We start from the raw sequence: 55,417 nt of genomic DNA, 5'->3' as shown, positions 1-55,417 counted from the left end.
TTCTTGATCTTCGTCTTGTCCTCGCCGACGCCCATGGCGAAGCCGCCGGCGCAGTCGGCGCCCGCCTTCTTGACCGCGGCGAAGGCCTCCGTGGCGCCCTTGCCGCTGTACGAAGCCAGGAGGTCACTGGTGATCAGGGCGCCCAGGCCCTTCATGCCGGCCTTCACCTTCTCCTCGGGCGAGGCGTCCGCGCCCACGGCCGGGCCCTTCGGCTTGGCCATGATCTTGCGGGCGGCCGTCGCGGCGGGCGAACCGGCGCCCTGGAGCATCATCACGTCGGACAGCGGCTTGCACTCGGCCTTGTCGCTGGTCATCGCCTTGGCGGTGGCCTGGTCGGACGCGCCGATCTCGGAGACCTTGTGGTCGGCGAGCTCGCCGTCGGCGAGCAGGAGCTTGGTCAGCTGCTCCTTCGACTGCGCGCCCGCACCGCCCGCGGCGCCGGACTTCTCCGGGGCGCTGGACGAGGCCTTGTCCTTGGTCTCGTCCTTCGCCTCGGACTTGTCCGAGCCGCAGGCGCTCACGAGCAGGGCCAGGGAGAGCGCCGAGGCGGCGACGGCGGTACGGCGGACGGTGGTGCGGCGCATGAAGGGGTTCCCTCGGAAAATTGATCGGAAAGCGACCCCACATATAGTCATGCCGAGGTAAAAAGTTCAATATCTTTCCCATCGCCGGACACTCGGCGCGCATCACGATCACATCTCGAACGCTTGATCGACTTCGGTTACCGTGGGGACCATGGAAGGCACGTACCGCGTACGCAACGCCGGCAGTGGTCTGCTGCTGGAGGTGGAGGGCGGCCGCAAGGGCAGCGGCGCCAACGTCCGGCAGGGCGCGGAGGACGGCAGCGCCGCCCAGCTGTGGCACGTGAGCCCGGTCCACGAGGGCAGCGGCCTGCACCACTTCGTGAACGCCGCCAGCGGCAAGCGGCTGGACGTCGCGAACGCGAGCACGGAGAGCGGCGCCAACGTCCAGCAGTGGAAGGCCAACAACTTCGGCGCCCAGGAATGGCTCATCGAGCAGCATCTCGACGCCCCGGGCACCGTCACCCTCGTCGCCCACATCAGCGGCCTCGTGCTGGAGGTCGCCGGCGGGTCGGCGGAGCCCGGGGGCAACGTCCAGCAGGGCGAGGACACGGACAGCCCCGGGCAGTGGTGGCGGCTGGAGCGGGCCGGGCGGCTGCCGGAGTGACCGCTGCGCGGCGCCGCCCTCAGGGGCGCCGGCCGCTGCCGGAAAGTTCCGCCGCGGGGTTTCCCCGCCAGTGCGTGCGGGCCGGTACGTGTTCGCCCTTCATCAGGAAGGAGTCGGCGTCGATGCGGGCGGCGTCGTCGATGACGACGCCGTAGTGCACGAAGGCGCTGGTGCCGATGGTGCAGCCGTTGCCGACGGCGATGCGGCGGGACTTGAAGACGCCGTCCTCCAGGGAGTGCGCCTGGAGGGTGCTGCCCGCGTTGAGGGCGCAGTCGTCGCCGACCCGGGTGAGGGTGCGCTCGATGATGCCGCAGCCGTCGTCGTAGACCCGGCGGCCGATGCGGACGCCGAGGAACCGCCAGAGGAGCGGTTTGAAGGGGGTGCCGTTGAAGACCGCGTGGTAGGCCGTGGGGGGCACCTTCCAGTAGCGCTCATGTCTCCAGAACGCCCTGTCGTAGATGGAGCAGAAGCGGGGTTGCAGCCCGTGCGGGCCCACCACGGCCCGTTCGACGAGCGCGAACCAGCCGACGGTGAAGGCGAGTCCGAGCACGATGGAGGTGGCCGTCTCCACCCAGTGCAGCATGGGGTCGTTTCCCATGGGGAGCATGGCGATCAGCACCAGGCCGAAGACGTACAGGCATCGGACGGTCAGGAACAGGACGACGGTGACGGCGTTGTGGTGGTTCTTGGCCGCGAGCCGCCGCCGGCGTTCGGCCCCCGTGCCGAGGGCGTCGAAGCCGTGGTCGCGTTCGACCGAGCGCGGGATCTCGAAGGGCGGCGAGCCGAGCAGGCCGGTGCCCTCCTTGAGCGGGCCGCTGACCGGGATCATGGCCTTGGTCGCCAGCAGGCAGTCGTCGCCGGTCCTGCCGCCCGGGGGGTAGGCGATGTCGTTGCCCAGGAAGTTGCGCCGGCCGATGGCGGCCGGGACGGCGCGGAAGGAGCTGCTGGAGAACTCGGCGTTCATCAGGGACAGCCCGTCCGAGACCATGGTCCCGGTGCCGATGCGGCTGAGGGTGGGGACCTCGTGCTTGACGGTCATGCCGAAGTTGGAGCCGGTCTGCTCGAAGGGTCTCAGCCGGTAGCCGAGGGCGCGCAGGTAGTGCACGACGGCCGAGGTGTCGCCGAACAGCGCGTTGTAGAAGACGATGTTGGTGAGCCGCGCGGTGGCGCGCTGGAGCGCGAACTGCACGCCGTACAGCGGATGGACCGCGCCCGGCCGGACGAGGCGGCACAGCGCCCGCGACACGAGCGTGACGAGGACCGGCCCGAGGACGGCCAGGCAGAGCACCGTGCCCGCGGAGATCTCCAGGCCGTGCAGGTAGTACGCCCAGGTGTCCGGGCCGGCGGCCCCCGTGACCGTACGGGCCAGCAGGGAGGGCCTGGACTCCAGCAGCGCGGCGACGGCCACGTCGGCGGCCCCGACGGTGGCGACCGCGATCAGCAGCCGGAAGACGCAGTGGAGGGCGCGGCGGACGGTGCCGCAGCGGGCCGGCGGGACCGTGAGGTACTGGCAGCCGGCCGGTGCCGGGACGGCCGGTGAGCCGTGCCAGCACTGCCCGGCCGGTACGGACTGACCGGTGTGCAGCGAGGAGGCGTGGCCGAGCTGGGCGGCGTCACCGAGGCGCGCGCCGATGTCGAGGGTGCTGTGCTCGCCGACGAAGGCGCCGTCGCCGATGCTGACTTCGCCGGTCTCGACGGCGCCGTCGCGGGCCCGGTAGCCGTTGAGATAGGTGTCCTTGCGGATCACGCTGTCGGCGCCGATGGTGAGCAGGTCGGTGCACACCGGCACGCGGAGCGTCAGGATCAGGGCGCGGGGCCCGATCCTGGCACCCAGCGCCCGCAGGTACAGCGGGTACAGCGGCGTGCCGACGGACAGCCGGACCAGCGGGTTCGCGACGACCAGGGTCTTGACGCACCAGAAGCGGACGTAGGCCGTGCTCCACAGGGGGATGCGCCGCGCGGTCCACCGGCCGACGAGCGCCCACTTCGCGGCGACCGGCACCAGGGCCATCCCACCCAGCACGGCGGCGGCGAAGGCGACCGCGCGCCCGTAGACGACGGCCCACCCGCTGCCCTGCATCACCCAGGCGGTGCCGGCGTCCAGCGCCATCGAGCCGAGGCACACGTACACCAGGAACACCAGGAGTTGCATGGCTGCGCACAGGACGTAGCGGGGGGTGCTTACCGGGGGCGCCGGGGCCGGTGGCGGTTCCGGTACGTGGTGGGGTACGCGGTCCGGTGCCGCCCGGTCCAGGACCGCGGCGAGGTCGCGCACGGTGGGGTGCAGGTAGACGTCCTTCATCGACACGCCGGGCAGGTCCGGGAGTTCGCGGACGGCGGCGTTGAAGTGCGCCATGAGGAGGGAGTTGGCGCCGAGCTCGTTGAAGAAGTGGCTGTCCACGGAGACCTGTTCGACGCCCAGGACGCGGGCCAGTTGCCCGGCAAGCGCTTGCTCGGTCGCGCTCTCCGGGGCCGCGTAGTCGCGCTGCGCGGCGAGCCGGCGCGGTCCGCTCGGCGCGGGCAGGCGGCTGCGGTCGGCCTTGCCGCTGGGCAGTACCGGTATCGACGCGAGGGGTTCGAGATAGGCGGGGACCATGTAGGCGGGCAGCCGCTCCCGCAGCTGTGCGACGACGTGGTCGGGGTCGACGGCAGCGCCCTCGCGGGTGGTGTAGAAGGCGCACAGTTCCACGGTGGTTGCCGAGCCTGCGGAACCCGCGGCGGCCTCGTGCCGGGTGACCACGGCCTGGGCGATTCCGGGGACGCGGAGCAGGACGGACTCGATCTCGGCCAGTTCCACGCGGTAGCCGCGGATCTTGACTTGGGTGTCGATGCGGCCGTGGTGCTCGATCTCACCGCGGGGGTTGATCCTGCCCAGGTCCCCGGTGCGGTAGATCCTGCCGGACGGGTTGCCGGGCACGCCGAGGAAGTCCGGGACGAAGGCGCGGTCGGTCAGGTCCGGCCTGTTGAGGTAGCCGCTGGCGAGCCCCATGCCGGCGATGCCGATCTCGCCCATCGCGCCCGGCGGCAGGGCGGCGTTCTCCCGCGGGTCGAGCAGGACCACCGCGTACGTGGGCAGCGGGACGCCGATCGTCACCGGGCGGTCCGGGTCCAGCAGGGTCCAGGTGGCGGTGACGGTCGCCTCGGTCGGGCCGTAGACGTTGAGGAACCGCCGGCCGGGCCGGTGCCAGCGGCTGATGAGGTCCTGCGGGCACGACTCCCCGGACACCAGCAGGAACCGCAGGGCGGAGCCGCTCTCGTCCAGCGTGGCCAGCAGCGTGGGCACGCAGCACAGCGCGGTGACCCGCCGTTCCCGCAGGAAGGCGTCCAGCTCGGCCCCGAGCAGCCCGGGCCCGGCCGGCCGGGGCACCAGCGTCGCGCCGGCCATCCAGGGCACCCACGTCTCCTCGACGGAGAAGTCGAAGGCGAGGGTCATCCCCTGGTAGACGCGGTCCTCGCCGGTGATGCCGTAGACCTCCGCGGCCACGCGGACGAAGTTACAGATGGCCGGGTGCCCGATGGCCACGCCCTTGGGGCGGCCGGTGGTGCCGGAGGTGTAGATGACGTAGCAGAGGTCGTCGCCGGGTCGTCCGGCGGCGACGGCGCCGAGGCGCTCGCGCGGCTGCGCCGCCACCTCGGCCCGTACCCGGTCCAGGTACAACAGCCCGGCGCCGTCGGCGAGATGGGCCACCCGGTCCGCGAGGCGGGAGAGGGAGAGGACCGTCCGTACGGAGGCGTCGGAGACGATGTACGACAGCCGGTCCGCGGGGAAGCCGGCGTCCAGCGGCACGTACGCGGCGTGCGCCTTCAGCACGCCCAGCATCGCGACGTAGGCGTCGACGGCCTCGTCGAGCAGCAGGCCGATCCGGTCGCCGGGGCGCGTGCCGTGGTCCAGCAGGAAACGGGCGAGCTGGTTGGCCCTCGCGTCCAGCTGCGCGTAGGTCAGCGTGACGTCGCCGGCGTCCACCGCGAGCCGGTCCTCCCGCCCCTGGGCCCGCAGCCGGTCGCACCGCTCCTCGAACAGGCACTCCAGCCGTTCGCCGTCGCGCCACCGGGCCGAACCGTCGTCCGCGGCGGCGGTCAGCAGCCCGTCCGGGCGGCTCGACGACCGCGGCGCTTCCTCCCGCGACGCTTCCTCCCGCGGCGGATCCCGCCGGGGCGCCTCTCCTCGTCTCCGCTCGCCGTATGACGCCATGAACATTCAGGGAGTTATCGGACTACTGTGGGCCATTTTACCGCCCGAGGCCTACCGCCGCAGGAGCTCCACGATGCCCGCGACGTCCTCGTGGCCGTGGCCCTCGGCCACCCTGCGGGCCATCAGCGGCTGGAGCGGGGCGATCAGCTCCGGGCTGAGGCCCTGGTCCTCCGCGGCCCGGAGGAGGTTGCCGAAGGCGGCCGACTGCATCGCCACGTTGGACACGACGCCGTCGGCGTACTCGCCGGACCCGATCTGCCGGGCGTAGTGCGGGATCCCCGCCGCCATCGCCCCGATCCAGGTGCCGAGCAGCGGCGCGAACTCCTCCGCCGGCACGCCCGCCGTGTCCACCAGCGCCAGCGCGTGGAAGACGCCGGCGAACATCCCGTACATCCCGCTCAGCAGCGCGATGTCGAGCAGCGCCGCCAGGCCCGGTTCGGTGCCCGCGAAGTGCGCCGCGCCCAGGCGCTCCAGCACGGGGCGGTGCGCGTCGAACGCGTCCCGCGACCCGCTGTAGAGGACGAACGCCTGCTCCGTACCGATGCCCGGGGGCACGGCCATGATGCCGCCGTCGAGGTACGCGATCCCGTGCCCGGCCGCCCACGCGGCCGCCTCACGGGCCTGCTCCGGCGTGCCGTTGGTGAGGTTGACCAGGGTGCGGCCCTTCAGCCGCCCGGCGACGGGGTCCAGGACCTCGCGCACGGACGCGTAGTCGAGCAGGCAGACGACCACGAGCTCGCTCGCCTCCACGGCACCGGCGACATCGCCGGCCCGGACGGCCCCCAGCGGCAGCAACGGCTCGGCCCGGGCGGGGGTGCGGTTCCACACCGTGGTGGGGTGCCCGCTCGCCAGAAACGCGCCGGCCAGGGCGGTACCCATGGCGCCGAGGCCGAGAACGGTAACGGGGGAGGCAGAGGAAGTACTCATGTGCGGAAGGCTCCAGTTGTGCGGTGGCTGTACGAGAAGAAAACGGCTGTGGCGCGCCTCCATCAGATTTCCCGATGGGACGCGCCACGCCAAGTACGCACAAAAAGGTGGGCACTTACCTGGAGGTGAGTGGGCGGCGTGGCAGGCGTGCACCCTCGCCGGATGGCCTGCGGGCAGAGGGGCGGGAGTGTCAGCGGTTGAGATCGAGGAAGGGCAGCCCGAGCAGGGCGTACGGCTTCGGGTCAACCGTGGCGATCAGCGCCTGCGCGTCCCACTCGGGCAGGTTGCGTACGGCGTGGACTGCGGCGGCGACTCCCGGCGGAACACCGTCCTCGCGCAGTCGCGCGACTGTCAGCAGGGCCGGGTAGTCGAAGTCGACCGTGTGGATGACGTCGAGCTGACCGATGTGCCCGGCAATCCCCGGGTGCTCCCGGTCCGCCTCCAGGACCGACAGGACCGGCGCCCACAGACGTGTCTCCGGCTCGGAATACGCGTGATGAATCAGCGCGGAGACCTGCCGGTTGCCGGACAACGCAACCAGTGTGGGGCTGTCCAGAACGAGGTGGTGCCGGTCGATCACGCAGCGGCGCTCCGCTGCTCCCGGGTGAAGGCCTCACGGACCTTCCGGCCCATCGACGCGCTCTCCTCGTCCGTCACCTCGACGCCGAAGTGCTCAGCGAGGTAGGCGCGCGCCGCTTCCGCTCGTTCGCGACGCTCCTCGGCGGTGAGTGTGGACTCCGCGAACTCCTGCACCAGGGAACGGATGGATGTGCCGCGCGACTCGGCGATGACGGCGAGGCGGTCCCGCACCTCGGCGGGGACTCGGATCATGGCGTCAGACATGAAGCGAGTATACGCCCGCGTATACGCCCTCTGGGGGCCGTTCCGGAACTGCGTGGCACAGGGAACCCCCGTCGGCCGTGTCGGAGGCCGACGGGGGTTCCCGTGTGAGGCGGGCGGCCCGGCCGCCCGGTGCGTGCTACTGCGCCCCGATCGACTCCAGTACGTTGAGCTTTGACGCCCTGCGGGCCGGCCAGAGGGCGGCCAGGACGCCTACGGCGAGTGCGATCAGCAGGAACACCGCTATCCGTGCCCACGGCACGACCATCTCGTACTGCGGGAAGGACGAGCGGACCAGGTGGCCGCCGGACCAGGCGAGGAAGATGCCGACCCCGACGCCCAGCACCGCGCCGAACATCGCGATCATCACGGACTCCAGCCGGACCATCTGCTTGACCTCGCGCCGGGCCAGGCCGATGGCGCGCAGCATCCCGATCTCCCGGGTCCGCTCGAAGACCGACATGGCCAGGGTGTTGACGACGCCGACGACCGCGATGACGACGGCCATGCCCAGTAGGCCGTACATCAGGTAGAGGATGTCCTCGATGTTGCCCGCCTCGGCGCGGCGCAGCTCTTCGGGGGTCTGCACCTTCATGAGCGGGTTGCCGCCCAGGGTCTCCTTGATCTTGTCCTTGAGCTCGGCGGCGCTGCCGGGTGCCGCCTTCACCAGCACCTCGTCGTCGCGCACCTTGTCCAGGTGCGGGTCCACGAGGGAGAAGGTGGCCAGGACGGAGGAGTAGACGTCGTTCTTCGCGTAGATCGCGGCGACCTTCGGGGCGGCCTTCTTGCCGTCGTAGAAGGACATCGGCAGGGTCGACCCGATCTTCAGGCCGTGGTCCCGGGCGTACTCGTCGGAGACGGCGACCGTGCCGTTGCGGATGTCGGTGGCCGAGCCGCTGACGAAGCGGCCGTAGGACACCTTGCCGATCGCCGACGGGTCCGTGGCCTGGACCAGGGCCGGCGCGCCGTCCGACTGGAAGCCGACCGAGCGGATGGGGACCGCGGCGGCGATGCCGGGCTCCTTGGCGAGGGTCTTGGCGATGTCCGGGGACAGGCCGCTGAAGTTGGCCGAGGTGACCTTGTAGTCGGCCGTGAGGTCCTGCTGGCCCATCTTCTCCACGCCCTGGTTGGACGAGACCGCGACCACGGTCAGGCCGGTGATCAGCGAGAGGCCGATCATCAGGGCCGAGGCGGTGGCGGCGGTGCGGCGCGGGTTGCGCAGCGCGTTCTCCTTGGCGAGCTTGCCGCTGACGCCGGTGAGCCGGCCCGTCGCCCGGGCGAAGAGGTGGACGACCGGGCGGGAGAGGAGCGGGGCCAGCACGATGACGCCCGCCATGGTCAGGGCCGCGCCCGCCATGGCGGTCTCCAGGCCGCCGCTGTCCTTGAGCGTCGTGACGTACAGCATGATCGCGACGCCCAGTGCGGTGAGCACGGCGCCGATGGTGTTGCGGACGACGAGGCTCTTGACGGCCGGCGGCGCTTCCACGGTGGCCAGCGCCTCGACCGGGGCGATCTTCGCGGCCTTGCGGGAGGGCAGCCAGGCGGCGACGACGGTGACCACGACGCCGACGCCGAGGGCGAGCAGTACGGAGGCGGGCTCGATGACCAGCGGCCCGTCCGGCAGGCTCGCGCCGGTCGCGTTCAGCACCGAGCGCAGGCCGGTGGCGACGCCGAGGCCGAGGACGAGGCCCGCGGCGGAGGCGGCCAGGCCCAGCAGCCCCGCCTCGATGAGCACCGAGCGCACCACCTGGCGGCGCGAGGCGCCCACGGCGCGCAGCAGCGCGATCTCCCGGCTGCGCTGGGCGATGAGCATGGTGAAGGTGTTGGCGATGATGAAGACGCCGACGAAGAGGGCGATGCCGGCGAACGCCAGGAAGGTGTTGCGGATCGAGCTGGTCTCCTTGTCGATCATCTTCGACTGCTCGGCCGCCAGCTGCTTCCCGCTCTGCGCCTCGAAGGTCTTCGGCAGGACGTTGCGGACCTCGGCGGTGAGCTTCTGCTGGTCGGTGCCGGGCTTCGCGGAGACGACGAGGTCGCTGAACTCGCCGGGCTTGCCGAAGAGCTTCTGCGCGGTCGCGGTGTCGAACAGCGCGAGGCTGCCGCCGGCGCTCACCCGCGGGTCGTCGGTCTCGGCGATGCCGACGAGCTTCTTGGTCATCACCGGCCCGTCGATCGCGAGCCGCACGGTGCCGCCGATCTTCGTACCCGTCTTCGCGGCGGTCTTCTCGTCGAGGACGATCTCGCCCTCGGCGGCGGGGCCGCGGCCCTTGACGATCGGGTAGCGGCTGTCCTTGCCGTCCTTGCCCGGTACGTAGTTGGTGCCGGTGCTGCCCCATTCGCTGCCGGCCGGGTTGTTCTGCTTGTCGGCGATCACGGCGACGCCGCCGACGGACGGGCGTACGGAGGCGACGCCCGGCAGCGCGCGGAGGGTGGCGACCACGCGGTCGTCGAGGGCCCGGGCGCCTTCCTTCTCGGTGCTGGGGGCGCCGGGGGTGACGGAGACCGCGACGTCGTCGAGGCTCTTGGACATCTTGTTGCGGAAGGCGGCGCCGACGGAGTCGCTGAAGATGAGGGTGCCGGAGACGAAGGCGGTGCCGAGGAGGACCGCGAGCGCGGTCATCATCAGCCGGGTCTTGTGCGCGAGGAGGTTGCGCAGGGCGGTACGGAACATGGTCTGTCCTGGGAGAGGGGGCCTCGCCTGCGGGGCCGGGCCGGGCGGGCGGCGGGGGTTCGTCAAGGGCCGGCCTGAGGCGGCCGCGGGGCGCCGGAGGCGTGCGGTCGGAGAGGGCCCGTGCGGGGTCGTCGTCGGGGTGCGGGGGAACGGCGGAGCCGTTCCTCAGCTCGTACGGCCCTTAGCTCGTACGGCCCTTGGCGTCGAACGCCTTCATCCGGTCCAGGACCGCGTCCGCCGTCGGCTCGCGCATCTCGTCCACGATCCGGCCGTCGGCGAGGAACACGACGCGGTCCGCGTACGAGGCGGCGACGGGGTCGTGCGTGACCATGACGATGGTCTGCTGGAGGGCTTGGACCGACTCGCGCAGGAAGCCCAGGAGTTCGGCGCCGGAGCGGGAGTCGAGGTTGCCGGTCGGCTCGTCCGCGAAGATGATCTCGGGCTTGGCGGTGAGCGCGCGGGCCACGGCCACGCGCTGCTGCTGGCCGCCCGAGAGCTGGCTCGGCCGGTGCGCGAGGCGGCCGGAGAGGCCCACCGTGTTCACCACCATGTCCAGCCACTCCGCGTCGGCCTTGCGGCCCGCGATGTCCATGGGGAGCGTGATGTTCTCCAGGGCGGTCAGGGTCGGCAGGAGGTTGAACGCCTGGAAGATGAACCCGATCTTGTCCCGCCGGAGCCGCGTGAGGCTCTTGTCGTTCAGCGTGCTCAGCTCGGTGTCGCCGATCAGCGTCGAGCCGGACGAGATCGTGTCGAGGCCCGCCATGCAGTGCATCAGCGTGGACTTGCCCGAGCCGGAAGGCCCCATGATCGCGGTGAACTCGGCGCGGCGGAACTCCACGGAGACCGAGTCCAGCGCCGTCACGCGGGTGTCGCCCTGCCCGTAGACCTTGCTCAGGCCGGTGGCGCGGGCGGCGACGGGGAAGCCGCCGCGCGCGCGGGCGGGGGCTCCGGGGGACGTGGGAAAGGCGGCCGCGTGGGACACGGGTCTCCTCCGGGAATCGGGGGGAAGGGGCGTCCGGCCATTACTCCGCGCCGGGAATCCCCGGGGACGCAATGGCCGGAATCAACTCCTCCAATTCTCGGCGCGCGGTGTGCGGCGGGCGTCAGCCGTACGGTCAGAAAGTCCGTACGTCTGAAAGGCGGGCGGGAGGGTGCGCGCGTAGTCCCTCAGACGGACACCGTCATTCTCAGGACGCACAGGGAGCTCACGGCTCGCCCGCTCGCCCGGAGGCCCGCTCGCCCGGAGGAATCAGGCCCGCAGCGTGCGGGACGGGGGGCGCCCGTAGCGCCGCTGGTAGTACCCGGCGAAGCGGCCGAGGTTGTTGAATCCCCAGCGGTAGGCGACTTCGGCCACGGTGACGTCACCGTCCCCGCGGGCCGCCGACAGCTCCTGGTGCGCCCGGCCCAGCCGGACCTCGCGCAGATAGCCGAGCGGCGTCGTGTCGACGTGCCGGCGGAACGCCTCCTGCAACGCCCGCGGGCTCACCCGGGCGGCGGCCGCGAGATCGGCCAGGCTCAGCGGCTGGTCGGCGCGCTCCTCGGCCAGCGCCATCGCGCGCCGCACGGCGGGGTGCGCGACCTCCCCAGGCCGCTGCGCGTCCACGCCCTGCGTGATCAGCTCATGGGTCTGCATGAGGATCGCCGCCGTGGACTGCGTCAGGTGCCCAGCGACCAGGGGGCTGCTGCGGGCCACGCCCTCGCCGAGCACCTCCCGGTGCACCGCGGCCGAGATCCCGGCCCAGCTGCGGGCCGCGGCCGCGGACGTCGTCCCGTTGAGCGAGAAGCGGGCCCGTAACGGCCCCTCGACGCCGAGCGCGTCCGCCGCCGCCTTCTCCACGGTCTCCCGGTCGAGACGGACCGTCGTCATGCGCGCGCCCGGCGACCAGTGCACCTGGAAGGAGCGGTACGGGTCGAGCACGTACGTCTGCCCGGGGCCGACGACCCGCTCCTCCCGCCCCGGCGACGACACCCGCACCCGCCCCCGCACCAGCTGGCAGACCAGCAGGTACGAGTCGAGGGGCTGCGGCGCGACCAGGGTCTCCGCCCCGTACTGCAACCCCGACACCGTGATCCCCGGAAAGCCGCCCTCCGCGTACCACGCGGAAAACTCTTTAGGATCGCCCAGCACGCTGAGCTGGTACGGGCTGTACGCGGAGCTGATGATCTCCCTGGTCTCGTCGAGGTCGTTGCTGAGCACGAGCGTGCGCATGTTGCCGGGGGCCTCCGGGCCCAGTGGTTCAGTCATCAGGCTTCCCTCGGATGTCCGCGTATCGGGGACAGGAGCCGCGTTCGGCGAGTAGCCGGTGGATGGCCCCGTTAGTACCGTTGCCCCTGTCCGCAGTCAAGGCGAGGGCCGGTCCCCACAGCTGTTTCGGGACAGGGCCCCTGCCGGGGGGAAAGAGCGGGTGCGGCCCTGGATTCACGGGGGACATCCAGGGCCGGTCCCGTCGCGGGGGCGCCCCGCCGTCACGCGGACGGACGGCGGGGTCTTCGCGTGTTCGGACACCGCCGGCGGCGACGGTCAGCGGCGGTCAGCTGCGGTCAGACGAGGCCGATCCCGGCCTTGGCCTTGATGGCGTCCACGGCGTCGTTGTTGAGCCACCGCAGGGGGACGACGGTCCACCGGTCGCCCTTGTGCATGACCACGGCCTTGCCGTCCCTGGTACGTCCGACGTGAACGAACCCGTGATCACGTCGCAGGTCCTTCGCCAGGTTCTCGCCGTGGATCACGGATTCACTTCCCTTCGCGTTCCTCGTCATCCGCGCTCGACGCCCAGACGTCCCCGTTCTGCGACACCCGGGTGTCGGGGTCGGTGACGGCGTCCTGGTTCTCCTGCGGGTCCCAGTCGTCGTTCTTCTTTCCCATGCCGGCGCCTTTCTCATCCTCGAAGAGTGGTGGTGACAGGCGGCGGCCGCTCGCCCGGCGCGCCGAGGCGGGGGCAGCCCCACGCCGGGCGGGGTGCCCTGTCGGGCAGCGGCATCCTCAGCGCCGCGTACGCCGTGTGCCGCTCCGTACCGCACAGAGGGCACCGCGCCACGCCGCTCGCGCGGAACCAGCCCGCCGAGTGAGCGCACCTCCTGGGCAGGAGGCGGCCCGCCGCCATACGAGTCGCCGCGGCGACATCGCGTACGGCGGTCATGAGTGCACCACCTGCTGATGCCGCACGAACTCGGCGTCCAGCGCCATGGCCTCTTCGGTCCGGCCCAGGCGCCAGGCGCCGTGGAAACGGACCCGCAGCTGGGCGCAACGGAGGCACCACTTCGACATGTCGACGGCCTGCCCCGAACTTCCTCCCGGCGCAACGCCGTCCTCTACCTGCTGCTGTCCGCTCACGCGACTTGCCTCCGTCACATTCACCCCTTGGTGGGGGTGGTGGTTGTCTGCGCGTCCAGCGTCGCGGAACGTACGTACGCTCGGCCAGGGATTCAATTCCCAACCAGGCGCTTGAGAAAAGGAGTTGCCGGGATGGCACGACCACCGCGCAAGCTGACACCGGACCGTTCCGCCCGACACCTCTTCGGCGCCGACCTCAGACAACAGCGGGAGGCAGCAGGCATGACCCTGGAGAAGCTCGCCGAAGCCGTCCGGTACAGCCGCAGCCACCTGGCCCGCATCGAGACGGCCGAACACGTACCGCCGCCGGATCTGCCGGGGAGGCTGGACGAGGTCTTCGGCACGGGTGAGCACTTCGCGAGGCTTTACGCGATTGCGCGGCATGAGATCCACCCGGACAAGTACCGCCGACGCATGGAGCTCGAAGCGCGGGCGCGGGTGATCGACGAGTACGCCGGCCACATCGTGCCGGGCCTGGTCCAGACGGAGGACTATGCGCGGGCCCTCTTCCGCATCAGCAATCCGAAGTCCTCACCGGACGCGATCGAGGAGATGGTGTCAGCCCGGCTGAGCCGACAGATGCTGCTGAAGGCGGAGACACCGCCGGATCTTTCGATGGTGCTGGACGAAGCGGTGGTCCGACGCGCGATCGGGAGCCCCGCTGTCATGCGCAAACAGCTGGCCGTTTTGATCGACCTCGTTGACACCCCCACGACCCTTGTTCAGGTTCTCCCATTCGCCCATGGGGAACATGGACTACTGGGTGGCGCATTGACGCTGCTGACGATGGACGACCGGTCTGCGTTCGCCTACGAGGAGAGCATCGACTCAGGCACGCTCTTCGAAGATCCGCAGGCTGTACGCGCCCGTGAGCGGGCCTACGATCTCGTCCAGGCCTACGCACTGTCACCGGCCCAGACGGCGGAACTCTTCGAAGACGCGATGGAGGCACTACCGACATGAGCCCCACCCTGGACCTCTCCGGCGCGGAATGGGCCAAGTCCAGCTATAGCAACGGCGGGGGCGGCGGCTGCGTCGAATGGGCCCCGGCCCTCGCCACCGCCCACGGCATCGTGCCCGTGCGGGACTCGAAGATACCCGGCGGCCCGGCGCTGGCCTTCGGACCGGAAGCGTGGTCGTCGTTCGTGGCCGCGGTGCGCGGCGGGGGCTTCCAGCCCTGACGGAGCGCGTGAAGGAGCAAGGGATCATCATCAAGCCCCTGGGCGGGGCGGCAGCGGCGCGGGCCGAGGACGCTTTCCGCCGCGTCTACGCCTCGGCATTCGCCGAGCCGCCCTACGACGAGACCCCGGGCGACGTCGCGGCGGCTTTCCGCCGCTTCCGCGTCCAGACCCGTAAGCCCGCATTCCGAGGCGCCCTGGCACGCACGGAAGCCGGGGATCCCGTAGGCATGGCCTACGGCTATCCGCTCAGCGCGCGTACACGCTGGTGGGACCAGCTACTCGTACCCGTTCCGGAGGAAGTGCGCCATGAGGACGGGCGGCGGACCTTCGGGCTGATGGAGCTCGCCGTACGTGCCCCTTGGCGCGGGCATGGCATCGCACGGCGGCTGCATGACGTCGTCCTCGAAGGCACCGGGGTGGAGCGTGTGCTGCTCAACGTCCTTCCCGAAGCCGAGTCGGCTCAGGCTGCATACCGCTCATGGGGGTACCGGAAGGTCGGCGAAACCCGCCCGTGGGACGGGGCCGCGCTTCATGACGTGATGGTGCTTGACCTTGTCACTGGGTGACCCACGCCCAAGACGCGCCCTTCTTGAACTCGTCGGCGGTCGTCGCGGTCGCGCTCCAGGCGAGCCGGGCAGGCTGCTTCGCCCCCATTTTCGCGATGTAGATCGAGCACTGAGTGCGGCTCTCGCCGATGTCCCAGCTCATGTAGACCGGACCCACCGGGCAACCACCCTCGCCGAAGCCCGAGTGGACGACGGGCCGCTCCGCCGCCTTTTCGCCGTTCTCGTCGAGGATCACGGCACCGGAATTGAGGTCGGAATTGACGACGCTCGGCTTCCCTTCCTTCAGCGTGTACGTCACGTACACGAAGTACGGAGTGCCGCCCTCCAGCGTTCGATCGGCATCGATGTAGTGGCCCTCCTTCAGCTGCTTCTCGGTTCCCTTGACGACCTTCGTGGCCGCTACCTGGAACTTTCCGCCACCGGAAGCTCCGGACTCGAACAGCCCCGGAGCCGGCTGGCCCATCGTCAACGCCGGGGTCCACTCCACCTTCGCGGCCGGGCTCCGCTTGCCGCTCTCGCCCTTCGCCGCAGCCTCCTGGGAAGCGGGTGATTCCTTACCGCCTTCCTTGCCACCGCAGGCGGTGAGCGCAATTCCCAGTGCGGCAGTCAATATCCCGTAGAGGACCTTCGAGCGGCGGCGATGCATGTGTTCTTCCTTCTCACAGAAATGCCCGGCCCGGGGGAACGGCGGGCCGGGTATGGCGAGTTCTCACCTTGACCGCACCAAGCGCGTCATGTACATGCTATGCACTCCCGGCATGCTCACGCACCATGAGACCCGCCTCCCATGGGACCCGCCTCCGGTCGCACGCCCGGTTCCCGCGGGGGTGCCGGCTTCGGCCGGTTCAGGGGACGGGGACCGCCCGGCCGTCCGGGTAGATGTCGACCCCGCGGGAGAACTCAAGCCGGGAGTTCCGCGGATTTCCGCCCTCCTCCGACACCCCCGCCCTGGACTGGACGCGGTGCGTCTCTCCCTTGATGTCCGGCAGGACGCAATTCCCCAGCGGGCTGGACCAGGTCTCCCCCGGACCGATCACGACATGGTCCTGAGGGAACGGCGACGAACAGTCGTACCGGCGCTTCGTCATCCAGTACTCGACCCACACGGCAACGGCCACTTGGCGGCTGCTCGTATTCCATACGGTGATACCGAACTGCGCGTTGCCGGAGAAACTCTTCGCATAGGTGCAGGGCTGGAAACTGACGCCCGTCATCCCGGGCGCCGGCGTCCAGCGATTGCCGGCGGCGCACACCGCACCATCCGGGTAGGACTCACTCCACGTTTCGCGGCGTACTGCCGCGGACCGGCTGTCTTCTGCGCGAGACCCGGAAGCCGCCTCCTTCCCCTGGTCCGGGCCCGGGCCCGGAACCGTACTCGGCGCGGCCCCGGATTCAGGCCGTTCCGTCCCGGCTTCCGGGGCGGAAGAAGGCCGGCCGCCCACCGATGTCTTGGGGGACGCAGGGGTCGCAAGGGGTGTGGAATGCGCCGACGCTCCAGAGGCGGCACGAGTGGAACCTCCGGCCGTGCTCGTCCGGGCAGGCGATGACGGCAGCAGAGCCAGAGTGATCGCCGTGGCGGTGGCCGAGACGGCTGCCGCGGCCGCGAGGAGGACCAACCGCCGCCTCGCGGGCCGCTCTTTGCCCTGCGGTTCGGCCGTCCGCCGACTGCCGGCGCCCTCCGCGGGCCCGCCGGGCGGATAGACGTTGATGTCACCGCCACTGGTGATGTACTGAATCCCGCTGTCGTGCGCCGTGTTGTGCGCGGTGTTATGCGCCGTGTTGCGCTGCTGCGCACCGGGGGATTTGTCGCTCATCCCGGGACTCAGCCGTCGGTCGCGCCGCGGCCGACATTGATGTCGCCGCCCTGGGTGATGTACTGGATCGCACCTGCCTGCGCGGTGTTGTTCTGCACCCAGGACTGCTGCGCCGACGGCAGCTCGGCCTCTACTCGTTCGATCAGTTCGCGCAGCTCGTGCGCGGCCTCGGGATGTTCTTCGAGGAGGATTTCCAGCTGCCCGGTCCAGCGGTTCTGCAACTTGTCGCGCAACTGCTGCCGCCCGCCGTCGGCAGCCCGGGCGATCTCGGTGGCGGTCCGGTCGAGCCGCTCGATCGCATACTGCTCCTGGTCGTGGTCTCCGCGCCCGAGTAAGCGTGCGACGCCTGCCCGTGCCGTGTTCCAGGCGTCGGTCGCCGCCGCCCCCACCACCGCGGAGCCGCCCGCGGCTGCCAGACCTTCCAGCGCTTCCGTCAGCACCGGCACCTCCCTGTCGACTGACCAACACATCCTCAGGGCACAACTCCCGGTGAATGGTGAGGTAACGGCCTGCCGCAGGATTCGGCCGGTCACCCCTTGACCGCCGCGCCGAGGGCGAAGCCGCCACCAAGGCGGCGGGTGATCAGGGCGTACAGCAGGATCACCGGCGTCGAGTACAGGATCGAGAACGCCGCGAGCTGCCCGTACGCCACCTGCCCGAAATTGCCGAAGAACGTGAAGATGCTGACGGACGCCGGGAGCTGGTCGGGCGAGAGCAGCAGCATGAACGGCACGAAGAAGTTGCCCCAGGACAGCGCGAAGCAGTAGATCGCGACGACGCCGACGCCCGGGCCCATCAGCGGCAGGATCACCCGTACCAGCGCCTGCATGCGGCTCGCCCCGTCCGTCCAGGCCGCCTCTTCCAGAACGGCCGGAATGTCGTCCATGAAGTTCTTCATGAGCCAGATCGCGAAGGGGAGTTGGGCGGCGGCCATGAACAGCGCCGTGCCGTACAGCGTGTCGACGAGGTCGACCCGTACGAACAGCCCGTAGACCGGCACCATGATCGCCGTGACCGGCAGGCAGGTCGTGAACAGCACTCCCAGCAAATACGGCCGGTTCAGCCGGGACCGGAACCGCGACAGCGGGTACGCCGCGAGCGCCGCGCACACGATCGTCACGGCCGTCGCGCCGCCGCAGAGCAGCAGGCTGTTGAGCATGGGCGTGAACGTGATCTCGTCCGTCAGCACCGCGGAGAAGTTCTCCGCGGTCGCCCGCTCCGGCACCCGTACGGAGAGCCCCGCCCCTGCGTCCACGGACGCGAGCAGCAGCCAGACCAGCGGCACGGCGAACGCCGCGACCACGACGAGCAGCGCGGCGTCGGCGGCCAGCCGGCGCCGCGTGCGACGGGCGAGGAGCGGGCGCATGGCACCTCCGGGCGGGGAATGCGGAGTGGTGCGGCCTCCCCTTCGTCTTACCCGGTGACAGCGGCCGGACCCGCAGGCGGCCCGGGAGTGAGGCGCCCCCTCCGCACCTCAATCCCTTCAGCCCCCCACATCCCCCTCAGCCCCTCAGTAGCCGACGGTGAAGCGCTGCCGGCGGTGCGCCGGGCTCTCGATCTCGTCCAGCAGGGCGACCGCGTAGTCCTCGGCCGAGATGCGGGACGTGCCGTCGGCCTCGGCGAGCAGGTCGTCGGCGCCGAGGCGGAAGGTGCCGGTGCGCTCGCCGGGCAGGAAGAGCGCGGAGGGGCTCAGGAAGGTCCAGTCCACGTCGTCCGGGAGGGCGCGCAGCGCGTCGAGGAGGTCGACGTGGGCGGAGGCCTCGGGCTTCCACTCCTCGCGGAAGCCGGGCTGGTCGATGACGCGCTCGCCGTTCGGCAGGCGCAGGCTGCCCGCGCCGCCGACGAACAGCAGGCGACGGCCCGCGGCCCGGGCGACCAGCGCGGGGAGCAGCGGCAGGACGGCACGCGCGGGGAGCGCGCTGACAACGGCGTCCGCACCGTCGAACGGCAGGTCCAAGGCGGCCACGTCGGCGGTCACCCGGTTCAGGCCGTGGCGGGCCGGGGCCTGCGCGTCGTGGTGGCGGGCGACGGCGGTGACGGCGTGGCCGCGGGCGACCGCCTCGTCGGCGATGCGGCTGCCGGCCATGCCGGTCGCGCCGAGAACAACGATCTTGAGCGGGGCGTTCATACGGAGCATCTCCCAGAAGTACAGCGGAACGGTCAGAGCTGAATGTCGAAGGTGACCTTCGCCCGCTCCACGGTCTCCTGGAGGACGCGCACCTGACCGCGGGCGTTCTTGTACTTGCCCGTGCCGCCGGTGATCGCGAACTGCTCGTCGAAGACGGGGCCCTTGGCGTTCAGGCGGGCCGTGCCCGACGTGGTGATCTTGTTGCCGTCGCCCAGGTCGTAGACGAAGGTCAGCATCTCCGCGGTGCGCGGCTTGGCGTCGGTGGAGATGCCCTGGAAGCTGCTGGTGCCGAGGGTGCGGCCGTCGGCGCCGACGAGGTCACCGGTGCCGATCAGCTGGTCGCCGAGGGCCGAGTCGGACGGGGCGACGTCGACGAAGTTGACCGAGGTGCCCTTCTCGACGGCCTCGAAGGAGACGGTCCGCGGGCCGGCCGAGGACGCGGTGGCGGCACCGGCGGTGGCCGGGCTCATGGCGAGGGCGGCACCGATGACACCGGCGGCGGCGACGGTGAGACCGAGGGCGGGAAGGGTGCGCTTGCGCATGGGACGTACTCCAGCCTGTTTACGAGCGTACGGGTCTTGCGTGCGGATCCGTGGCAGGTGAAATATCTGCCGCAGCAGACAATATGTCTGCTGCGGCAGATACTGCAAGGGAAAGTTCTGCCGGTACGGGCGGCGGTCTGGGACCCTGGTCGGGTGAAGGAGCACATGCTGCATGACGACGACGTGACGCTGTACGGACTGTTCGTAGAGGCGTTCAGCCGCCTGAAGCCACTGGTCCACGAGGACCTGGGGGTCCCGGACACCTGGTTCGAGGTCCTGCTGCGGCTCGGCCGCACGCCCGGTCACGCCCTGCGGATGAGCGACCTGGCAGCCGCGGTCGCCTTCAGCTCCGGCGGCTTCACCCGGCTCGCGGACCGCATGGAGGAGGCGGGCCTGATCCGCCGCGAACCGGACCCGGCCGACCGGCGGGCCGCGCTGGCCGTCCTCACCGAGACCGGCGAGAAGGCGCTGGACCGCGCCCTTCAGCAGCACCTCGCGCACCTGCGCACGCACGTCAGCGGCCGCCTCTCAGCGACGGACCGCCGCGCACTGGAAAGAATCCTGCGCACGCTACGCGACGCGGGGTGAAGCGCGTCGGCTCCGCCGCCCCCACCGCGGTGGCGCGCCCCGTCGTGGCGAACAGCCCACGAATCCGCAGACCGCCGGCGCCGCCATGCCGACTCCGGCAGCCAAGTACCCCGCACTCCGCCCGACAGAAAGGCCACCCCCCGACGGATCAGGAAACCCGGCGGGAGGCTCCCATCCGGCGGGAGGGCCGGGGGCGCAGGGGCAGGGGTCCGGGACGCTGACGTGTATTTGCGGGCCGGACGAGGGGCAAGGCGACGGTGCGGGGGGCCCGTAAATATACGGTCCCGGACCCCTGCCCCGGAGCCCCCGGCCCGGCACCAGCCACCACGGCGAGGCCCCCGCCGACCGACAGTCGACGGGGGCCTCGTAAACCTCGCTAAAGGAAAGGCGGAGAAGGGCGCGTCAGAAGACGGACTCCGCCTCGTCCATCCGACTCTCCGGCACCCGCTTGAGCTCAGTGACCGCATCCGCGATCGGCACCATCTCGATGTTCGTCCCCTTCAGGGCCGTCATCTTGCCGAAGTCACCGCGGTGCGCGGCCTCGACCGCGTGCCAGCCGAAGCGGGTCGCGAGGACGCGGTCGTACGCGGTGGGCGTGCCGCCGCGCTGGACGTGGCCGAGGATGACCGGGCGGGCCTCCTTGCCCAGGCGCCGCTCCAGCTCGCCGGCGAGCTTGGTGCCGATGCCGGCGAAGCGCTCGTGGCCGAACTGGTCTATGGCGCCCTTCTTGTAGTCCATCGACCCCTCGGCGGGGTGGGCGCCCTCGGCGACGCAGATGACGGCGAACTTCTTGCCGCGGGCGAAGCGCTCCTCGACCATCTTCACGAGGTCGTCGACCTCGAAGGCCCGCTCGGGCAGGCAGATGCCGTGGGCGCCGCCGGCCATGCCGGACTCCAGGGCGATCCAGCCGGCGTGCCGGCCCATGACCTCGACGACCATCACCCGCTGGTGGGACTCGGCGGTGGTCTTGAGCCGGTCGATGGCCTCCGTCGCGACGCCGACGGCGGTGTCGAAGCCGAAGGTGCGGTCCGTGGAGGAGATGTCGTTGTCGATGGTCTTGGGGACGCCGACGACGGGCAGGCCCGCGTCCGACAGCATCCGGGCCGCGGTCAGCGTGCCCTCGCCGCCGATCGGGATGAGCACATCGATGCCGTACTCACGGGCGAGCTCCTTGGAGCTCTCACAGGCCTCGCGGAGGCGGGCGCGCTCCAGGCGGGAGGAGCCGAGGATGGTGCCGCCGCGGGCCAGGATGCCGCTGACGGCTTCCAGGTCGAGCTTGCGGTGCCGGCCGTCGAGGAGGCCCTTGAAGCCGTCTTCGAAGCCGATGACCTCGTCGCCGTGGCCGACGACCGCGCGGTGCACCACCGAGCGGATGACAGCGTTCAGGCCGGGGCAGTCGCCGCCTGCGGTGAGAACTCCGATGCGCATCGCGTGCTGTGTCTCCTGCTCTGGGGTCCCCCCTACCCGGGGTAAGGGGATGGTACATGTGAGCCGGGCCGATTGTTTCACGGTCCGATGGGTACCGGCACACCCCCGGGTGGCGCCGGCTTCCGACCTCCGCTCCTGCGGTGCGCTCCCGCCTGCTGACGCGCGCCTTATCCAGGGGCGCAGGTATTGTCAAGAGGTCAAGCCCACCATAACGGGTAATTTTTAAGCCGAAGCCCACGGCGTGGAACACGCCGGAGCCGAAGCCGAAGCAACAACCGAACAACGCGGACCGAGCACCGCGGACCAAAAACCACAGACCGAAGAACACGGCGATGGAGCAAGGAGAGCACGCGTGACGCGCAGCGTGTACGTGACCGGGACCGACCGGGGCGACGGGCGCCAGGTCATCGAGCTGGGAGTCATGGAGCTCCTCACCCGGCAGGTGGACCGGGTGGGCGTCTTCCGCCCGCTGGTGCACGGCGACGGGCCGGACCGCCTCTTCGACCTGCTGCGCTCCCGCTACCGGCTCGGCCAGTCCGCGGAGTCGGTGTACGGCATGAGCTACGGCGACGCCTCCGCGCTCCAGGCCGAGCGCGGCACGGACGAGCTCGTCTCGCAGCTGGTCGAGCGCTTCCACGCGGTCGCCCGCGAGTACGAGTACGTGCTGGTGCTCGGCACCGACTACGTAGGCTCGACGCTCCCCGACGAGCTCGCCCTCAACGCCCGCCTCGCCAACGAGTTCGGCGCCTCGGTGATCGCGGTCGTCGGCGGCCAGGACCAGACGGCGGAGTCCGTTCGCTCCGAGGCCCGCAACGCCTACCGCGCCTACGAGGCCCTGGGCTGCGACGTCGTCGCCCTCGTCGTGAACCGGGTGGCCCCGGCCGACCGTGAGGCCGTCGGCGAGCGCCTCTCGGCGAGCCTGCCGGTCCCCTGCTACGCGCTGCCCGAGGAGGCCGGCCTGTCCGCGCCGACCGTGGCGCAGATCGTCCGCAAGCTGGGCGCCGAGGTGCTGCTCGGCGACGACGCCGGCCTCGCCCGCGACGCCAAGGACTTCGTCTTCGGCGGCGCCATGCTGCCGGCCTTCCTGCCCGCCCTGACCGAGGGCTGCCTGGTGGTGACCCCGGGCGACCGCGTCGACCTGATCGTCGGCGCCCTCGCCGCGCACAGCGCCGGCGCCCCGCCCATAGCCGGCGTGCTGCTGACCCTGGACGAGAAGCCGGGCCCGGACATCCTGGCGCTGGCCGACCGACTGGCCCCGGGCACCCCGGTCGTCTCCGTCCCCGGCGGCTCCTTCCCGACCGCGGCCGAGCTGTTCGCCGTCGAGGGCAAGCTCGACGCGTTCTCGCCGCGCAAGGCGGAGACCGCCCTCGGTCTGTTCGAGCGGCACGTGGACACCGCGGAGCTCACGAACCGCATCGCCGTGGCCCGCTCCAGCCGCGTCACCCCGATGATGTTCGAGCACGAGCTGATCGAGCGCTCCCGCTCGGCCCGCCGCCGCATCGTCCTGCCGGAGGGCACCGAGGAGCGCGTACTGCGCGCCGCCGACGTGGTGCTGCGCCGCGACATCTGCGACCTCACGCTGCTCGGCGAGGAGGCCGCGATCCGCAAGCGCGCCGGCGAGCTGGGCATCGACCTGGCCGCCGCGCAGATCATCGACCCGCAGACCTCCCCGCTGCGCGAGCGCTTCGCCGAGATCTACGCCAAGGCCCGCGCCCACAAGGGCATGACCGTCGAGCTCGCGCACGACGTGGTCACGGACGTCTCCTACTTCGGCACGCTGATGGTCCAGGAGGGCCTGGCCGACGGCATGGTCTCGGGCGCGGTGCACTCCACCGCCGCCACCATCCGCCCCGCCTTCGAGATCATCAAGACGGCGCCGGGCGCCCAGATCGTGTCGTCCGTCTTCTTCATGTGCCTGGCCGACCGCGTGCTGGTCTACGGCGACTGCGCCGTCAACCCCGACCCGAACGCCGAGCAGCTCGCCGACATCGCCATCCAGTCCGCGACGACCGCCGCGCAGTTCGGCGTGGAGCCGCGGATCGCGATGCTGTCGTACTCGACCGGCACCTCCGGCTCCGGCGCGGACGTCGACAAGGTCCGCAAGGCCACCGAGATCGTCCGCGAGCGCCGCCCCGACCTGCTGGTCGAGGGCCCGATCCAGTACGACGCCGCCGTCGACGCCGCGGTCGCCAAGACCAAGCTGCCCGGCTCGGAGGTGGCCGGCAAAGCCACCGTGCTGATCTTCCCCGACCTCAACACCGGCAACAACACCTACAAGGCCGTCCAGCGCTCGGCCGGCGCCGTCGCCGTCGGCCCGGTCCTCCAGGGCCTGCGCAAGCCCGTCAACGACCTCTCCCGCGGCGCGCTGGTGCAGGACATCGTGACCACCGTCGCGATCTCCGCCATCCAGGCGCAGGGCGAGCGCACGAACGGAACCGCGCCGGACGCGCCCGCCGTCTGACGCCCGTAGGCCGTACGGGACCGCCGCCCGGACCCGTACGGCCGCCGCCCCCACCCCCGACGTAGACGTAGACGTACGAGACCCCCACAACCCCGGAAAGCGTTCATGACTGCCAACCCCACCCGAGTCCTCGTCCTCAACTCCGGCTCCTCCTCGGTCAAGTACCAGCTGCTCGACATGGCCGACGGCGCCCGGCTGGCCGCGGGCCTGGTCGAGCGCATCGGCGAGGAGACCTCCCGCCTCGTGCACTCCCCGCTCGCCACGGGCGGCGGCAAGCGCGAGCAGGAGGCGCCGATCGCCGACCACGAGGCCGCGCTCCAGGCGGTCGCCGCGGAGCTGGCCGCGGACGGGCTGGGCCTCGACTCGCCGGAGCTCGCCGCGATCGGCCACCGGGTGGTGCACGGCGGTCAGAAGTTCACCGCCCCCACCGTGATCACCGACGAGGTGCTGGCCGAGATCGAGCGGCTGGTGCCGGTGGCCCCGCTGCACAACCCGGCCAACATCACCGGCATCCGCACCGCGCAGGCGCTCCGCCCCGACCTGCCGCAGGTCGCCGTCTTCGACACGGCCTTCCACACCACGATGCCGGAGTCGGCCGCCCGCTACGCCATCGACACGGCCACGGCGGACGCCCACATGATCCGCCGCTACGGCTTCCACGGCACCTCGCACGCCTACGTCTCGCGCGAGACCGCGAAGCTCCTCGGCAAGGACCCGTCCGAGGTCAACGTGATCGTGCTGCACCTGGGCAACGGCGCCTCCGCCTCCGCGGTCGAGCGCGGCCGCTGCGTCGACACCTCCATGGGCCTGACCCCGCTGGAGGGCCTGGTCATGGGCACCCGCTCCGGCGACCTGGACCCGGCGGTCCTGCTCCACCTCTCCCGCAACGCCGGGATGTCCACCGACGAGATCGACGCGCTGCTCAACAAGAAGAGCGGCCTGATCGGCCTGTGCGGCGACAACGACATGCGCGAGATCCGCCGCCGCATCGACGAGGGCGACGCGCGGGCGCAGCTCGCGTTCGACATCTACGTGCACCGGCTGAAGAAGTACATAGGCGCCTACTACGCGGTCCTCGGCACGGTCGACGCCGTGGCCTTCACCGCCGGTGTCGGCGAGAACGCGGCGCCGGTCCGCGAGGCCGCCGTCGCGGGCCTCGAAGCGCTGGGCCTGGCCGTGGACGCCGGGCTCAACGCCGTCCGCTCCGGCGAGCCGCGCCTGATCTCCCCCGAGTCCGCCCGGGTCGCGGTCGCCGTGGTGCCCACCGACGAGGAGCTGGAGATCGCCACCCAGACGTACGACCTGGTCAGCGCTTGATCGCCGACCGGTCGCCCGGCCGTTCGCCGGTCGTTCGTCGGTCGTTCCCACAGCTCGAATATTCCGCTCCGAAACAAACCGATAGGATCTGCCCCATGCGCCGTTCCAAAATCGTCTGCACCCTGGGCCCCGCCGTCGACTCCTTCGACCAGCTGAAGACGCTGATCGAGGCCGGTATGAACGTGGCCCGCTTCAACATGAGCCACGGGACCCACGCGGAGCACGAGGAGCGGTACCACCGCCTCCGTAAGGCCGCCGCGGAGACCGGCCGGGCGGTCGGCGTCCTCGCCGACCTCCAGGGCCCGAAGATCCGCCTGGAGACCTTCGCGGACGGCCCGGTGGAGCTGGTGCGCGGCGACGAGTTCACCATCACCACCGAGGACGTCCCCGGCGACAAGACGATCTGCGGCACGACCTACAAGGGCCTGCCGGGCGACGTCGCCAAGGGCGACCAGATCCTGATCAACGACGGCAACGTCGAGCTGCGCGTCACCGAGGTCGAGGGCCCGCGCGTGCGGACCATCGTCATCGAGGGCGGCGTCATCTCCGACCACAAGGGCATCAACCTGCCCGGCGCGGCGGTGAACGTCCCGGCGCTGTCCGAGAAGGACATCGAGGACCTGAAGTTCGCCCTCGCCATGGGCTGCGACATGGTCGCCCTGTCCTTCGTCCGCGACGCCAAGGACGTCCTCGACGTCCACCACGTCATGGACGAGGTCGGCCGCCGGGTCCCGGTCATCGCCAAGGTCGAGAAGCCGCAGGCCGTCGCCAACATGGAGGACGTCGTCATGGCGTTCGACGGCGTGATGGTGGCCCGTGGCGACCTGGCGGTGGAGTACCCGCTGGAGAAGGTCCCGATGGTGCAGAAGCGCCTCATCGAGATGTGCCGCCGCAACGCCAAGCCGGTGATCGTCGCGACCCAGATGATGGAGTCGATGATCACCAACTCGCGCCCGACCCGCGCCGAGGCCTCCGACGTCGCCAACGCCATCCTCGACGGCGCCGACGCGGTCATGCTCTCCGCCGAGTCGAGCGTCGGCGCGTATCCGATCGAGACCGTCAAGACGATGTCCCGCATCGTCGAGGCGGCCGAGGAGGAGCTGCTCTCCAAGGGCCTCCAGCCGCTGGTCCCGGGCAAGAAGCCGCGCACCCAGGGCGGCTCGGTCGCCCGCGCCGCCTGCGAGATCGCCGACTTCCTCGACGCGAAGTCGCTGGTCGCCTTCACCAAGTCCGGTGACACGGCCCGCCGCCTGTCCCGCTACCGCGCGAAGCAGCCGATCCTGGCCTTCACCACGGACGCCGCCACCTGCAACCAGCTCACGCTGAGCTGGGGCGTCGAGACCTTCGTCGTCCCGCACGTGGAGAACACGGACGCGATGGTCGACCTGGTCGACGCGGAGCTGCTGAAGCTCAAGCGCTACAACGACGGCGACACCATGATCATCACGGCGGGTTCCCCGCCCGGTGTCCCCGGCACGACGAACATGGTGCGGGTGCACCACCTGGGCGGCGAGGGCCGCTAGGCTCCCCGCTCCCCCACGGCCGTGGCCGCCGTCCCCGCGAGGGGGCGGCGGCCACGGCCGTTTGTACGTGTACGTGTGCGTGCGCGGACTGCGGATCTTCGGGTACGTGCCGGCCTACGGGTACGTGCCCTCGGTGATGTACTGGTGCAGGTTCGGGATGTGCAGCGTGCCGCCGAACTGCCCGCCCTGCCGGATCTTCACGTTGGTGTAGAAGACCGGGATCGGCAGCTTCAGCCCCGGTATCAGCGGGGGCGGGACGCTGGGCGAGTGGGTCGCCGGGATGAGCCCGAGGAGGTTGCCCTTCAGCTCCTCGGTGTACATGGTGACCTTCCCACCGGTGATGGTGGAGTCCGTGCCGATGCCCGCCACGTGGTACTGCTTGCCCTGGCTGTTGACGATCTGGTGCAGGTCCTTGATCGTCAGGGCGTCGGCGGTGAACTTGAGGACGTCCTTCTTCTGCCCGTTCACCATGGTGATCTTCTTGACGCCCTCGTAGGTGAGCCCGGTGAGGGTGAGCTTGCTCGCCTCCAGGTACCAGGGCTGGTTGGGGAAGGCGTGGTGCTCGTTCTCGTCGACGACGGTGCCTTGGGGGCACGGGGGAAGTTCGCCGTCGGCGGTGCCGGTGCCTCCCTCCGGGGAGGGCGACGTCGAGCCGGACGGAGCGGGGCTCGGGGACGTGGACGGCCCGGTGGACGGGGCGTCCTTGTCCTCGGTCTTGTCCTTGTCCTTCTCCGCAGGCTTCTCCCCGGGCTTCTCCGACTGGGCGGAGCGCTTCGGCGCGGGAGCCGCGGATGAGGACGGTGCGGACGGGGCCGGCGCGGCGGGGCTCGGGGAACTCGCCGCGGGCGGCTTGGCCCCGCCGGTCAGGATGTCGTGCAGTTTGTCCCCGAGGCCCAGGGGGTCCAGGGGGTTGGTGGCCTTGGACGCGGAGGGGGAAGGGGCCGGGGACGGCGCGCGGGAGGGCGCGGCGGGCTTCGCGGACGCGGACTTCCCGGCGGCCGGCGCCTTATCCGGCTCCTTATCCGGCGCCTTCTGCTTGCCGGCGGACGGGCCCGCGCTCGGCGCCGCACTCGGGCCGCTACTGGGCTTCTCGCCCGGCTTCCCGCTCGGCTTCTCGCTCGGCTTCCCGCTCGGGCCGCCGCTCGGCCCCGACGGCTTCCCGGACTCCGGGGTCCCGCCCTCCGCCGCCGTGTCCGGCGCCGTGGCGCACGCGCCGTCGAACAGCTTCTTGGGCGCGGGCTTGGCGGCGGCCAGCGTCGGCGTGAGCCCCATGCCCATGAGGACGGCGCTCGGCATCGCCGCGAGGGCGACGGCCTTGCCCGCCGGCATGTGCAGCCGGGCGAGCAGCGGCTTTCTGGGCGCGGCGTGGCGCGGCCCCTCACTCGGCACGGTCGCCTCCGTCCCGCTCCTTGCTGAGCGATACGGCGGCCGCCGGCTCACCGGCCGCGATGGCGGCGGGCCTGCCGGGCGCCCAGGAGACGCCGAGGGCGCCGCCGATGAGGGCGAGCAGGAAGCCGATGAGGAACGCGCCGAAGTTGGAGACCACGAGCGAGACCAGCGCGAGCAGGATGGCCGCGACCCCGGCGAAGATCCGCGACTGCTGCTGGAACCAGAGCGTCAGGCCGAGGACGACCAGCAGCACCCCTATGATCAGCGAGCCGGCGCCCGCCGTGGTGGCCATGCGGATGTGCAGATCGCCCAGCGTCATGGTCTGGTAGGGGATGTACATGATCGGGAATCCGGCCAGCAGGGTCCACAGCCCGCCCCAGAACGGGCGCTGCCAGCGCCACTCCCGGAACGAACGGCGGGCGCGGCCGAATGAACTGATCTGCTGGGGTCGCGTGTCGACGCTCATGTCGTACAGCTCCTCGGGGGCATGTTCTTCGGTACGGCACGGACGCGGTACGGGTGCGGGTGCGCGAACTCCCGCCCCGTACCGGCCCGTTCAGCGTGTCAACCCTTGGGCACGTCGCACTGGGCGTCGCCCATGTTGACGCCCATGTGCAGACCGGGGAGCGTGAACGTTCCGGCCGAGGTGGCCCAGGCCTTCTGGTCGACGCTGTCGAACCAGACCTCGTCCGCCTGCTGGGCGAACGAGCCGGGCACGTGCACCCCCTCGCCGTTCTTGCCCGCGCCCGCGGGGCCGGGGCCCTTGGTGGTGTTGTCCACGGACACGCCGATGTCGACGTTCTTGAACGTGGCGTTGGCCTTCATGTCCTCGGCGTCGATGTACAGCTTCGAGGCCGTGACCTGCTTGTCGCCGCCGCCCGCCTCCAGCTTCATCGACACCTTCTTGTCGGTGAGCGGGATGGGGATCGTGACGGCCTGGCAGAGCTTGGTGATCTGCGCCTCGTCGATGCCGACCACCGCGACGGGCTTACCGCCCGCCTTCGTCTGGTCCATGGCGCCGTACTGGACGAAGCCCTTGCCGTGCAGCTTCCCTGCCGTCACCTGGAACTGCTGGCCCGACACGCTGAACGACGCCGCCAGCGCACCCTGTGCAACAGCGACCCCGATCGCGGCCGTTGCCGCGACGCTCGGCACCATGACGACGGCGAACCGCCGCCATCTGGTCCCACCGCGAGTCTGAGACTCCATGACTTGCCTCCTTCTCGGACGTACATCTCCGGCTCGGGCTCCGCGTCGCGGATCCGTGCCCGGGGATGGGAGACGTGCTACGTCCTCGGGAAGGAGAGCGCCGCCGTCCGGCGACGCGAAACGCCTCCGGGACCACCGGCGATCACCCCCGAGCGACAACCACTTGGCCACGCCTTCGCGCAACCTCCGGGACAGGCCCTGCCGGAGTGCGGCCGGGACCCCCCTGTCCCTGAACCGGCCCGCGCGGGGCCGGTCCGCCCGGTGGGGACCCACTCTCCGACGCCGGCCGGCTGCCGGGTTGGAGGAATGGACCGAGCTTGGCCGATCGTGGTGCATTCGCGGCTGCCGCACAAGAGGTTCATTACTAGCGAGTAACGAGCCGATAACCGCCGGGCGTCCGGACTGCATCGGCCGGCGGGGAGAGGTCGGCCCACCGTGTCCGGAGAGAAGGGGGGATACGCGAAAAACCCGGGCGAAAGCCCGGGCTTTTCTTACTCGCAGTAACGGAGGCCGCTTTCACCAAGTTTTGGTAAAGCGATGCCGCTGAGTCATGTGGGTCAGAACAGTGCGCGAGAGAGCGCGGTCCGCGCGGCGCTCACCCGCGGGTCGTCCGCCCCGATCACCTCGAAGAGCTCCAGCAGCCGCACGCGGGCCGCGTTCCGGTCCTCGCCGGCCGTGCGCCGGACCGTGTCGATCAGGCGGCCGAAAGCGTCCTCGACGTGACCGCCGACCAGGTCCAGGTCGGCCGCGGCGATCTGCGCCTGCACATCGCCGGGGGCGTCCGCGGCGGCCTTGCGGACCGCCCGCGGGTCGACGCCCTGGACCCGCTGGAGGAGCTCGGCCTGCGCGAGGCCCAGCTTCGCCTCCGGGTGGGCCGGGTCGTCCGCCAGCACGTTCTTGTACGCCTGGACGGCACCGCCCAGGTCGCCCTTGTCCAGCGCCTCGTGCGCCAGGCCCAGCGCCTCGTCGTACGGGCCGACGGGCTGCTCCGGCTCCGGCTCGCCCTCCCCGGGGGCCTCGGCAGAGACCGGCGCGCCCACGATGCCGAAGCGCTGCTCGGCCACCTGCACGAGCTGGTCCAGCACCTGGCGGATCTGCGCCTCCGGCGCGGCGCCCTGGAACAGCGGCAGGGCCTGGCCCGCCACCACCGCGAAGACCGCGGGGATCGACTGCACGCCGAACTGCTGGAAGAGCAGCTGATTGGCCTCGACGTCGACCTTGGCGAGCACGAAACGGCCCGCGTACTCGGCCGCCAGCCGCTCCAGCAGCGGGCCGAGCTGCTTGCACGGCTCGCACCAGTCGGCCCAGAAGTCGATGACGACGGGCACCTCGGCGGAGCGCTGGAGGACATCCGCCTCGAAGCCGGCCTCGTCGGCGTCGAAGACGAGGCGGCCCGCGGCGGCGGGCGGCGCACCCCGGCGGACGGCCTCGGCGCGCGCCTGCTCCGCCTTCTGCTTGGCTTCCCCGGCCGCCTTCACCGCGGCGAGGTCGACGACTCCACTCATGGACATGTTCCGTGGCTGCATGCGCCCATCCTCCCCCTTCCGCGCGCGAACCGGAAAAATAGCGGTGGCGTATCGACACCGGGTCCCCACCCGGCGTCCGTGGTTGTCGCTCTTACGCTACGAGCCGTAGCGTAACTGCACCCCCCTCCCCTTCCGCAAGCCCCTCCCGCCCCTGGTTCTACTCGGCGGTAGGGTCCGGTGCCATGAGCTCCGCCGCCTCCTCCCCCGCGCCGCGCCGCACCGGCCGCCCGCGCAGCCCCGAGGCCGACCGCGCGATCCTCGACGCGACGCGCGCCGCGCTGGTCGAGCTGGGCTGGGGAAAGCTGACGATGGGCGACGTGGCCGCCCGCGCGGGGGTCGCCAAGACCACGCTCTACCGGCGCTGGGCGCACAAGAGCGAGCTCGTCGTGGACGCGGTGGCGGCGCTCTTCGACGAGCACCTCGAACTCCCCGACCGGGGCAGTCTCCAGGCCGACATCGAGGGCGTGGTGCTCCAGTTCGCCGCGCTGCTGGAGCGGCCGGAGACGAAGACGGCGCTGATGGCGGTCGTGGCGGAGTCCACGCGCGACGACGCCCTGCGCGAGCGCATCCGGGGCGCGATCGTGGACCGCCAGAAGCGCCTGGTCCTCCTGGGGCGGGAGCGCGCCCAGGAACGCGGGGAACTCCCCCGCGAGGAGGATCCGTCGGCCGCGGCCCGCACGGCCGACCTGATCTTCGACGTGATCGCCGGCGCGGTCGTGCACCGCACGCTGGTCAGCGCGGAACCGGTGGGCCCGGAGTGGGCGCGCGAGTTCGCTGTCATGCTGGTGGCGGGGCTCGGAGCGGGCCTTCGGCGCTGACGCGCAGCGCCGTCAGGCGCAGGACGGCCGGAATGCTTCGGCCGTCCTGCGCCTTGAGGACCGGGGTCCGGGGGCGGAGCCCCGGGACCTCAGAAGCCGGCCGGCTCCACGTAGATCCCCCACTCGTCCCGCAGCGCGTCACAGATCTCGCCGAGCGTGGCCTCGGCCCGGACCGCCTCCAGCATCGGCCCGATCATGTTCGAGCCGTCGCGCGCGGCGGTCAGCATGGCCGCGAGGCAGTCCCGTACGCGGGCGTCGTCCCGGCCGGTCTTGCGGCCGGCGAGGACGCGGACCTGCTCGCGCTCCACCTCGTGGCTCACGCGCAGGATCTCCAGGTCGCCCGTCACCGAGCCGTGGTGGCAGTTGACGCCGACGACCCGCTTGTCGCCCTTCTCCAGGGACTGCTGGTAGCGGAAGGCGCTCTCGGCGATCTCGCCGGTGAACCAGCCGTCCTCGATGCCGCGCAGGATGCCGGACGTGACCGGCCCGATGGGGTGCCGCCCGTCGGGGTGGGCCCGCAGGCCCCGCTCCTTGATCTGCTCGAAGATCTTCTCGGCGTCGGCCTCGATCCGGTCGGTGAGCTGCTCGACGTACCAGGCGCCGCCGAGGGGGTCGGCGACGTTGGCGACGCCGGTCTCCTCCATCAGCACCTGCTGGGTGCGCAGCGCGATCTCCGCGGCCTGCTCGCTGGGCAGGGCGAGGGTCTCGTCGAGGGCGTTGGTGTGCAGGGAGTTCGTACCGCCGAGGACGGCGGCGAGGGCCTCCACGGCCGTCCGCACGACGTTGTTGTACGGCTGCTGGGCGGTCAGCGAGACGCCGGCCGTCTGGGTGTGGAAGCGCAGCCACTGCGCCTTCTCGGACGTCGCGCCGTAGACCTCCTTCATCCAGCGGGCCCAGATGCGGCGGGCCGCGCGGAACTTGGCGATCTCCTCGAAGAAGTCGACGTGGGCGTCGAAGAAGAAGGACAGGCCGGGCGCGAAGGTGTCGACGTCGAGGCCGCGGCTCAGGCCGAGCTCCACGTACCCGAAGCCGTCGGCCAGGGTGTAGGCGAGCTCCTGCGCGGCCGTGGCCCCGGCCTCGCGGATGTGGTAGCCGGAGACGGACAGCGGCTTGTAGGCGGGGATGGAGCGGCTGCAGTGCTCCATCAGGTCGCCGATGAGGCGCAGGTGGGGCTCGGGCGGGAAGAGCCACTCCTTCTGCGCGATGTACTCCTTGAAGATGTCCGTCTGGAGGGTGCCGTTGAGCACGGCGGGGTCGACGCCCTGCCGCTCGGCGGCCACGAGGTACATGCAGAAGACGGGCACGGCGGGCCCGCTGATGGTCATCGACGTCGTCACGTCGCCGAGGGGGATGTCCTTGAAGAGGATCTCCATGTCGGCGGCGGAGTCGATGGCGACGCCGCAGTGGCCGACCTCGCCGAGCGAGCGCGGGTCGTCGGAGTCGCGGCCCATGAGGGTGGGCATGTCGAAGGCCACGCTGAGCCCGCCGCCGCCGTTGGCGAGGATCATCTTGTAGCGCTCGTTGGTCTGCTCGGCGTTGCCGAAGCCGGCGAACTGGCGGATGGTCCAGGTGCGGCCGCGGTAGCCCGTGGCGTACAGGCCGCGGGTGAAGGGATACTCCCCCGGCCAGCCGATGCGTTCGAAGCCCTCGTAGGCGTCGCCGGGGCGGGGGCCGTAGACGGGGGCGACCTCGTCGCCGGAGAGGGTGGTGAAGTCGGCCTCGCGCTTGCGCGCGGCGTCGAACCGGGCCTGCCAGCGGCTGCGCCCCGCCTCGATTGCGCTTGCGTCCATGGTGGTCTCGTCTGCCTCTCCGTGCGCCGTTGCGCGAATTTAGTAGGACGTCCTACTAAATCGTCGCGCAAGAGCGCCCCGAACACAAGGGGTGTCCGGGGCGCGGCGCGGTTGCGGCGGGGCGGCCGTCAGGCAGTGGCCTGCGCGGGCGCGCCTTCCAGCAGGGGCTCGACCTCGCGCACGACCTGCCGCTCGACGAAGAAAGCCGCCGTCGGGATCGTGCCGCTGACCAGCACCCACAGCAGCTTGCCGAACTTCCAGCGCGCCTTGGAGCCGAGGTCGAAGGCGAAGACCAGATAGATGATGAAGAGCACGCCGTGGATCTGCGAGATCACGAGGGTGGCGTTCGCGCCCGTGTCGAAACCGTACTTGAGGACCATGCTGGCGCAGAGGACCAGCAGCATCACGGCAGTGGCGTAGGCCATCACGCGGTATCGAGTCAGGACGCTTCGCTTCATGACAACGAGCGTAACCGGCCGTTCCGGGCCGATCTTCGCCGCCCCGCCCGGCCGCGCCGCCACTCCTCTTCTACTCCTCTTCGGCGGGCTCCTCGAAATCGCCCGCGGCCACCCGCAGGGGCCGCAGCATCGCGAAGATCTCCCCGCACTCGTCCGCCCCGTACGTCCCCAGGCCGAAGTCCATCGCCATCAGATCGCGCGTGGCCGCGTCGACCACCTCGCGGCCCTTCTCCGTGATCGACGCGAGCGTGCCGCGGCCGTCCTTGGGGTTGGGCCGCTTGGCGACCAGGCCCGAGGCGACCAGGCGGTCCACGGTGTTGGTCACCGACGTCGGGTGCACCATCAGCCGCTCGCCGATCTTCGACATCGGCAGCTCCCCGGCCTTGCTGAACGTGAGCAGCACCAGCGCCTCGTAGCGCGCGAACGTCAGCCCGTACGGCTTGACCACCGCGTCGACCTGGCCCAGCAGGATCTGATGGGCCCGCATGACCGAGGTGATCGCGGCCATCGAGGGCACGGAACCCCACCGCTGCTTCCAGAGCTCGTCGGCTCGGGCGATGGGGTCGAAGGGCAGGCTGAGCGGCTTGGGCACGGTCTTGAGCCTACCGTTCGGTCACTGCACGGACGGCGGTATCTCAGATCCCGGACGTGACCGGACGGCCCGGCTCCGCGGCCACGGCGGCGGCCTCGCGCACCAGCCGCACCGCCGTCGCGAGGCTCAGCCCGCGCTCGGCCTTGCGCAGCGCCTTGATGGCGTGCAGCTCCTGGCTACGCGCGTCGACCCCGGCCTCGGCGAGGATGCCGCGCACCCACTCGGCCCGCACCTCGCGCTCCGGCCGGGCGGCGTGCTCGGCGATCAGCGCGGCGGCGCGCTCCAGGCCGGGCCGCTCCTCGGCGCCGGCGGTGGCCAGCGCCTCGCGTATCGCGGTGGCGGCCGCGTGCGAGTCGCGGAGCACGACGACCTCGAAGTCGGCGCCGGACTTCTTCGCCCCGCCGGTGAACACGTCGAGCATGGCAACTCCCCCTGCAAACCTTGATCGTGGATCACCGAGAGCCTACGACAAGCCGCACGACGCTCCCCACCACGAGGGTCCCGATCACGCCGCTTCCCGCCACGACCCAGTGCGCCGGAACGTACTCCGCGGCGGCCCCCGCGAGCGCCATGCCCGCGCCCTGCACGGACATCGCCCCCGCCGTCTGCAAGGTCATCGCCCGGCCACGCAGCTCCTCCGGCACGGCGGCGACGAACCACTGGTCGAGGCCGAGCGTGTACGCCGCGCCCAGGCCCGCGAGCGCCACGGTGGCCAGGGCCCAGCCGAGCGACGGCCTCAGCACGTAGAGCAGGAACGGCAGCAGGAGCACGGACGCCGCGGGGAGGGTGATGCGCTCGCGGGCTCGCGGGCTCAGCAGCGAGCCCGCGAGCACCTCGCCGACGATCGTCCCCACGGGCATCCCGCACATCAGCAGCCCCACGCCGGCCGTGCCGGCGCCGATCGCGTCCGCGTACGGGGCCGCCAGGGACTCCGGTGCGACGAGGAAGAACGGCGGGGCCCAGGAGAGGAGCAGCAGGGCGCGGGTGCGGCGGTCCGCGAGGAGCTGCCGGGCGCCGGACAGCGAGGCGCCGATGACGTCCGCTCTTCCGGCAGCCCGGGCCGGGCGGCGGCGCGTACCGAAGCGCAGCAGCAGGGCGGAGGCGAGGAACCCGGCGACGGTGAAGAGCAGGGCCGCGCGCGGGGAGACGGCGGTCAGCAGCAGCCCGCCCGCGGCGAAGCCCGCGAGCTGCGCGCCCTGCGTCACGATCCGGATCAGGGAACGGCCGAGAACGAACAGGTCGCCCTCGCCCAGCACGTCCCCGAGCGTCGCCGACCTCGTACCCGCCAGGACGGGCCCTATCAGGGCGCTGAAGCCGCGCATCGCGAGCAGCACGGCCACCGGGGCACCCGGCAGGGCCGTCACCGCCGCGCTCGCCGCGCAGAGCAGATTGCAGACCACGAGCACCCGGCGGGCGGGCGCCCGGTCGGCGACCCCGGCGAGCAGGGTCCCGCCCAGCAGGTACGGCAGGAACCCGAGCGCGAAGGCCAGCGCGCTGAGCAACGGCGACCCGGTCACCCGGTAGACGAGGACGGACAGCGCGATCTCCCCGGTGACGATCCCGAGAAGCGAGAGCAGGTGCGCTGCGAACACGGCCCGGAACTCGCGCACCCCGAAGACGTCGCGGTAGCCGGCGGGCCGGCCGGATATGGACTCGGCGACAAATGTCATGCCCAGCAGCCTGCGCAGGCACGCGCCGCGGACCGTACTCTTTCGGCTGCGGACGAAGGACTGGGCGCGGGCCGGGGGGCCGGAAAGGGTGGCCGGCATGCCGCTGCACATGCATTTCGCACCCGGTGACCTGCTGCGCTGCCGGTTCGGGATCTCGCCGCTGTGGGAGACCCACCAAGCCCTCTACACGCTGCTGCGCCCCGAGCGGCACGGCTACCACCTGCCGTGGCTGCGGCGCGGACGGGAGGCGGCGGCCGGGCTCGACCTGACGCTGCTGTCCCTGCTGATGCCGGGCAAGGGGCACCACCCGGACTTCCTCTGCCCGCCGCCCGAGGGGCCGCTGGAGTCCTTCGAGGACGAACTGGCGCGCGTACGGGCCACGGACCCGGCGACGGCCCGGGACGACTTCGCGAAGTCACTGGCCTGCACCCCGGGGGCGGCCCGCTCACGGTCGGGCCGGGCGATCCTGGCCGACCCGGACGGCGCGGTCCGGCAGCTCACGGCGCTCTTCGAGCGGGCCTGGCACCTTCTGCTCGTGCCGGAGTGGCCGCGGCTGCGCGCGCTGCTGGAGGCCGACGTGGCCTTCCACGCGCGCCGTCTGGCGGACGGCGGCCTGGAGCGCCTCTTCTCCGAGCTGCACCCGTCGCTGGTGTGGGCCGGCAACACGCTGACGGTCAGGCACCGCAACGACCACACCCGGTCGCTGGGCGGACGCGGCCTGATGCTCGTGCCGAGCGTGTTCGCCTGGCCCGACGTGATCGGGGGCTTCGAGGCGCCCTGGCAGGCGACTGTGGTCTACCCGGCGCGCGGCATAGGCGGCCTGTGGGCGCAGCGGGATCCGCGGGCTGCGGACGCCCTGGTCCGCCTCCTGGGCCCCAACCGCGCGGCCCTCCTGGCCTCCCTGACGGAACCGGCCTCCACGACGACCTTGTCCGCCCGCCACGGCCTGGCCCTCTCCTCGGTCTCGTCCCACCTCTCCGTACTCCGCGCAGCAGGCCTCCTCACCTCCCGCCGCCAGAGCCACCAGGTCCTGTACGAACGCACGCCCTTGGGGATGGCCCTGGTGGGCGGCGTGCACGTGTGAAGGGTTCAGAGCCGGCGGCCCTGCCGCCACCTGCCCCGCCGGGGCAGCGCGCACACCTGAGGACTCAGACCCGCGCCTCCCTCAGCACGGGCCTCAGCCCATCGGAGCGAGCTTCCCGAAACCACCGATCTTGAAGGCACGCGACAGGCACGGTTCTGTACATGAGTGAGACCTTGTCGATCACTGAGGCGCGCGCCCGTTTCGAATCTCTGGTCCGACGGGCCTCGCACGCCCGCGAACGCATCACGATCACTGATCACGGTCAGCCCGCAGCCGTCCTGATCAACCCCGAAGAGCTCGCCGACATCGAGGCCGCTCTCGCACTGGCTCAGTACCGGGAGCAGCAAGCCGCCGGGACCCTGGTCCTCATCCCACACGAAGAAGCCCGCGCCCGGCTCGGCCTGGGGCGTGAGTGAACCTACAGGTCAACGACGAACGGCCCGGGCCGGACGCGCATTCACGCGCCCGGCCCGGGCCGTTCCCGTAGCCGGGAGATCAGCCCTCCGCGAGGTACCGCTCGACCGTTTCGACCTTGGACGTCAGGCCGTCCGTCACGCCCTCGCGGATGTCCGCCTTCAGGACCAGGGACACGCGGCCCGCGCGGGCCTCGACCGCCGCGACCGCGCGCTTGACGACGTCCATGACCTCGTCCCACTCGCCCTCGATGGACGTGAACATCGCGTCCGTACGGTTCGGCAGGCCGGAGTCGCGGACGACGCGGACCGCGTCCGCCACGTATTCGCCGACGTCCTCACCCACACCCAGGGGCGACACCGAGAATGCGACGATCATGCGTTGACCACGCCCTCCTTGCGGGCGCGGGCGGCGATGACGCTCGCCTCGGCCTCGCGGCGCAGCATGCGCTCGGCGAAGAAGCCGCCGGTCGGCAGGACGGAGAGGACGAAGTAGAGGGCCGCGGTCTTCACAGGCCACTTGGTCTTGTTCCAGGCATCCAGCCAGAAGAGGACGTAGATGACGAAGAGGATGCCGTGGACGGCGCCCATCACCGGTACGGCGTTGAAGTCCGTCGTGCGCTTGAGCACGGAGCAGACGATCAGCAGCAGGAAGGAAACGGCCTCCGGGGCGGAGACCAGGCGGAGCCGGCGCAGGGCGGAGGCGGTCTTGATGTCCACGGGGGTACGCACCTTCGTGAGTCAGTGGTCAGTGGCTGGACAGTGGCGGAACGACTACGGCTTGTGATGACATTCACAAGCTCCCCCATTGTTGCAGCCCGGATCCCGATCACCGGATCCGGGGTCATTCAGGGAGCAATCGGGGGCCGATCAGGGACCAAGGGCCTGTCGGACCGGCGAGTCCGCCCGCTAGCTTCTTGCCGTGGCACAGTTTCGGCTCCAGGGGAGCAAAGTCCTCGCCGTCGACCTGACGGGCGACGCGGTCAAGGCCAAGAACGGGTCGATGGTCGCGTACGAGGGCGACATGACGTTCAAGAAGATGACCGGCGGCGGTGACGGCCTCCGCGGCATGGTCACGCGCCGGCTCACCGGCGAGCAGATGGAAGTGATGGAGGTCAAGGGCCGCGGCACCTGCTTCTTCGCCGACCGGGCGACCGAGATCAACCTCGTCTCCCTCCGCGGCGAGACGCTCTACGTGGAGGCCAGCAATCTCCTGGCCGCCGACTCCTCCCTGCGCACCGGCACGACCTTCACCGGCCTGCGCGGCGCCTCCCAGGGCAACGGCCTGTTCACGACGACCGTCGAGGGCACGGGCCAGGCGGCGATCATGTCGGACGGCACGGCGATCGTCCTGCGCGTGACGCCGTCCACGCCGCTCCAGGTCGACCCGGGGGCGTACATAGCGCACACCGGCAAGCTCAAGCAGCACTTCCAGTCCGGGGTCAACTTCCGCACGTTCATCGGCGAGGGCTCCGGCGAGGCCTTCCAGATCCGCTTCGAGGGCGAGGGCCTCGTCTACGTCCAGCCCAGCGAGCGCACGACGTTCGGAGGTGACGTGTGAGCGACGCACGCGCGGCCACCGGGCCGCGGACGACCACGAAGGCCGCACCTCTGCGCCGCGCGGGCGGAGATGGGGGCACCTCCCATGCCGTTCAGGCTATGGGGGAGAACGAAAGGGGCGCAGTGTGATGCCGTTCCGGCCTCTGAACTCCCGCATGGTCGAGGCGAAGATCGCGCCCGGCCAGCGCCTCTTCAGCCAGCGCGGCGCCATGCTCGCCTACAAGGGCGACGTCTCCTTCACGCCGAGCATCACCGGCGGCCAGGGCGGCGTGATGGGCATGATCGGCCGCCGCATCGCCAATGAGGCCACTCCGCTGATGACCGTGGAGGGCAACGGCACGGTGATGTTCGGCCACGGCGGCCACCACGTCCACGTGGTGGAGCTGGCCGGCGAGACGCTCTACGTGGAGGCGGACCGCCTGCTCGCCTTCGACGGCACCCTCCAGCAGGGCACGATGTTCATGGGCTCGCAGGGCGGCGTGATGGGCATGGTCCGCGGCCAGGTCACCGGCCAGGGCCTGTTCACGACGACCCTCAAGGGCCACGGCGCGGTCGCCGTGATGGCCCACGGCGGCGTCATCGAGCTGCCGATCCGCTCCGGCCGCCCCGTGCACGTGGACCCGCAGGCGTACGTCGCCCACCGCGGCGACGTGCGCAACAAGCTCTCCACGGCCCTGGGCTGGCGCGAGATGGTGGGGCGCGGGTCCGGGGAGGCGTTCCAGCTGGAGCTGTCCGGCGAGGGCACGGTCTACGTTCAGGCGTCGGAGGAGAAGCTTTGAGCACGGTGAACGGCCCGGTCGTCTTCGACGCGCACACTCTCCCGTCCGACGACAACGTCAATCCGTACGCCTTCAGCGTGGATCTGGACGGCCAGTGGTTCCTCCAGAAGGGCAAGATGATCGCCTATTACGGGCGCATCGACTTCCACGGCGTCGGCCACGGCCGCCTCGACCGCCTCATCGCCCACAGCTTCCACTCCCCGCTGCACGCCGCGGACTGGGTGGTCGCCGAGGGGAAGGGCAAGATGCTGCTCGCGGACCGCAGTTTCGACGTCAACTCCTACGATCTGGAGGACGGCAATCTGACGGTGCGGTCGGGCAATCTGCTGGCGTTCCAGCCGTCGCTGTCGCTCAAGCAGTCGATCGTGCCGGGCTTCCTGACGCTGATCGGCACGGGCAAGTTCGTGGCGGCCTCCAACGGCCCGGTCGTCTTCGTCGAGCCGCCCATCCGGGTGGATCCGCAGGCCCTCGTCGGCTGGGCCGACTGCCCCTCGCCCTGCCACCACTACGACCACCAGTACCTGCGGGGCGTGGTGGGCGGGGTGCGGGCGTTCACGGGGCTGGGCGGGACCTCCGGCGAGGAGCACCAGTTCGAGTTCGTGGGCGCCGGTACGGTGCTGCTCCAGTCCACCGAGCAGCTGATGGCCGACATTCCCACCGGTGAGACCCCCCAGCAGGCAGGCGTCCCGCACGCAACACCCTCGAATCAGCCATCTATGCCCCGGATGCCGGGCCAGCTCGGAGACCTCCAGCGCCGCTTCGGGCTGTGAGCGGTACTCTGCGGAGTGTGACGTCGAACGTGTGACCTCACACTCCGCCCCCGTTGGTTAATCTTTCAACTTTCTTAGGTAGAATTCCTCTATGTCTATGGACACCGAGAACGGCACCCGCTGGCTCAGCGAAGAGGAACAGCGCGCCTGGCGCGCCCACCTGGACGTCAGCCGCCTGCTGATGCACCAGCTCGAACGGGACCTGCAACCGTTCGGCCTCACGAACAACGACTACGAGATCCTGGTCAACCTCTCGGAGTCCGAGGACCACCGCATGCGGATGAGCGACCTCGCCACCGCCACCTTGCAGTCGAAGAGCCGCCTCTCGCACCAGATCACCCGCATGGAGAACGCGGGCCTGGTCCGCCGCGAGAACTGCGAGTCGGACCGCCGGGGCCTGTACGCCGTCCTCACGGAGCACGGCTGGGACACGATGCGCCAGGTGGCCCCGCACCACGTCGCCTCGGTGCGCGAGCACTTCATCGACCTCCTGGGCGAGGCCGACCTCAAGGCGCTGCACGCCTCCCTGACCCCGGTGGCCCAGCACCTGCGCTCGCTCCGCGGCCGCAGCTGAGCCGGCCCCGCCGCCCCGCTCCGTAGCCCCAACTCCGCCGCCCCGCTCGCCCCGCCGTCAGGGGCGGGCCTCCGCCCCGGTGTATCCGGCCCAGATGCGGGCCGGGAAGACGGTGCCGCGCCGGGAGTCCTCACCTCCCACCGCGGTCATCGGCAGGAGCGGCCCCCCGTCCGGCTTCGTGCGGAACATCGTGACGGCGGTGGACAGGCTGTCCGTGTAGCCCACGTACCAGGCCGAGTTCATCCGGTCCTGGTCGCCGGTGCGGGCCGCCGCGTGGCCCTCCGGGGTGCGCAGGGCCTCCGTGACCTCCTCCGCGGTCTCCTTCGCGAGGGCCCGCCGCGCCTTGGCGCGGCTCTCGAAACCCCCCACCGAACTGCCGTCCTTGACGACCTTGGTGACCGAATACGGGTCGCTCTGCAAGCCCTCGTTGGCGAACGTGCCGTACGCGGCGGCCATCCGCACGGCGCTCGGCGTGGACGAGCCGATGGGGAACGACTCGTCCAGGCGGGCCATGCTGCCCTTGAGGAGCCCGGCGCGCACGGCCGTGTCGCGGACCTGCCCCGGGCCGGCCTCCTTGCCCAGGCGGACGTACGTGGCGTTGCCGCCCGACGTCAGCGCCCGGCGCAGGGTGGGGTGGTTCTCGTCGGGCCCCTGGCCGGAGCGCAGCTTGCCGGCGTCGTCGTAGTAGCTGTCCGCGTCCGCACCGCCCTCCAGGGCGGCGGCCAGGACGAACGGCTTGAAGGCCGAGCCCACGGGGACGCCCGAGGTGTCGGCGTTGTTGGCGAAGTGTTTCGTGGCGTCGGGCCCGCCGTAGAGGGCGAGGACGGCGCCGTCCGAGGGGCGCACGGACGCCGCCCCGACCTGGACGTCCGTGTCGCTGTCCGGGCGCTCGGCGGGGTCGATGCCCTGGGCGACGACGTCGTCGACGGACTTCTTCAGCCGCTGCATCCGGGCCTTGTCGAAGGTGGTGTGGATCCGGTAGCCGCCGTGGGCCAGGTCCTGCTCGGTGAGCATGGCCCGCTGCTTGATGTACTTGTTGGCGACGTCGACGAGGTAGCCGGTCTGGCCGCCGAGGCCGCCGGCCATGGACGGCTTGCGGGGCTCGGGGAAGGTCCGGTACGTGTCCCGCTCGGCGCGGGACATGCGGCCGGTCCGCACCTCCCGGTCCAGGATCCACTTCCAGCGCTCCACCGCCCGCTCGTGGTTGCCCGTGCTGACCGACGGGTCGTAGAGCTCGGCGCCCTTCAACAGGGCGGCCAGCATGGCGCTCTGACTGGGGTTCAACTTCTTGGCGGGAATGCCGTAGTACGACTGGGCCGCGGCCTCGATCCCGTACGCCCCGCGCCCGAACCAGCTGGTGTTGAGGTAGCCCTGGAGGACCTCCTGCTTGCTCTTGGTCCGGTCCACCTTCAGGGCGATGACGAGCTCCTTGACCTTCCGGGTGGCGGTCTGCTCCTGGGAGAGGTAGGTGTTCTTCACGTACTGCTGGGTGATCGTGGAGCCGCCCTGGGTCTCCTCGCCACCCGCCGTGCTGGCGAAGGCCCGCACGATGCCCTTGAACGACACGCCGCGGTCGCGGTAAAAGGTCTCGTTCTCGGCGGCTATCACGGCGTTCTGCGCGGACTCCGGCACGTCGGACAGGTGGACCATGGTGCGGTTGACCTCGCCGACGCTCGCGAGCTGCGAACCGTCCGACCAGTAGTACGTGTTGGCCTCCTGGCGGGCGGCCGCGTTCTCGTCGGGGATGTCGACGGTGGCGTAGACGTACGCGAACAGGCCCGTCGCGCACGCGACGAAGAACAGCACCGTCCCGAGCCACTGCCGCCACGACGGGAGCCAGCGGCGCACGCCGCGTTTGCCGTGGCGCGGGTAGTCGACGAAGCGCTTGCGGGGCGCCGCGGCCGCCGTCGCCTCCTTTTTGCGGCGGCGGGGACGCAGTTTGTGCCGGTTCTTACTCAAGGGCTGATCGCTCTCGACGGAAACGGGGTACGTCGGTGGAGACGATCCCGGAGCAAGATCCGTTTCAGTTATTCGTGTGAGCGTTCTATGACAGGTGGGCGTTCTGTGACAGAAGTGACCGGCCGGCCCGGACCGTGACAGAAGTGACCGGCCGGCCCGGACGGCCGCCGGGCGCTCAGCTGTTCGTGATCCCCGCCACCAGTTCGTCCGCGGCCGCGTACGGGTCCAGCGAGCCGCCCACGATGCGCTCCGCCAGGGCGGTCAGGCGGCGGTCGCCGTGGAGGTCGGCGATGCGCTCGCGCAGGGCCGTGACGGCGATGGTCTCGACCTCGCGCGCGGCCCGGGCCGTGCGGCGGTCCGCCAGGACGCCCCGCTCCTCCATCCAGGCCCGGTGCTTCTCCAGCGCCTCGACCAGCTCGTCCGTGCCCTCGCCGCGCGCGGCCACGGTCTTGACGATGGGCGGCCGCCAGTCGCCGGGAGCGCGGGCCTCGCCCAGGCCCAGCATGTGGTTGAGCTCGCGGGCCGTGGCGTCGGCGCCGTCGCGGTCGGCCTTGTTGACGACGTAAACGTCGCCGATCTCCAGGATTCCGGCCTTCGCGGCCTGGATGCCGTCGCCCATGCCGGGGGCGAGGAGCACCACGCTCGTGTCGGCCTGGGAGGCGATCTCCACCTCGGACTGGCCGACGCCGACCGTCTCGACGAGGATCACGTCGCACCCGGCCGCGTCCAGCACGCGGATGGCCTGCGGGGCGGCCCAGGCCAGGCCGCCCAGGTGGCCGCGCGTGGCCATGGAGCGGATGTAGACGCCGGGGTCGGAGGCGTGGTCGGACATCCGTACGCGGTCGCCGAGCAGGGCGCCGCCCGAGAACGGCGAGGACGGGTCGACGGCCAGCACGCCGACCCGCTTGCCCATCCGCCGGTACGCGCTGACCAGCGCCGACGTGGAGGTGGACTTGCCGACGCCGGGCGAGCCGGTGAGGCCGACGACGTACGCGCCGCCGGTCAGCGGGGCCAGGGCGGCCATGACGTCGCGCAGGTGCGGGGACGCCCCCTCCACCAGGGAGATCAGCCGGGCCACGGCGCGCGGCCGGCCTTCGCGGGCCTGCTCCACCAGTGCGGGGACGTCCACCATCACGGCTCCGTTCTCAGAAGGGCTCTCGGCGCGGGTTACTTTCCGGGCACCCGGATGATCAGGGCGTCGCCCTGGCCGCCGCCACCGCACAGGGCCGCCGCGCCGATGCCGCCGCCGCGCCGCTTGAGCTCCAGCGCGAGGTGGAGGACGGTGCGGGCGCCGGACATGCCGATCGGGTGGCCGAGCGCGATGGCGCCACCGTTGACGTTCACCTTTTCCGGGGATACGCCGAGGTCCTTGATTGACTGCACGAGGACGGCGGCGAACGCCTCGTTGATCTCGATGAGATCGAGGTCCTCGACGGTCAGGCCCTCGCGGCGCAGCGCGTGCTGGATGGCGTTGGAGGGCTGGGAGTGCAGGGAGTTGTCGGGGCCTGCGACGTTGCCGTGGGCGCCAATCTCGGCGATCCACGCAAGGCCCAGCTCCTCGGCCTTGGCCTTGCTCATCACGACGACGGCGGCGGCGCCGTCGGAGATCTGCGAGGAGGTGCCGGCGGTGATGGTGCCGTCCTTGCGGAAGGACGGGCGCAGCTTGCCGAGGACCTCGGTGGTGGTGTCGCCGCGGACGCCCTCGTCGTGGGCGAAGACGACCGGGTCGCCCTTGCGCTGCGGGACCTCGACGGGGGTGATCTCGGCCTCGAAGATGCCGTTCTTCTGGGCGGCGGCGGCGCGCTGGTGGGAGCGGGCGCCGATCTCGTCCTGGGCGGCGCGGCCGATGCCGAGGCGGGTGTTGTGGTTCTCGGTGGAGGCGCCCATGGCGATGGACTCGAAGGAGTCGGTGAGGCCGTCGTGGTCCATCGAGTCGAGCATCTCGATCGCGCCGTACTTGTAGCCCTCGCGGGACTTGGGCAGCAGGTGCGGGGCGTTGGTCATGGACTCCTGGCCGCCGGCGACGACGATGTCGAACTCGCCCGCGCGGATGAGCTGGTCGGCCAGGGCGATGGCGTCGAGGCCGGAGAGGCAGACCTTGTTGATGGTCAGGGCGGGGACGTGCATGGGGATGCCGCCCTTGACCGCCGCCTGGCGGGCCGGGATCTGGCCGGCGCCGGCCTGGAGCACCTGACCCATGATCACGTACTGCACCTGGTCGCCGCCGATGCCGGCCCGGTCGAGCGCGGCCTTGATGGCGAAGCCGCCCAGCTCGGCCGCGGAGAAGCTGCGCAGCGAGCCGAGCAGCTTGCCCATGGGCGTACGGGCGCCCGCGACGATCACGGAAGTGGTGCCGGCTTTGCCGTTCGTACCAGTCATGGCAGCGGCCCTTTCGGGTGGTGGATGGTCGACGGGGCGTCCGGCGCTTCCGGCCGGTGGTCCGGGGGTTGTCCCCCGGGGAGTGCAGCACGAGTGTTTTCGTCAATGTACTGAGCGGTACTCGCGCGGTCACCGGGCTGCGGGTGTGATCGCAAGCACGTTGCGTACACGTTGCGTGACCAAGCCGTACGGCGGTGGACTGGTTCCATGCTGACGCGTATCGACCACATCGGGATCGCCTGCTTCGACCTCGACCGGACTGTCGAGTTCTACCGTGCCACGTACGGCTTCGAGGTGTTCCACACCGAGGTCAACGAGGAGCAGGGTGTCCGTGAGGCCATGCTGAAAATCAATGAGACCTCCGACGGCGGGGCCTCGTACTTGCAGCTGCTGGAGCCGACGCGGGAGGACTCCGCGGTGGGCAAGTGGCTGGCGAAGAACGGCGAGGGCGTTCACCACATCGCGTTCGGCACGGCGGACGTGGACGGGGACTCCGAGGGCATCCGGGACAAGGGCGTCCGGGTGCTCTACGACGAGCCGCGGCGCGGTTCGATGGGGTCGCGGATCACCTTCCTGCACCCGAAGGACTGCCACGGCGTGCTGACGGAACTGGTCACCTCGGCGCCCCCTGCGGACCAGGAGCACTGACCCGCACTCCCCCCGGCCGGTAGAGTGCGGGTTCGGCCGGGGTCCTGGGGTGGGGGCCCGGACCGGGCTGTACCGATGATCTGACACCATTTCTTCGGAAGGGCGGGCTCCGGATTCCAACCGATACACGCGGGAACGGGCCGGCCGCCAAGGCGACCAGGGGACGGATGGGACCGCGCAGTGCGGGGCAACGACCGCTACGAGGCTGACGACCACCTCTCGCAATTCGAAGCCGAGATGGAGCGGCTGAAGAAGGAGCGGGAGAAGGCGGTCCAGCACGCCGACGACCTCGGCTACCAGGTCGAGGTGCTGCGCGCCAAGCTCCACGAGGCGCGCCGCAATCTCGCCCACCGCCCGGCGTACGACACCGCCGACATGGGTTACCAGGCGGAGCAGTTGCTCCGCAATGCCCAGATTCAGGCGGATCAGATGCGTACGGACGCCGAGCGCGAGCTGCGCGAGGCCCGGGCGCAGACGCAGCGGCTGCTCCAGGAGCAGGCCGAGCGCCAGGCCCGGATGGAGGCCGAGCTCCACGCGGAGGCCGTCGCCCGCCGCCAGCGCCTGGACGAGGAGCTCAACGAGCGCCGCCAGACCGTCGAGTCGCACGTCAACGAGAACGTCGCCTGGGCCGAGCAGCTGCGGGCGCGCACGGAGTCGCAGGCGCGCCGGCTGCTGGAGGAGTCCCGGGCGGAGGCCGAGCAGGCCCTGGCCGCGGCCCGCGCCGAGGCCCAGCGCCTGGCCGAGCAGGCCCGGTCCCGCCTCAGCTCCGCCGCCGACGAGGCCCGCGCCGAGGCCGAGGCGCTGCTGCGCCGGGCGCGCAGCGACGCCGAGCGGCTGCTGACCGCCGCGTCCGCGCAGGCGCAGGAGGCCACCGACCACGCCGAGCAGCTGCGGGCGGCCGCGGGCACGGAGAGCGAGCAGGCGCGTACGGTCGCGGCCGAGCTGAGCCGTACCGCCGACGCCCGCTTGCAGGAGGCCGACGCGGCGCTGCGCGAGGCGCGCGCCGAGGCCGAGAAGCTGGTCACCGACGCGAAGGACAGCGCGGCGCGCACCCTCTCGGGCGCCGAGTCGGAGAACGAGCAGCGCACCCGTACGGCCCGGGCCGAGGTGGCCCGGCTGGTCAGCGAGGCCACGAAGGAGGCCGAGGCCCTCAAGGCCGAGGCCGGGCAGCTGCGGGCGGACGCCGCCGCGGAGGCCGAGCGGCTGGTCGCCGAGGCCGCGGAGAAGGCCCGCAGCGCCGCCGCGGAGGACTCCGCGGCCCAGCTCGCCAAGGCCGCCCGGACGGCCGAGGAGGTCCTGTCCAAGGCCTCCGAGGACGCCCGCGCCACCACGAAGGCCGCCGCCGCCGAGGCGGAGCGCATCCGCAAGGAGGCCGAGTCCGAGGCCGAGCGGCTGCGCGAGCAGGCCGCGGACACCGCCGAGCAGCTCAAGGGCGCGGCGAAGGACGACACCAAGGAGTACCGCGCCAAGACCGTCGAGCTCCAGGAGGAGGCGCGGCGGCTGCGCGGCGAGGCCGAGCAGCTGCGGGCCGACGCCGTCGCCGAGGGCGAGCGGCTCCGGGGCGACGCCCGGCGCGAGGCGCTCCAGCAGATCGAGGAGGCGGCGAAGACCGCCGAGGAGCTGCTGGCCAAGGCCAAGGCCGACGCGGAGGAGACGCGCGGCAGCGCGGCCGCGGACGGCGAGCGGGTCCGCGGCGAGGCCGCCGAGCGGGCCGCCTCCCTGCGCAAGCAGGCCGAGGAGGCCCTGGAGCGGGCGCGCACCGAGGCCGAGGAGATGGCCGAGGAGGCCGAGGACCACGCCGAGCGCACCCGCACCGAGGCCGAGGAGGCCGCGCGGAAGCTGCGCGAGGAGACCGAGAAGGCCGCGGAGGCGCGCCGCGCCGAGGCCGACGCGGAGCTGACCCGCCTGCACACCGAGGCCGAGCAGCGCGTGGAAGCCGCCGAGAAGGCGCTGCGCGACGCCCGCACGGAGGCGGAGCGGCTGCGCCGCGAGGCCGCCGAGGAGACCGAGCGGCAGCGCACGGAGACCGCGGAGCGGGTGCGCGCGCTCCAGGCGCAGGCCGAGACGGAGGCGGAGCGGCTGCGCACCGAGGCCGCCGAGGAGGCGGCCGCCGCCCGCAGCGAGGGCGAGTCCGCCGGTGCGCGGCTGCGCGCCGAGGCCAACGCGGAGGCCGAGCGGCTGCGCGGCGAGGCGCAGGAGACCGCCGACCGGGTGCGGGCCGAGGCGAACGCCGCCGCCGAGCGCACGGCCGCCGAGGCCGCCGAGGCGCTGGCCGCCGCGCAGGAGGAGGCCGCCCGCCGCCGGCGCGAGGCCGAGGAGCTGCTGGGCGACGCCCGTACGGAGGCGCAGGCCGAGCGCGAGGCGGCGCGCGAGCAGAGCGAGGAGCTGCTGGCTTCGGCGCGCAAGCGGGTCGCCGAGGCGCAGGAGGAGGCCCGGCGCCTGGTCGAGGACGCCGAGCAGCGCGCCGCCGAGCTGGTGTCGGCCGCCGAGGCGACCGCGCAGCAGGTGCGGGACTCCGTCGCGGGGCTGCACGAGCAGGCCGAGGAGGAGATCGCCGGGCTGCGCTCGGCCGCCGAGCACAATGCGGAGCGCACCCGCACCGAGGCGCAGGAGGAGGCCGACCGGGTCCGGACCGACGCGTACGCCGAGCGCGAGCGCGCCGGTGAGGACGCGGCCCGGATCCGCGCCGAGGCGCAGGCCGCTTCGGAGGCTTCCGCCGCCGAGGCGGAGCGCACGCTCGCGGAGGCGGTCACGGAGGGCCGGCGCCTGGAGGCGGAGGCCGCCCGCACGCTGGAGGAGGCCACCGACAGCGCCCACGCCAAGCTCGCCGAGGCGGGCGTGCAGGCCGACGAGCTGCTCTCCGAGGCCATGGCCGAGGCGGAGAAGCTGATCGCGGAGGCCGAGGAGACCGCCGAGCAGGCGCGGCGCGACGCCGCCGCCACGGCCGACGAGGCGCGGGCCGCGGCTGCCGCCCGCCGCTCCGAGGCCGCCGAGCAGGCCGACGCCCTGATGGCGGAGGCCACGGCGGAGGCGGAGCGGCTGGTCGCCGAGGCCACGTCCGTCCTGGACGAGGCCCGCGAGTCGGCGCAGGAGCAGCAGGCGGAGGCGGCCGCGGAGGCCGCCCGGCTGCGCGCCGAGGCCGAGCAGACGGTCACGCAGGCCCGTAAGGACGCCGGCAAGCACCGCGGCGAGGCCGCGGAGGCCGCCGAGGCGCTGCTCGCGAAGGCGAAGGCCGACGCGGAGCGCACGGTCGCGGAGGCGTCCGCCCGGTCCAAGCAGATGCGCACCGACGCGTCCGACGCCCTGGCGTCGGCCGAGCAGGACGCGTCCCGGGCGCGGGCCGAGGCCCGCGAGGACGCGAACAAGATGCGTTCCGAGGGCCACGCCGAGGCCGCGCGGATCGTCAAGGAGGCCGAGGAGCTCACCTCCGGGGCGCAGGCCGAGGCCGACCGCATCGTCGACGAGGCCCGCGAGGCCGCGGGCCGGCGTCGCACGGAAGCGGCCGCGCAGGCCGACGAGCTGCTCGCCGAGGCCACGGCCGAGGCGGAGAAGCTGCGGACCGAGGCCGCCGCGACGGTGGAGGCCGCGCGCCGCGACGCCGCCCGTACGACGGAGGAGGCAAGGGAGGCCGCCGAGGCCGCCCGGGCCGATGCCGCCGGGCAGGCCGAGCGCACGCTCGCCGAGGCGGACGCCGAGTCCGAGCGGCTGCGCGGCGACGCCGCCCGCGTCCTCGACGAGGCCCGCGAGGCGGCGAACAACCGCCGTGCGGAGGCCGCCGAGCAGGCGGACACCCTCGTCGCCGAGGCGGCCTCGGAGGCCGAGCGGATGGCCGCGGAGGCGGCCGAGGCACTGGCCGCCGCGCAGGAGAACGCCAACAGCACGCGCGCGGACTCCGCGCGGATCAAGGCCGACGCCGTCCAGGAGGCGGAGCGGCTGCGCGCGGAGGCGCGTGCCGAGGGCGAGCGGACCGTCGACGACGCTCGCGAGGCCGCCGCCAAGCGGCTGGCCGACGCCGGTGAGCAGGCGGACGCCCTGATCGCCAAGGCGCAGGAGGAGTCGCTGCGCACGGCCGCGGCCGCCGAGGAGCAGGCCGACACGATGGTGGGCGTGGCCCGCCGCGAGGCCGAGCGGATCGTCTCCGAGGCCACCGGCGAGGGCAACGCCCTGGTGGAGCAGGCCCGTACGGACGCGGACACCCTGCTCGCCGAGGCCCGTGGCGACGCGACCGCGATAAGGGAGCGGGCCGACGAGCTGCGCTCGCGCGTCGAGGGCGAGGTCGAGGAGCTGCACGGCCGGGCGCGCCGCGAGGCCGCCGAGGCGATGCAGTCGGCGGGCGAGCGCTGCGACAAGCTCGTCGCGGCCGCGACCGAGCAGCTCGCGGAGGCCGAGGAGAAGGCGAAGAAGCTGCTGTCCGACGCGAGCAGCGAGGCCAGCAAGGTGCGGATCGCCGCGGTGAAGAAGGCGGAGGGGCTGCTCAAGGAGGCCGAGCAGAAGAAGGCCGCCGCCGTACGCGAGTCGGAGCGCCTGCGCACCGAGGGTGCGGAGGAAGCCGAGCGCCTTGTCGAGGAGGGAAAGCGGGAGTTGGAGGTCCTGGTGCGTCGTCGCGAGGACATTCAGGCGGAGATTTCCCGTGTCCAGGACGTGTTGGAGGCGTTGGAATCTTTTGAGGCCCCGGGGGCCGGAAGCGCCAAGGATGGCGGCGGGGTGAAGGCAGCGGCCGGTGCCGGTGCTACTCGTTCGGGTGGCAAGCAGTCACAGAAGTAGCCACTCAAACGGGGGGACATTCTCCAGATCTGCCAACCATTCACCTGATGACACGCCGCTCGCACCCCTAGGATTCCCTCTATCACCTCACCGGTCTCTTATGACAGGAACCCCATGAGTGACACTTCCTCCCCCTTCGGCTTCGAGCTTGTGCGGCGTGGATACGACCGCGGCCAGGTGGACGACCGCATTACCAAGCTCGTCGCCGACCGTGACAGCGCACTGGCACGCATCACCTCTCTGGAAAAGCGCATCGAGGAGCTGCACCTCGAGACGCAGAATGCTCAGGCCCAGGTCAACGACGCCGAGCCGTCCTATGCGGGGCTGGGGGCGAGGGTCGAGAAGATCCTTCGGCTGGCCGAGGAAGAGGCCAAGGATCTGCGTGAGGAGGCCCGGCGCGCCGCCGAGCAGCACCGCGAGCTCGCCGAGTCCGCCGCCCAGCAGGTGCGCAACGACGCCGAGTCGTTCGCCGCCGACCGCAAGTCCAAGGCGGAGGACGAGGGCGCGCGCATCGTCGAGAAGGCCAAGGGCGACTCCGCCCAGCTGCGGGCCGAGGCCCAGAAGGACGCCCAGTCCAAGCGCGAGGAGGCGGACGCCCTCTTCGAGGAGACCCGCGCCAAGGCGGCCCAGGCCGCCGCCGACTTCGAGACCAACCTGGCCAAGCGGCGCGAGCAGTCCGAGCGCGACCTGGCCTCCCGTCAGGCCAAGGCGGAGAAGCGGCTGGCGGAGATCGAGCACCGCGCCGAGCAGCTGCGCCTGGAGGCGGAGAAGCTGCGCACGGACGCCGAGCGGCGCGCCCGCCAGACGGTGGAGACGGCACAGCGCCAGGCCGAGGACATCGTGGCCGACGCCAACGCCAAGGCCGACCGCATCCGCAGCGAGTCCGAGCGCGAGCTGGCGGCGCTCACCAACCGCCGCGACAGCATCAACGCCCAGCTGACGAACGTCCGCGAGATGCTGGCCACGCTGACCGGCGCGGCCGTCGCCGCGGCCGGCGTCCCCGGTGACGACGAGCCGATGTCGCGCGGCGTCCCGGCGCAGCAGAGCCGCTGAGCCGACCGGAGCACCGGCGAAGCCTAAGCGCTGGTCCGTGCCCTGTGCGCCGCTCGTGCGGGCGCACGGGGCGGCGGTCCGGAGGCCGGCCCCGCCCTCCTCCGTCCTTCTCCGCTCTCCTCCGCACTCCTGCGTCTCCCCTTCGCTCTCCTCCGCGTCCGAACGGGTGTCCTTCGCACCCGGACGGGCCGCTACCGCCGGCAGGGTGCCCGGGTCGCCCTTACCGTGGCGGGATGATCGAGCTGCAGGGCCTGACCAAGCGCTACGGCGAGAAGCTCGCCGTCGACGGCCTCACCTGCACCGTCAGGCCCGGGATCGTCACCGGATTCCTGGGGCCCAACGGCGCGGGCAAGTCCACGACGATGCGGATGATGCTCGACCTCGACCGGCCCACCCACGGCACGGTCCTCATCGACGGGCAGCACTACCGGCAGCTGAAGGACCCGCTCCGGACCGTCGGCGCCCTGCTGGACGCCAAGGCCATGCACGGCGGTCGCAGCGCCTACAACCACCTCCTGTGCCTGGCGCAGAGCAACGGCATCCCGCGGGCCCGCGTCCGCGAGGTTCTGGACACGGTGGGCCTCACCGCGGTGGCCAAAAAGCGCTCCAAGGGCTTCTCGCTCGGCATGGGGCAGCGCCTGGGCATCGCGGGCGCGCTGCTGGGCGACCCGCAGATCCTGATGTTCGACGAGCCCGTCAACGGCCTCGATCCCGAGGGCATCCACTGGATCCGCAATCTGATGAAGAACCTCGCCGCCCAGGGGCGCACGGTCTTCGTCTCCTCGCACCTGATGAGCGAGATGGCCCTGACCGCCGACCACCTGATCGTCATCGGGCAGGGCCGGCTGCTGGCCGACACCTCGATGGCGGACTTCATCCGGCAGAACTCGCGGTCGTACGTACGGCTGCGCTCGCCCGAGATCGAGCGGCTGCTGGACGTGCTGGCGGGGGCCGGGATCACGGCGGTAACCACCGAGGACGGCCATCTGGAGGTCGACGGCACGGAGTCGGCGCAGCTGGGCGAGCTCGCCGCGCGCCACAAGCTCGTGCTGCACGAGCTCAGCCCCCAGCAGGCGTCCCTGGAGGAGGCCTTCATGCAGCTCACCGCCGAGTCGGTGGAGTACCACGCGCACAGCGCGCCGCCGGGCGGAGATCCCCGGCCCGTTGCGGGTGCGGACGCCCCGCCGGACGCCCCGCCGGACGGCGGCGCGGCACCGCCCGGTGGCGGCTGGGGAGCCGACTGGCGGAAGAAGAAGGGATCCTGACGATGGCGGTGGTGGGACAGGTCCTCCAGTCGGAATGGACGAAGATCAAATCGGTGCGGTCGACGGTGTGGACGCTCGGTCTCGCACTGGTGGTGACCGTCGCGCTCGGCGCCCTGATCAGCGCTTTCACCCGCAGCAACTTCAAAGAAATGCCGCTGAGCGAGCGGGTGAATTTCGACCCGACCTTTACGAGTTTCGCGGGAATGGGACTCGGCCAGCTCGCCATGATCGTGTTCGGGGTGCTGGTGGTGTCCAATGAATACAGCACCGGAATGATCCGGACTTCTCTGGCGGCGGTTCCGCAGCGCGCCACGTTCCTCTTCAGCAAGATCACCGTTGCGACGTTCACCGCGTTCGTGATCGCGATGGTGACGAGCTTTGTCTCCTTCTTCGTCGGGCAGGCGATGCTCGGCAGCCACCGGACGTCGATCGGCGATGCGCACGTCCTGCGCGCGGTGATCGGCGGCGGGCTCTATATGACGCTGATCGCGGTGTTCTCGATGGGCGTCGCGGCGATGCTGCGCAGTCCGATGCTCTCGCTCGGCATTCTGATGCCGTTCTTCTTCATCATCTCCAGCATCCTCGGCGCGGTGAAAGCCACGAAGAAGGTCGCGCAGTACCTGCCCGACCAGGCCGGCCACAAGGTCATGCAGGTCGTGACGGTCGGGGACGACGCCCCGTACGGGCCCTGGGGCGGCTTCGCGATCATGGTGCTGTGGGTGGTGGTGGCGCTGGCGGGCGGCTACGCGGTCCTCAAGCGGCATGACGCGTAGCGCCTTGCCGGCGGTTTTGCCGGTGCGGTGCGCGGGGGTGCCGGGGGCTGCGGATTCCGCCGGGCCCTCACAGTGGGGGTGGATCGCCGTGGCGGCGGGCATTCTTTACGGGGCTCGACAAGCCCGTCAGCGGGCTTGTTCTTCCGCCGCTGCGGCGGGACACCACCGCGAGCCTGACCGGCGGTGCCGAGCCGGGCCGGGCCGTACGTGACGGACGACCGGTGGGCCGACACCCCGCCGGCGAGGAGCCACCGTGACCGACCGCAGTCTGCGGGCCCTCGGGCTCGACGGAGCCCCCGCCGAGCTGCCGCTGACGTATCCCGGCCGGCCCGTCGAGGAGCCCGCCCTGCTGGCGGACGGGCAGCTGCTGCCGCTGCGGCCGGACCCCGGGCCGCTGGGCGGATGGCCGGTGGTGACGGGGATGGGGACGGCGGAAGCTGCGGGCGGCGGAGCCCCCGCCGCCGGGCCCGCGCTCGACGCCTTCCTCGACCGCACGCACGCCGCCCGCGTCCGCTCGCGCCGCCCCGTCCTCGCCGTCGGCTCCAACGCCTCCCCCGCCCAGCTGCACCACAAGCTCACCGTGCGCGCCGTGGCCGCCACCGTGCCGATGGTGCCCGTGGACGTGCGCGGCATCGGCATCGGCTGCTCCGCGCACATCGGGCTGCACGGCTACGTGGCCGCCGCGCCCTACGCCGACCCCGCCGCCCGGCACACGCTCGTCGCCGCCTGGCTGGACCCCGCGCAGCTGGCCGCCGTCGACGAAACGGAATTCAACTACCGCCGCGTATGGCTGCCCGGCGACGCCTTCCCCATGGTGCTGCCGTCGGGGGAGCCGCTCGGCGGCGCGCATCTGTACGTGAGCGTGCACGGCGTCCTCGCCGATCCGGCCACCGGCCGGCCCCGCCCCGGCGGCGGGGACCAGGGCGCGCTCCTGACCGCCCTGCTGGCGGCCTCGGCGGAGCTGCGCGCGCTCCTCGGCCCCGGCCCGGAGCGCTGGGTGGAGCGGGCGCGGGCGGACGAGGCGGTGCGGGCCGAGGGGAAGGCGATCTTCCGCCGGGCGGGCTGGGCCCGCCCCGAGCGCCTGCCCCGGCTTCACCACGAGTAACGGGAACCGTCAGCTCCTCGTTATGCTCCTAACTCTTACGGGGCCCTACGCCCGAAAGAGCTCGTGAGGGGCGGAGCATGATCGAGGCAGTCGGTCTGACAAAGCGCTACGGCGCCAAGACGGCCGTGCACAACCTGTC

The 55,417-nt window shown here is 71.7% G+C and carries 55 protein-coding genes (2 of these 55 running past the window's edge); 22 read left to right on the top strand and 33 right to left on the bottom strand.

Going from position 1 to position 55,417, the window contains the following annotated elements:
- Positions 1–584, bottom strand: the 5' portion of a protein-coding gene (locus D7231_RS05670; protein ID WP_120753804.1) for a hypothetical protein. 205 nt of this gene lie to the left of the window's left edge; 584 of the gene's 789 nt are visible here — the first part of the coding sequence; its start codon is at positions 582–584; the stop codon falls past the left edge of the window.
- Between the two features lie 151 nt (positions 585–735).
- Here D7231_RS05670 and D7231_RS05665 point away from each other — a divergent pair, with 151 nt between their 5' ends.
- On the top strand, positions 736–1,188 hold the full coding sequence (locus D7231_RS05665; protein ID WP_120753803.1) for an RICIN domain-containing protein: 453 nt from the start codon (positions 736–738) through the stop codon (positions 1,186–1,188).
- A gap of 19 nt (positions 1,189–1,207) precedes the next feature.
- Here the strand turns inward: D7231_RS05665 and D7231_RS05660 are convergent, their stop codons facing one another.
- The 11 genes from D7231_RS05660 to D7231_RS05620 all read right to left on the bottom strand — a co-directional run bounded on the left by D7231_RS05660 (position 1,208) and on the right by D7231_RS05620 (position 13,152).
- Positions 1,208–5,386, bottom strand: a complete 4,179-nt coding sequence (locus D7231_RS05660) for a Pls/PosA family non-ribosomal peptide synthetase (RefSeq protein ID WP_199739306.1) — start codon at positions 5,384–5,386, stop codon at positions 1,208–1,210.
- Between the two features lie 45 nt (positions 5,387–5,431).
- Entirely contained in the window at positions 5,432–6,307 is an 876-nt protein-coding gene (locus tag D7231_RS05655) for an NAD(P)-dependent oxidoreductase (protein ID WP_120753801.1), read from the bottom strand.
- A gap of 190 nt (positions 6,308–6,497) precedes the next feature.
- Positions 6,498–6,887, bottom strand: a complete 390-nt coding sequence (locus D7231_RS05650) for a PIN domain-containing protein (RefSeq protein WP_241999586.1) — start codon at positions 6,885–6,887, stop codon at positions 6,498–6,500.
- The gene (locus D7231_RS05645; protein WP_120753800.1) at positions 6,884–7,150 is read right to left on the bottom strand and encodes a hypothetical protein; all 267 of its coding nucleotides are present in this window, start codon (positions 7,148–7,150) and stop codon (positions 6,884–6,886) included. The genes D7231_RS05650 and D7231_RS05645 overlap by 4 nt, the downstream gene beginning before the upstream one ends.
- 136 nt (positions 7,151–7,286) lie before the next feature.
- A complete protein-coding gene (locus D7231_RS05640; RefSeq protein WP_120753799.1) occupies positions 7,287–9,818 on the bottom strand; it encodes an ABC transporter permease in 2,532 nt (843 codons plus the stop codon).
- A gap of 181 nt (positions 9,819–9,999) precedes the next feature.
- Positions 10,000–10,800 carry an ABC transporter ATP-binding protein gene (locus tag D7231_RS05635; RefSeq protein WP_120753798.1) on the bottom strand — a complete coding sequence of 267 codons (801 nt, stop codon included), beginning with the start codon at positions 10,798–10,800 and terminating at the stop codon, positions 10,000–10,002.
- Positions 10,801–11,067: 267 nt separating this feature from the next.
- Positions 11,068–12,063, bottom strand: a complete 996-nt coding sequence (locus tag D7231_RS05630; RefSeq protein WP_241999585.1) for an AraC family transcriptional regulator — start codon at positions 12,061–12,063, stop codon at positions 11,068–11,070.
- A 296-nt stretch (positions 12,064–12,359) separates the two neighbouring features.
- Positions 12,360–12,548, bottom strand: coding sequence for a hypothetical protein (locus tag D7231_RS05625; protein WP_120753797.1), 189 nt, complete (start codon positions 12,546–12,548; stop codon positions 12,360–12,362).
- Positions 12,549–12,552: 4 nt separating this feature from the next.
- The gene (locus D7231_RS38095) at positions 12,553–12,684 is read right to left on the bottom strand and encodes a hypothetical protein (RefSeq protein WP_267470796.1); all 132 of its coding nucleotides are present in this window, start codon (positions 12,682–12,684) and stop codon (positions 12,553–12,555) included.
- A gap of 13 nt (positions 12,685–12,697) precedes the next feature.
- The gene (locus D7231_RS38435) at positions 12,698–12,922 is read right to left on the bottom strand and encodes a DUF6255 family natural product biosynthesis protein (RefSeq protein ID WP_422396682.1); all 225 of its coding nucleotides are present in this window, start codon (positions 12,920–12,922) and stop codon (positions 12,698–12,700) included.
- Positions 12,923–12,954: 32 nt separating this feature from the next.
- Positions 12,955–13,152, bottom strand: coding sequence for a hypothetical protein (locus tag D7231_RS05620; RefSeq protein ID WP_120753796.1), 198 nt, complete (start codon positions 13,150–13,152; stop codon positions 12,955–12,957).
- A 132-nt stretch (positions 13,153–13,284) separates the two neighbouring features.
- Between D7231_RS05620 and D7231_RS05615 the strand changes: the two genes are divergently transcribed.
- The 3 genes from D7231_RS05615 to D7231_RS05605 are packed head-to-tail and all read left to right on the top strand — an operon-like array spanning position 13,285 to position 14,899.
- Positions 13,285–14,115 (top strand): helix-turn-helix domain-containing protein, encoded by an 831-nt coding sequence (locus D7231_RS05615; protein ID WP_120753795.1) that lies wholly within the window; start codon positions 13,285–13,287, stop codon positions 14,113–14,115.
- The gene (locus D7231_RS05610; protein ID WP_120753794.1) at positions 14,112–14,333 is read left to right on the top strand and encodes a DUF397 domain-containing protein; all 222 of its coding nucleotides are present in this window, start codon (positions 14,112–14,114) and stop codon (positions 14,331–14,333) included. The genes D7231_RS05615 and D7231_RS05610 overlap by 4 nt, the downstream gene beginning before the upstream one ends.
- A gap of 8 nt (positions 14,334–14,341) precedes the next feature.
- The gene (locus D7231_RS05605; RefSeq protein ID WP_241999584.1) at positions 14,342–14,899 is read left to right on the top strand and encodes a GNAT family N-acetyltransferase; all 558 of its coding nucleotides are present in this window, start codon (positions 14,342–14,344) and stop codon (positions 14,897–14,899) included.
- On the opposite strand, the gene D7231_RS05600 is transcribed toward D7231_RS05605, so the two are convergent.
- The 6 genes from D7231_RS05600 to D7231_RS05575 all read right to left on the bottom strand — a co-directional run bounded on the left by D7231_RS05600 (position 14,889) and on the right by D7231_RS05575 (position 19,383).
- Positions 14,889–15,545, bottom strand: coding sequence for a hypothetical protein (locus D7231_RS05600; protein ID WP_120753793.1), 657 nt, complete (start codon positions 15,543–15,545; stop codon positions 14,889–14,891). The genes D7231_RS05605 and D7231_RS05600 overlap by 11 nt on opposite strands.
- A gap of 199 nt (positions 15,546–15,744) precedes the next feature.
- Entirely contained in the window at positions 15,745–16,713 is a 969-nt protein-coding gene (locus D7231_RS36135; protein WP_147449688.1) for an RAD23 family protein, read from the bottom strand.
- Positions 16,714–16,721: 8 nt separating this feature from the next.
- Positions 16,722–17,153 (bottom strand): hypothetical protein, encoded by a 432-nt coding sequence (locus D7231_RS05590; protein ID WP_120753791.1) that lies wholly within the window; start codon positions 17,151–17,153, stop codon positions 16,722–16,724.
- Between the two features lie 89 nt (positions 17,154–17,242).
- Positions 17,243–18,079, bottom strand: coding sequence for a carbohydrate ABC transporter permease (locus tag D7231_RS05585; RefSeq protein WP_120753790.1), 837 nt, complete (start codon positions 18,077–18,079; stop codon positions 17,243–17,245).
- A gap of 144 nt (positions 18,080–18,223) precedes the next feature.
- Positions 18,224–18,841, bottom strand: coding sequence for an NAD(P)-dependent oxidoreductase (locus D7231_RS05580; protein WP_120753789.1), 618 nt, complete (start codon positions 18,839–18,841; stop codon positions 18,224–18,226).
- A gap of 32 nt (positions 18,842–18,873) precedes the next feature.
- A complete protein-coding gene (locus tag D7231_RS05575; RefSeq protein WP_120753788.1) occupies positions 18,874–19,383 on the bottom strand; it encodes an allene oxide cyclase barrel-like domain-containing protein in 510 nt (169 codons plus the stop codon).
- A 165-nt stretch (positions 19,384–19,548) separates the two neighbouring features.
- Between D7231_RS05575 and D7231_RS05570 the strand changes: the two genes are divergently transcribed.
- Positions 19,549–19,971: a MarR family winged helix-turn-helix transcriptional regulator gene (locus D7231_RS05570; protein ID WP_241999583.1), complete on the top strand. Its 423-nt coding sequence runs from the start codon at positions 19,549–19,551 to the stop codon at positions 19,969–19,971.
- A gap of 402 nt (positions 19,972–20,373) precedes the next feature.
- On the opposite strand, the gene D7231_RS05565 is transcribed toward D7231_RS05570, so the two are convergent.
- Positions 20,374–21,399 (bottom strand): ATP-dependent 6-phosphofructokinase, encoded by a 1,026-nt coding sequence (locus D7231_RS05565; RefSeq protein ID WP_120753786.1) that lies wholly within the window; start codon positions 21,397–21,399, stop codon positions 20,374–20,376.
- Between the two features lie 352 nt (positions 21,400–21,751).
- On the opposite strand from D7231_RS05565, the gene pta reads away from it, so the two are divergent.
- From pta to pyk, 3 genes are all read left to right on the top strand, one after another.
- Positions 21,752–23,860: a phosphate acetyltransferase gene (pta, locus tag D7231_RS05560; RefSeq protein WP_120753785.1), complete on the top strand. Its 2,109-nt coding sequence runs from the start codon at positions 21,752–21,754 to the stop codon at positions 23,858–23,860.
- Positions 23,861–23,965: 105 nt separating this feature from the next.
- Positions 23,966–25,177 (top strand): acetate kinase, encoded by a 1,212-nt coding sequence (locus D7231_RS05555; protein ID WP_120753784.1) that lies wholly within the window; start codon positions 23,966–23,968, stop codon positions 25,175–25,177.
- Positions 25,178–25,272: 95 nt separating this feature from the next.
- A complete protein-coding gene (pyk, locus tag D7231_RS05550; protein ID WP_120753783.1) occupies positions 25,273–26,700 on the top strand; it encodes a pyruvate kinase in 1,428 nt (475 codons plus the stop codon).
- Positions 26,701–26,814: 114 nt separating this feature from the next.
- Here the strand turns inward: pyk and D7231_RS05545 are convergent, their stop codons facing one another.
- The 4 genes from D7231_RS05545 to D7231_RS05525 all read right to left on the bottom strand — a co-directional run bounded on the left by D7231_RS05545 (position 26,815) and on the right by D7231_RS05525 (position 30,824).
- A complete protein-coding gene (locus D7231_RS05545; RefSeq protein ID WP_120753782.1) occupies positions 26,815–28,089 on the bottom strand; it encodes a hypothetical protein in 1,275 nt (424 codons plus the stop codon).
- A complete protein-coding gene (locus D7231_RS05540; protein ID WP_120753781.1) occupies positions 28,079–28,555 on the bottom strand; it encodes a DUF6114 domain-containing protein in 477 nt (158 codons plus the stop codon). Before D7231_RS05540 ends, D7231_RS05545 begins: the two co-directional genes overlap by 11 nt.
- A 98-nt stretch (positions 28,556–28,653) precedes the next feature.
- Entirely contained in the window at positions 28,654–29,298 is a 645-nt protein-coding gene (locus D7231_RS05535; protein WP_120753780.1) for a DUF6230 family protein, read from the bottom strand.
- A gap of 557 nt (positions 29,299–29,855) precedes the next feature.
- The gene (locus tag D7231_RS05525) at positions 29,856–30,824 is read right to left on the bottom strand and encodes a tetratricopeptide repeat protein (RefSeq protein ID WP_120753779.1); all 969 of its coding nucleotides are present in this window, start codon (positions 30,822–30,824) and stop codon (positions 29,856–29,858) included.
- A gap of 182 nt (positions 30,825–31,006) precedes the next feature.
- Between D7231_RS05525 and D7231_RS05520 the strand changes: the two genes are divergently transcribed.
- Positions 31,007–31,642 (top strand): TetR/AcrR family transcriptional regulator, encoded by a 636-nt coding sequence (locus D7231_RS05520; RefSeq protein ID WP_120753778.1) that lies wholly within the window; start codon positions 31,007–31,009, stop codon positions 31,640–31,642.
- Between the two features lie 89 nt (positions 31,643–31,731).
- Here the strand turns inward: D7231_RS05520 and D7231_RS05515 are convergent, their stop codons facing one another.
- From D7231_RS05515 to D7231_RS05495, 5 genes are all read right to left on the bottom strand, one after another.
- Positions 31,732–33,432, bottom strand: a complete 1,701-nt coding sequence (locus D7231_RS05515; RefSeq protein ID WP_120753777.1) for a coenzyme B12-dependent isobutyryl-CoA mutase large subunit — start codon at positions 33,430–33,432, stop codon at positions 31,732–31,734.
- A 128-nt stretch (positions 33,433–33,560) separates the two neighbouring features.
- A complete protein-coding gene (locus tag D7231_RS05510; RefSeq protein WP_120754008.1) occupies positions 33,561–33,890 on the bottom strand; it encodes a DUF3817 domain-containing protein in 330 nt (109 codons plus the stop codon).
- Between the two features lie 70 nt (positions 33,891–33,960).
- Positions 33,961–34,482, bottom strand: a complete 522-nt coding sequence (locus tag D7231_RS05505) for a MarR family winged helix-turn-helix transcriptional regulator (protein ID WP_120753776.1) — start codon at positions 34,480–34,482, stop codon at positions 33,961–33,963.
- 43 nt (positions 34,483–34,525) lie between these two features.
- Positions 34,526–34,903, bottom strand: a complete 378-nt coding sequence (locus D7231_RS05500) for a hypothetical protein (RefSeq protein ID WP_120753775.1) — start codon at positions 34,901–34,903, stop codon at positions 34,526–34,528.
- 31 nt (positions 34,904–34,934) lie between these two features.
- The gene (locus tag D7231_RS05495) at positions 34,935–36,152 is read right to left on the bottom strand and encodes an MFS transporter (protein ID WP_241999582.1); all 1,218 of its coding nucleotides are present in this window, start codon (positions 36,150–36,152) and stop codon (positions 34,935–34,937) included.
- 97 nt (positions 36,153–36,249) lie between these two features.
- Here D7231_RS05495 and D7231_RS05490 point away from each other — a divergent pair, with 97 nt between their 5' ends.
- The gene (locus D7231_RS05490) at positions 36,250–37,236 is read left to right on the top strand and encodes a DUF5937 family protein (RefSeq protein ID WP_120753773.1); all 987 of its coding nucleotides are present in this window, start codon (positions 36,250–36,252) and stop codon (positions 37,234–37,236) included.
- 161 nt (positions 37,237–37,397) lie between these two features.
- Complete coding sequence (locus tag D7231_RS05485; protein ID WP_120753772.1) at positions 37,398–37,652, top strand: type II toxin-antitoxin system Phd/YefM family antitoxin; 255 nt, start codon at positions 37,398–37,400, stop codon at positions 37,650–37,652.
- A 79-nt stretch (positions 37,653–37,731) separates the two neighbouring features.
- Here the strand turns inward: D7231_RS05485 and D7231_RS05480 are convergent, their stop codons facing one another.
- Positions 37,732–38,028 carry an MTH1187 family thiamine-binding protein gene (locus D7231_RS05480; protein ID WP_120753771.1) on the bottom strand — a complete coding sequence of 99 codons (297 nt, stop codon included), beginning with the start codon at positions 38,026–38,028 and terminating at the stop codon, positions 37,732–37,734.
- Entirely contained in the window at positions 38,025–38,369 is a 345-nt protein-coding gene (locus tag D7231_RS05475; protein WP_120753770.1) for a DUF3817 domain-containing protein, read from the bottom strand. Before D7231_RS05475 ends, D7231_RS05480 begins: the two co-directional genes overlap by 4 nt.
- Positions 38,370–38,571: 202 nt before the next feature.
- Here D7231_RS05475 and D7231_RS05470 point away from each other — a divergent pair, with 202 nt between their 5' ends.
- The 4 genes from D7231_RS05470 (at position 38,572) to D7231_RS05455 (ending at position 41,332) form a co-directional block, all read left to right on the top strand.
- Positions 38,572–39,210, top strand: coding sequence for an AIM24 family protein (locus D7231_RS05470; protein ID WP_120753769.1), 639 nt, complete (start codon positions 38,572–38,574; stop codon positions 39,208–39,210).
- A 127-nt stretch (positions 39,211–39,337) separates the two neighbouring features.
- Positions 39,338–39,988: an AIM24 family protein gene (locus tag D7231_RS05465; RefSeq protein WP_120753768.1), complete on the top strand. Its 651-nt coding sequence runs from the start codon at positions 39,338–39,340 to the stop codon at positions 39,986–39,988.
- Between the two features lie 5 nt (positions 39,989–39,993).
- Positions 39,994–40,758, top strand: a complete 765-nt coding sequence (locus tag D7231_RS05460; protein WP_120754007.1) for an AIM24 family protein — start codon at positions 39,994–39,996, stop codon at positions 40,756–40,758.
- A 97-nt stretch (positions 40,759–40,855) separates the two neighbouring features.
- Positions 40,856–41,332 (top strand): MarR family winged helix-turn-helix transcriptional regulator, encoded by a 477-nt coding sequence (locus tag D7231_RS05455; protein WP_120753767.1) that lies wholly within the window; start codon positions 40,856–40,858, stop codon positions 41,330–41,332.
- Positions 41,333–41,389: 57 nt separating this feature from the next.
- Here D7231_RS05455 and D7231_RS05450 read toward each other — a convergent pair whose 3' ends face one another.
- The 3 genes from D7231_RS05450 to D7231_RS05440 form a co-directional block, all read right to left on the bottom strand.
- Complete coding sequence (locus D7231_RS05450) at positions 41,390–43,291, bottom strand: transglycosylase domain-containing protein (protein ID WP_241999581.1); 1,902 nt, start codon at positions 43,289–43,291, stop codon at positions 41,390–41,392.
- 175 nt (positions 43,292–43,466) lie between these two features.
- Positions 43,467–44,423 carry a methylmalonyl Co-A mutase-associated GTPase MeaB gene (meaB, locus tag D7231_RS05445; RefSeq protein WP_194960468.1) on the bottom strand — a complete coding sequence of 319 codons (957 nt, stop codon included), beginning with the start codon at positions 44,421–44,423 and terminating at the stop codon, positions 43,467–43,469.
- Between the two features lie 35 nt (positions 44,424–44,458).
- A complete protein-coding gene (locus D7231_RS05440; protein WP_120753765.1) occupies positions 44,459–45,634 on the bottom strand; it encodes an acetyl-CoA C-acetyltransferase in 1,176 nt (391 codons plus the stop codon).
- A 243-nt stretch (positions 45,635–45,877) separates the two neighbouring features.
- Between D7231_RS05440 and mce the strand changes: the two genes are divergently transcribed.
- From mce to D7231_RS05405, 7 genes are all read left to right on the top strand, one after another.
- Positions 45,878–46,318, top strand: a complete 441-nt coding sequence (gene mce / locus D7231_RS05435; RefSeq protein ID WP_106677022.1) for a methylmalonyl-CoA epimerase — start codon at positions 45,878–45,880, stop codon at positions 46,316–46,318.
- A 180-nt stretch (positions 46,319–46,498) separates the two neighbouring features.
- Complete coding sequence (scy, locus tag D7231_RS05430; RefSeq protein ID WP_120753764.1) at positions 46,499–51,082, top strand: polarized growth protein Scy; 4,584 nt, start codon at positions 46,499–46,501, stop codon at positions 51,080–51,082.
- A gap of 114 nt (positions 51,083–51,196) precedes the next feature.
- Positions 51,197–52,135 carry a coiled-coil domain-containing protein gene (locus D7231_RS05425; protein WP_120753763.1) on the top strand — a complete coding sequence of 313 codons (939 nt, stop codon included), beginning with the start codon at positions 51,197–51,199 and terminating at the stop codon, positions 52,133–52,135.
- Positions 52,136–52,368: 233 nt separating this feature from the next.
- On the top strand, positions 52,369–53,400 hold the full coding sequence (locus tag D7231_RS05420; RefSeq protein ID WP_120753762.1) for an ATP-binding cassette domain-containing protein: 1,032 nt from the start codon (positions 52,369–52,371) through the stop codon (positions 53,398–53,400).
- 2 nt (positions 53,401–53,402) lie between these two features.
- Positions 53,403–54,173 (top strand): ABC transporter permease, encoded by a 771-nt coding sequence (locus tag D7231_RS05415; RefSeq protein WP_120753761.1) that lies wholly within the window; start codon positions 53,403–53,405, stop codon positions 54,171–54,173.
- Positions 54,174–54,426: 253 nt separating this feature from the next.
- Entirely contained in the window at positions 54,427–55,278 is an 852-nt protein-coding gene (locus tag D7231_RS05410; protein ID WP_120753760.1) for a hypothetical protein, read from the top strand.
- A gap of 77 nt (positions 55,279–55,355) precedes the next feature.
- Positions 55,356–55,417 carry the beginning of an ABC transporter ATP-binding protein gene (locus D7231_RS05405; RefSeq protein ID WP_120753759.1) on the top strand. The gene runs 1,123 nt beyond the window's last position, so only the first 62 of its 1,185 coding nucleotides appear in the window; its start codon is at positions 55,356–55,358; its stop codon lies off the right edge, out of view.

This window comes from Streptomyces klenkii (assembly GCF_003626645.1).
GTDB classification, from domain to species: domain Bacteria; phylum Actinomycetota; class Actinomycetes; order Streptomycetales; family Streptomycetaceae; genus Streptomyces; species Streptomyces klenkii.
The sequence above is the reverse complement of the archived record's forward strand: the minus strand, read 5'-3'. Positions and strand labels throughout refer to the sequence as shown.

Excerpts from the sequence above, each read along its gene's own strand:
- D7231_RS05665 (WP_120753803.1), top strand. The coding sequence starts at position 736 with ATGGAAGGCACGTACCGCGTACGCAACGCCGGCAGTGGTCTGCTGCTG.
- D7231_RS05660 (WP_199739306.1), bottom strand. The coding sequence starts at position 5,386 with ATGTTCATGGCGTCATACGGCGAGCGGAGACGAGGAGAGGCGCCCCGG.
- D7231_RS05655 (WP_120753801.1), bottom strand. The coding sequence starts at position 6,307 with ATGAGTACTTCCTCTGCCTCCCCCGTTACCGTTCTCGGCCTCGGCGCC.
- D7231_RS05645 (WP_120753800.1), bottom strand. The coding sequence starts at position 7,150 with ATGTCTGACGCCATGATCCGAGTCCCCGCCGAGGTGCGGGACCGCCTC.
- D7231_RS05640 (WP_120753799.1), bottom strand. The coding sequence starts at position 9,818 with ATGTTCCGTACCGCCCTGCGCAACCTCCTCGCGCACAAGACCCGGCTG.
- D7231_RS05630 (WP_241999585.1), bottom strand. The coding sequence starts at position 12,063 with ATGACTGAACCACTGGGCCCGGAGGCCCCCGGCAACATGCGCACGCTC.
- D7231_RS38095 (WP_267470796.1), bottom strand. The coding sequence starts at position 12,684 with ATGGGAAAGAAGAACGACGACTGGGACCCGCAGGAGAACCAGGACGCC.
- D7231_RS38435 (WP_422396682.1), bottom strand. The coding sequence starts at position 12,922 with ATGGCGGCGGGCCGCCTCCTGCCCAGGAGGTGCGCTCACTCGGCGGGC.
- D7231_RS05615 (WP_120753795.1), top strand. The coding sequence starts at position 13,285 with ATGGCACGACCACCGCGCAAGCTGACACCGGACCGTTCCGCCCGACAC.
- D7231_RS05610 (WP_120753794.1), top strand. The coding sequence starts at position 14,112 with ATGAGCCCCACCCTGGACCTCTCCGGCGCGGAATGGGCCAAGTCCAGC.
- D7231_RS05600 (WP_120753793.1), bottom strand. The coding sequence starts at position 15,545 with ATGCATCGCCGCCGCTCGAAGGTCCTCTACGGGATATTGACTGCCGCA.
- D7231_RS36135 (WP_147449688.1), bottom strand. The coding sequence starts at position 16,713 with ATGAGCGACAAATCCCCCGGTGCGCAGCAGCGCAACACGGCGCATAAC.
- D7231_RS05585 (WP_120753790.1), bottom strand. The coding sequence starts at position 18,079 with ATGCGCCCGCTCCTCGCCCGTCGCACGCGGCGCCGGCTGGCCGCCGAC.
- D7231_RS05580 (WP_120753789.1), bottom strand. The coding sequence starts at position 18,841 with ATGAACGCCCCGCTCAAGATCGTTGTTCTCGGCGCGACCGGCATGGCC.
- D7231_RS05575 (WP_120753788.1), bottom strand. The coding sequence starts at position 19,383 with ATGCGCAAGCGCACCCTTCCCGCCCTCGGTCTCACCGTCGCCGCCGCC.
- D7231_RS05570 (WP_241999583.1), top strand. The coding sequence starts at position 19,549 with ATGCTGCATGACGACGACGTGACGCTGTACGGACTGTTCGTAGAGGCG.
- D7231_RS05565 (WP_120753786.1), bottom strand. The coding sequence starts at position 21,399 with ATGCGCATCGGAGTTCTCACCGCAGGCGGCGACTGCCCCGGCCTGAAC.
- D7231_RS05555 (WP_120753784.1), top strand. The coding sequence starts at position 23,966 with ATGACTGCCAACCCCACCCGAGTCCTCGTCCTCAACTCCGGCTCCTCC.
- pyk (WP_120753783.1), top strand. The coding sequence starts at position 25,273 with ATGCGCCGTTCCAAAATCGTCTGCACCCTGGGCCCCGCCGTCGACTCC.
- D7231_RS05540 (WP_120753781.1), bottom strand. The coding sequence starts at position 28,555 with ATGAGCGTCGACACGCGACCCCAGCAGATCAGTTCATTCGGCCGCGCC.
- D7231_RS05535 (WP_120753780.1), bottom strand. The coding sequence starts at position 29,298 with ATGGAGTCTCAGACTCGCGGTGGGACCAGATGGCGGCGGTTCGCCGTC.
- D7231_RS05525 (WP_120753779.1), bottom strand. The coding sequence starts at position 30,824 with ATGCAGCCACGGAACATGTCCATGAGTGGAGTCGTCGACCTCGCCGCG.
- D7231_RS05520 (WP_120753778.1), top strand. The coding sequence starts at position 31,007 with ATGAGCTCCGCCGCCTCCTCCCCCGCGCCGCGCCGCACCGGCCGCCCG.
- D7231_RS05515 (WP_120753777.1), bottom strand. The coding sequence starts at position 33,432 with ATGGACGCAAGCGCAATCGAGGCGGGGCGCAGCCGCTGGCAGGCCCGG.
- D7231_RS05510 (WP_120754008.1), bottom strand. The coding sequence starts at position 33,890 with ATGAAGCGAAGCGTCCTGACTCGATACCGCGTGATGGCCTACGCCACT.
- D7231_RS05500 (WP_120753775.1), bottom strand. The coding sequence starts at position 34,903 with ATGCTCGACGTGTTCACCGGCGGGGCGAAGAAGTCCGGCGCCGACTTC.
- D7231_RS05495 (WP_241999582.1), bottom strand. The coding sequence starts at position 36,152 with ATGACATTTGTCGCCGAGTCCATATCCGGCCGGCCCGCCGGCTACCGC.
- D7231_RS05490 (WP_120753773.1), top strand. The coding sequence starts at position 36,250 with ATGCCGCTGCACATGCATTTCGCACCCGGTGACCTGCTGCGCTGCCGG.
- D7231_RS05485 (WP_120753772.1), top strand. The coding sequence starts at position 37,398 with ATGAGTGAGACCTTGTCGATCACTGAGGCGCGCGCCCGTTTCGAATCT.
- D7231_RS05480 (WP_120753771.1), bottom strand. The coding sequence starts at position 38,028 with ATGATCGTCGCATTCTCGGTGTCGCCCCTGGGTGTGGGTGAGGACGTC.
- D7231_RS05465 (WP_120753768.1), top strand. The coding sequence starts at position 39,338 with ATGCCGTTCCGGCCTCTGAACTCCCGCATGGTCGAGGCGAAGATCGCG.
- D7231_RS05455 (WP_120753767.1), top strand. The coding sequence starts at position 40,856 with ATGGACACCGAGAACGGCACCCGCTGGCTCAGCGAAGAGGAACAGCGC.
- meaB (WP_194960468.1), bottom strand. The coding sequence starts at position 44,423 with ATGGTGGACGTCCCCGCACTGGTGGAGCAGGCCCGCGAAGGCCGGCCG.
- mce (WP_106677022.1), top strand. The coding sequence starts at position 45,878 with ATGCTGACGCGTATCGACCACATCGGGATCGCCTGCTTCGACCTCGAC.
- D7231_RS05425 (WP_120753763.1), top strand. The coding sequence starts at position 51,197 with ATGAGTGACACTTCCTCCCCCTTCGGCTTCGAGCTTGTGCGGCGTGGA.
- D7231_RS05420 (WP_120753762.1), top strand. The coding sequence starts at position 52,369 with ATGATCGAGCTGCAGGGCCTGACCAAGCGCTACGGCGAGAAGCTCGCC.
- D7231_RS05415 (WP_120753761.1), top strand. The coding sequence starts at position 53,403 with ATGGCGGTGGTGGGACAGGTCCTCCAGTCGGAATGGACGAAGATCAAA.